The 56,473-nt window shown below is 71.8% G+C and carries 50 protein-coding genes and 3 tRNA genes (2 of these 53 cut by a window edge); 24 read left to right on the top strand and 29 right to left on the bottom strand.

What is annotated here, in order from left to right; all coding sequences use genetic code 11:
- Nucleotides 1–672, bottom strand: the 5' portion of a protein-coding gene (locus tag SROS_RS29930; RefSeq protein ID WP_012892660.1) for a TNT domain-containing protein. Its footprint begins 258 nt before the window's first position; only the first 672 of its 930 coding nucleotides appear in the window; the start codon lies at nucleotides 670–672; its stop codon lies beyond the left edge, outside the window.
- A gap of 834 nt (nucleotides 673–1,506) precedes the next feature.
- Here SROS_RS29930 and SROS_RS29920 point away from each other — a divergent pair.
- The 10 genes from SROS_RS29920 to SROS_RS29875 all read left to right on the top strand — a co-directional run bounded on the left by SROS_RS29920 (nucleotide 1,507) and on the right by SROS_RS29875 (nucleotide 12,491).
- The gene (locus SROS_RS29920) at nucleotides 1,507–2,520 is read left to right on the top strand and encodes a LacI family DNA-binding transcriptional regulator (RefSeq protein WP_012892659.1); all 1,014 of its coding nucleotides are present in this window, start codon (nucleotides 1,507–1,509) and stop codon (nucleotides 2,518–2,520) included.
- Nucleotides 2,517–3,428, top strand: a complete 912-nt coding sequence (locus SROS_RS29915; RefSeq protein ID WP_012892658.1) for a carbohydrate ABC transporter permease — start codon at nucleotides 2,517–2,519, stop codon at nucleotides 3,426–3,428. Before SROS_RS29920 ends, SROS_RS29915 begins: the two co-directional genes overlap by 4 nt.
- A 1-nt stretch (nucleotide 3,429) precedes the next feature.
- The gene (locus SROS_RS29910; RefSeq protein ID WP_012892657.1) at nucleotides 3,430–4,248 is read left to right on the top strand and encodes a carbohydrate ABC transporter permease; all 819 of its coding nucleotides are present in this window, start codon (nucleotides 3,430–3,432) and stop codon (nucleotides 4,246–4,248) included.
- Between the two features lie 29 nt (nucleotides 4,249–4,277).
- Nucleotides 4,278–5,573, top strand: coding sequence for an ABC transporter substrate-binding protein (locus tag SROS_RS29905; RefSeq protein WP_012892656.1), 1,296 nt, complete (start codon nucleotides 4,278–4,280; stop codon nucleotides 5,571–5,573).
- Nucleotides 5,570–6,538 (top strand): ADP-ribosylglycohydrolase family protein, encoded by a 969-nt coding sequence (locus SROS_RS29900; protein WP_012892655.1) that lies wholly within the window; start codon nucleotides 5,570–5,572, stop codon nucleotides 6,536–6,538. Before SROS_RS29905 ends, SROS_RS29900 begins: the two co-directional genes overlap by 4 nt.
- Before the next feature lie 4 nt (nucleotides 6,539–6,542).
- Nucleotides 6,543–7,508 (top strand): ADP-ribosylglycohydrolase family protein, encoded by a 966-nt coding sequence (locus tag SROS_RS29895; protein WP_012892654.1) that lies wholly within the window; start codon nucleotides 6,543–6,545, stop codon nucleotides 7,506–7,508.
- Between the two features lie 163 nt (nucleotides 7,509–7,671).
- Nucleotides 7,672–8,829, top strand: a complete 1,158-nt coding sequence (locus tag SROS_RS29890) for an ADP-ribosylglycohydrolase family protein (RefSeq protein ID WP_012892653.1) — start codon at nucleotides 7,672–7,674, stop codon at nucleotides 8,827–8,829.
- A complete protein-coding gene (locus SROS_RS29885) occupies nucleotides 8,826–10,322 on the top strand; it encodes an ADP-ribosylglycohydrolase family protein (protein WP_012892652.1) in 1,497 nt (498 codons plus the stop codon). Before SROS_RS29890 ends, SROS_RS29885 begins: the two co-directional genes overlap by 4 nt.
- Nucleotides 10,319–11,218, top strand: a complete 900-nt coding sequence (rbsK, locus tag SROS_RS29880; RefSeq protein ID WP_012892651.1) for a ribokinase — start codon at nucleotides 10,319–10,321, stop codon at nucleotides 11,216–11,218. Before SROS_RS29885 ends, rbsK begins: the two co-directional genes overlap by 4 nt.
- A 112-nt stretch (nucleotides 11,219–11,330) precedes the next feature.
- Nucleotides 11,331–12,491: a CaiB/BaiF CoA transferase family protein gene (locus SROS_RS29875; protein ID WP_012892650.1), complete on the top strand. Its 1,161-nt coding sequence runs from the start codon at nucleotides 11,331–11,333 to the stop codon at nucleotides 12,489–12,491.
- Here SROS_RS29875 and SROS_RS51290 read toward each other — a convergent pair.
- Entirely contained in the window at nucleotides 12,488–12,631 is a 144-nt protein-coding gene (locus SROS_RS51290; RefSeq protein WP_165781490.1) for a hypothetical protein, read from the bottom strand. The two genes, SROS_RS29875 and SROS_RS51290, sit on opposite strands and share 4 nt — an antisense overlap.
- A 176-nt stretch (nucleotides 12,632–12,807) precedes the next feature.
- Complete coding sequence (locus SROS_RS29870) at nucleotides 12,808–13,209, bottom strand: GlcG/HbpS family heme-binding protein (protein WP_012892649.1); 402 nt, start codon at nucleotides 13,207–13,209, stop codon at nucleotides 12,808–12,810.
- 118 nt (nucleotides 13,210–13,327) lie between these two features.
- On the opposite strand from SROS_RS29870, the gene SROS_RS29865 reads away from it, so the two are divergent.
- Entirely contained in the window at nucleotides 13,328–14,368 is a 1,041-nt protein-coding gene (locus tag SROS_RS29865; RefSeq protein ID WP_012892648.1) for a phosphotransferase enzyme family protein, read from the top strand.
- Between the two features lie 79 nt (nucleotides 14,369–14,447).
- Nucleotides 14,448–15,347: a class I SAM-dependent DNA methyltransferase gene (locus SROS_RS29860; RefSeq protein ID WP_012892647.1), complete on the top strand. Its 900-nt coding sequence runs from the start codon at nucleotides 14,448–14,450 to the stop codon at nucleotides 15,345–15,347.
- A 121-nt stretch (nucleotides 15,348–15,468) separates the two neighbouring features.
- On the opposite strand, the gene SROS_RS29855 is transcribed toward SROS_RS29860, so the two are convergent.
- The 7 genes from SROS_RS29855 to SROS_RS29825 are packed head-to-tail and all read right to left on the bottom strand — an operon-like array spanning nucleotide 15,469 to nucleotide 23,841.
- Entirely contained in the window at nucleotides 15,469–17,097 is a 1,629-nt protein-coding gene (locus SROS_RS29855) for an amidohydrolase (RefSeq protein WP_012892646.1), read from the bottom strand.
- A 30-nt stretch (nucleotides 17,098–17,127) separates the two neighbouring features.
- Nucleotides 17,128–18,540 carry an amidase gene (locus tag SROS_RS29850; protein WP_012892645.1) on the bottom strand — a complete coding sequence of 471 codons (1,413 nt, stop codon included), beginning with the start codon at nucleotides 18,538–18,540 and terminating at the stop codon, nucleotides 17,128–17,130.
- Complete coding sequence (locus SROS_RS29845) at nucleotides 18,537–19,436, bottom strand: ABC transporter ATP-binding protein (protein WP_012892644.1); 900 nt, start codon at nucleotides 19,434–19,436, stop codon at nucleotides 18,537–18,539. Before SROS_RS29845 ends, SROS_RS29850 begins: the two co-directional genes overlap by 4 nt.
- Complete coding sequence (locus SROS_RS29840) at nucleotides 19,429–20,397, bottom strand: ABC transporter ATP-binding protein (protein WP_012892643.1); 969 nt, start codon at nucleotides 20,395–20,397, stop codon at nucleotides 19,429–19,431. The genes SROS_RS29845 and SROS_RS29840 overlap by 8 nt, the downstream gene beginning before the upstream one ends.
- The gene (locus tag SROS_RS29835; protein WP_012892642.1) at nucleotides 20,394–21,260 is read right to left on the bottom strand and encodes an ABC transporter permease; all 867 of its coding nucleotides are present in this window, start codon (nucleotides 21,258–21,260) and stop codon (nucleotides 20,394–20,396) included. The genes SROS_RS29840 and SROS_RS29835 overlap by 4 nt, the downstream gene beginning before the upstream one ends.
- Nucleotides 21,257–22,207 carry an ABC transporter permease gene (locus SROS_RS29830; RefSeq protein ID WP_012892641.1) on the bottom strand — a complete coding sequence of 317 codons (951 nt, stop codon included), beginning with the start codon at nucleotides 22,205–22,207 and terminating at the stop codon, nucleotides 21,257–21,259. The genes SROS_RS29835 and SROS_RS29830 overlap by 4 nt, the downstream gene beginning before the upstream one ends.
- A gap of 8 nt (nucleotides 22,208–22,215) precedes the next feature.
- Nucleotides 22,216–23,841 carry an ABC transporter substrate-binding protein gene (locus SROS_RS29825; RefSeq protein ID WP_012892640.1) on the bottom strand — a complete coding sequence of 542 codons (1,626 nt, stop codon included), beginning with the start codon at nucleotides 23,839–23,841 and terminating at the stop codon, nucleotides 22,216–22,218.
- Between the two features lie 160 nt (nucleotides 23,842–24,001).
- Between SROS_RS29825 and SROS_RS29820 the strand changes: the two genes are divergently transcribed.
- Nucleotides 24,002–25,051 carry a LacI family DNA-binding transcriptional regulator gene (locus SROS_RS29820; protein WP_012892639.1) on the top strand — a complete coding sequence of 350 codons (1,050 nt, stop codon included), beginning with the start codon at nucleotides 24,002–24,004 and terminating at the stop codon, nucleotides 25,049–25,051.
- Nucleotides 25,052–25,061: 10 nt separating this feature from the next.
- On the opposite strand, the gene SROS_RS29815 is transcribed toward SROS_RS29820, so the two are convergent.
- Together SROS_RS29815 and SROS_RS29810 are read right to left on the bottom strand one after the other, a co-directional pair.
- The gene (locus tag SROS_RS29815) at nucleotides 25,062–25,517 is read right to left on the bottom strand and encodes a DUF3237 domain-containing protein (protein WP_012892638.1); all 456 of its coding nucleotides are present in this window, start codon (nucleotides 25,515–25,517) and stop codon (nucleotides 25,062–25,064) included.
- Nucleotides 25,502–26,755, bottom strand: a complete 1,254-nt coding sequence (locus tag SROS_RS29810; RefSeq protein WP_012892637.1) for a flavin-dependent oxidoreductase — start codon at nucleotides 26,753–26,755, stop codon at nucleotides 25,502–25,504. The genes SROS_RS29815 and SROS_RS29810 overlap by 16 nt, the downstream gene beginning before the upstream one ends.
- Nucleotides 26,756–26,852: 97 nt before the next feature.
- Here SROS_RS29810 and SROS_RS29805 point away from each other — a divergent pair, with 97 nt between their 5' ends.
- Nucleotides 26,853–27,353, top strand: coding sequence for a MarR family winged helix-turn-helix transcriptional regulator (locus tag SROS_RS29805; RefSeq protein ID WP_012892636.1), 501 nt, complete (start codon nucleotides 26,853–26,855; stop codon nucleotides 27,351–27,353).
- 80 nt (nucleotides 27,354–27,433) lie between these two features.
- On the opposite strand, the gene SROS_RS29800 is transcribed toward SROS_RS29805, so the two are convergent.
- The 4 genes from SROS_RS29800 to ureA all read right to left on the bottom strand — a co-directional run bounded on the left by SROS_RS29800 (nucleotide 27,434) and on the right by ureA (nucleotide 33,047).
- On the bottom strand, nucleotides 27,434–29,212 hold the full coding sequence (locus SROS_RS29800) for a tetratricopeptide repeat protein (RefSeq protein ID WP_245564332.1): 1,779 nt from the start codon (nucleotides 29,210–29,212) through the stop codon (nucleotides 27,434–27,436).
- Nucleotides 29,213–29,572: 360 nt separating this feature from the next.
- Nucleotides 29,573–30,559, bottom strand: a complete 987-nt coding sequence (locus SROS_RS29795; RefSeq protein ID WP_043657031.1) for an agmatine deiminase family protein — start codon at nucleotides 30,557–30,559, stop codon at nucleotides 29,573–29,575.
- Between the two features lie 98 nt (nucleotides 30,560–30,657).
- A complete protein-coding gene (locus SROS_RS29790) occupies nucleotides 30,658–32,307 on the bottom strand; it encodes an urease subunit alpha (RefSeq protein ID WP_012892633.1) in 1,650 nt (549 codons plus the stop codon).
- The gene (gene ureA / locus SROS_RS29785) at nucleotides 32,304–33,047 is read right to left on the bottom strand and encodes an urease subunit gamma (protein ID WP_012892632.1); all 744 of its coding nucleotides are present in this window, start codon (nucleotides 33,045–33,047) and stop codon (nucleotides 32,304–32,306) included. Before ureA ends, SROS_RS29790 begins: the two co-directional genes overlap by 4 nt.
- A gap of 66 nt (nucleotides 33,048–33,113) precedes the next feature.
- Here ureA and SROS_RS29780 point away from each other — a divergent pair, with 66 nt between their 5' ends.
- Nucleotides 33,114–33,707, top strand: a complete 594-nt coding sequence (locus SROS_RS29780; RefSeq protein WP_012892631.1) for a TetR/AcrR family transcriptional regulator — start codon at nucleotides 33,114–33,116, stop codon at nucleotides 33,705–33,707.
- Here the strand turns inward: SROS_RS29780 and SROS_RS29775 are convergent.
- On the bottom strand, nucleotides 33,627–34,871 hold the full coding sequence (locus tag SROS_RS29775) for an MFS transporter (protein ID WP_012892630.1): 1,245 nt from the start codon (nucleotides 34,869–34,871) through the stop codon (nucleotides 33,627–33,629). The genes SROS_RS29780 and SROS_RS29775 overlap by 81 nt on opposite strands.
- Nucleotides 34,872–34,888: 17 nt before the next feature.
- On the opposite strand from SROS_RS29775, the gene SROS_RS29770 reads away from it, so the two are divergent.
- Complete coding sequence (locus SROS_RS29770; RefSeq protein ID WP_012892629.1) at nucleotides 34,889–35,476, top strand: CGNR zinc finger domain-containing protein; 588 nt, start codon at nucleotides 34,889–34,891, stop codon at nucleotides 35,474–35,476.
- 8 nt (nucleotides 35,477–35,484) lie between these two features.
- Here SROS_RS29770 and SROS_RS29765 read toward each other — a convergent pair whose 3' ends face one another.
- On the bottom strand, nucleotides 35,485–38,571 hold the full coding sequence (locus tag SROS_RS29765; RefSeq protein ID WP_012892628.1) for an efflux RND transporter permease subunit: 3,087 nt from the start codon (nucleotides 38,569–38,571) through the stop codon (nucleotides 35,485–35,487).
- Nucleotides 38,572–38,770: 199 nt separating this feature from the next.
- Here SROS_RS29765 and SROS_RS53275 point away from each other — a divergent pair, with 199 nt between their 5' ends.
- Together SROS_RS53275 and SROS_RS29755 are read left to right on the top strand one after the other, a co-directional pair.
- Nucleotides 38,771–40,012: a sensor histidine kinase gene (locus tag SROS_RS53275; protein WP_245564328.1), complete on the top strand. Its 1,242-nt coding sequence runs from the start codon at nucleotides 38,771–38,773 to the stop codon at nucleotides 40,010–40,012.
- Entirely contained in the window at nucleotides 40,009–40,674 is a 666-nt protein-coding gene (locus tag SROS_RS29755; RefSeq protein WP_012892626.1) for a response regulator, read from the top strand. Before SROS_RS53275 ends, SROS_RS29755 begins: the two co-directional genes overlap by 4 nt.
- Nucleotides 40,675–41,220: 546 nt before the next feature.
- On the opposite strand, the gene SROS_RS29750 is transcribed toward SROS_RS29755, so the two are convergent.
- Nucleotides 41,221–42,216, bottom strand: coding sequence for a TY-Chap domain-containing protein (locus SROS_RS29750; RefSeq protein ID WP_012892625.1), 996 nt, complete (start codon nucleotides 42,214–42,216; stop codon nucleotides 41,221–41,223).
- Between SROS_RS29750 and SROS_RS46295 the strand changes: the two genes are divergently transcribed.
- Nucleotides 42,215–44,761 carry a HEAT repeat domain-containing protein gene (locus SROS_RS46295; RefSeq protein ID WP_148269242.1) on the top strand — a complete coding sequence of 849 codons (2,547 nt, stop codon included), beginning with the start codon at nucleotides 42,215–42,217 and terminating at the stop codon, nucleotides 44,759–44,761. The two genes, SROS_RS29750 and SROS_RS46295, sit on opposite strands and share 2 nt — an antisense overlap.
- Before the next feature lie 283 nt (nucleotides 44,762–45,044).
- On the opposite strand, the gene SROS_RS29740 is transcribed toward SROS_RS46295, so the two are convergent.
- Complete coding sequence (locus SROS_RS29740) at nucleotides 45,045–45,416, bottom strand: DUF2809 domain-containing protein (protein ID WP_043653204.1); 372 nt, start codon at nucleotides 45,414–45,416, stop codon at nucleotides 45,045–45,047.
- Between the two features lie 418 nt (nucleotides 45,417–45,834).
- Entirely contained in the window at nucleotides 45,835–46,701 is an 867-nt protein-coding gene (locus SROS_RS29735) for an NAD(P)-dependent oxidoreductase (protein ID WP_012892622.1), read from the bottom strand.
- Between SROS_RS29735 and SROS_RS29730 the strand changes: the two genes are divergently transcribed.
- Nucleotides 46,700–47,101: a winged helix-turn-helix transcriptional regulator gene (locus tag SROS_RS29730; RefSeq protein ID WP_043653201.1), complete on the top strand. Its 402-nt coding sequence runs from the start codon at nucleotides 46,700–46,702 to the stop codon at nucleotides 47,099–47,101. The two genes, SROS_RS29735 and SROS_RS29730, sit on opposite strands and share 2 nt — an antisense overlap.
- Before the next feature lie 277 nt (nucleotides 47,102–47,378).
- On the opposite strand, the gene SROS_RS29725 is transcribed toward SROS_RS29730, so the two are convergent.
- From SROS_RS29725 to SROS_RS29700, 6 genes are all read right to left on the bottom strand, one after another.
- Nucleotides 47,379–48,056, bottom strand: coding sequence for a pyridoxamine 5'-phosphate oxidase family protein (locus tag SROS_RS29725; RefSeq protein WP_012892620.1), 678 nt, complete (start codon nucleotides 48,054–48,056; stop codon nucleotides 47,379–47,381).
- A gap of 246 nt (nucleotides 48,057–48,302) precedes the next feature.
- Complete coding sequence (locus SROS_RS29720; RefSeq protein WP_012892619.1) at nucleotides 48,303–48,623, bottom strand: VOC family protein; 321 nt, start codon at nucleotides 48,621–48,623, stop codon at nucleotides 48,303–48,305.
- 236 nt (nucleotides 48,624–48,859) lie between these two features.
- Nucleotides 48,860–48,934 (bottom strand) — tRNA-Val (locus tag SROS_RS29715).
- A 13-nt stretch (nucleotides 48,935–48,947) separates the two neighbouring features.
- Nucleotides 48,948–49,018: transfer RNA gene (locus SROS_RS29710), tRNA-Cys, on the bottom strand.
- A 25-nt stretch (nucleotides 49,019–49,043) separates the two neighbouring features.
- Nucleotides 49,044–49,115: transfer RNA gene (locus SROS_RS29705), tRNA-Gly, on the bottom strand.
- A 39-nt stretch (nucleotides 49,116–49,154) separates the two neighbouring features.
- Nucleotides 49,155–49,628 (bottom strand): hypothetical protein, encoded by a 474-nt coding sequence (locus SROS_RS29700; RefSeq protein WP_043657023.1) that lies wholly within the window; start codon nucleotides 49,626–49,628, stop codon nucleotides 49,155–49,157.
- Between the two features lie 234 nt (nucleotides 49,629–49,862).
- Between SROS_RS29700 and hutH the strand changes: the two genes are divergently transcribed.
- Nucleotides 49,863–51,410 carry a histidine ammonia-lyase gene (gene hutH / locus SROS_RS29695; protein WP_012892617.1) on the top strand — a complete coding sequence of 516 codons (1,548 nt, stop codon included), beginning with the start codon at nucleotides 49,863–49,865 and terminating at the stop codon, nucleotides 51,408–51,410.
- On the opposite strand, the gene SROS_RS29690 is transcribed toward hutH, so the two are convergent.
- Nucleotides 51,391–52,599, bottom strand: coding sequence for an NAD(P)-binding domain-containing protein (locus SROS_RS29690; protein WP_012892616.1), 1,209 nt, complete (start codon nucleotides 52,597–52,599; stop codon nucleotides 51,391–51,393). The two genes, hutH and SROS_RS29690, sit on opposite strands and share 20 nt — an antisense overlap.
- A gap of 73 nt (nucleotides 52,600–52,672) precedes the next feature.
- Between SROS_RS29690 and SROS_RS29685 the strand changes: the two genes are divergently transcribed.
- From SROS_RS29685 to SROS_RS29675, 3 genes are read left to right on the top strand one after another with little or no spacing between them, the layout of a single operon-like run.
- A complete protein-coding gene (locus tag SROS_RS29685) occupies nucleotides 52,673–53,560 on the top strand; it encodes a LysR family transcriptional regulator (RefSeq protein ID WP_012892615.1) in 888 nt (295 codons plus the stop codon).
- Between the two features lie 4 nt (nucleotides 53,561–53,564).
- Nucleotides 53,565–54,587 carry a chorismate-binding protein gene (locus SROS_RS29680; protein ID WP_012892614.1) on the top strand — a complete coding sequence of 341 codons (1,023 nt, stop codon included), beginning with the start codon at nucleotides 53,565–53,567 and terminating at the stop codon, nucleotides 54,585–54,587.
- Nucleotides 54,584–55,414, top strand: coding sequence for an aminotransferase class IV (locus tag SROS_RS29675; protein WP_012892613.1), 831 nt, complete (start codon nucleotides 54,584–54,586; stop codon nucleotides 55,412–55,414). The genes SROS_RS29680 and SROS_RS29675 overlap by 4 nt, the downstream gene beginning before the upstream one ends.
- Nucleotides 55,415–55,418: 4 nt before the next feature.
- Here SROS_RS29675 and SROS_RS29670 read toward each other — a convergent pair whose 3' ends face one another.
- On the bottom strand, nucleotides 55,419–56,473 hold the 3' portion of the coding sequence (locus SROS_RS29670) for an LVIVD repeat-containing protein (protein WP_012892612.1). 298 nt of this gene lie beyond the right edge of the window; only the last 1,055 of its 1,353 coding nucleotides appear in the window; the start codon falls outside the window, past its right edge; it ends in the stop codon at nucleotides 55,419–55,421.

Below are 56,473 nucleotides of genomic sequence, written 5' to 3'. Positions count from 1 at the left end.
GGACGCGCCGAGCGGGGAGACGAAGGAGCCCTGCTCGCCGCCGAAACGGTCGAGGTCCGTGCCGACCGGCAGTGTCACCGTCCGCACCAGCAGCTTGCCGTTGGCGTAGCCGCCGGAGTGGGCGAAGCCGTAGTCCTGCGGGTAGCGCCACCAGTTGGTGCTCTCGTCCCAGTAGCGGTCGACGAACTCCTGCGGGGAGATCCCGTTCAGCGGCTTGTAGTCGCGCAGGATCTTGCCGAGCGGCCCGTCCTCCGGGAGATACTTGGGCCCGAGGATCGGGTCGTCGTCGAGGTACGGCGGCCCGCAGACCTGCTTGGAGGGTTTGCCGTCCGCCGTGGGGGCCGTCCGGCCGGAGGCCTCCGGCTGAGTGGCGGCCCCGGCGTTCACGGACGGGACGGTGTCCGTGGGCGGCGCGACGTTCGTGGCCGGCGCGGTGTGCACGGACGACGCGGTGTCCGTGGCCGGCACGGGGCGCGGCCGCGTGATCGTATCCACGCACGGAAGGCCCGCCGCGACCGGCACTCCGGCGGCCGAGGCGGACGGGCAGTAGGTGCCGGGCGGGCCGGAGGCCGGATGGGCGCCGGTGGCGGCATGGGCCGCGACACCGGTGAAAGCAGCAGTGACGAGGCCGATGGCGGCGGCCAGCGGTGCGCGTCGTCGAAAATGCCGCACGGATCCCCCTGATGAACTTCACGCTGAGGTGAATCGGATATATGGCCTTAATCTGTGAATCAGTGGGGAAGGTGCCATGGAGGGGCGTATTCTTCGCTATCCACGGCCTTTCTCCCCAGCCATTCCGTCCGGGGGTGGAGTGATCGGCATGCGTCCCCGCCCGTTCTGAATGAAACAGCCGATCCGTGCCTACCCTGCCGTTCATCTGCGGCACCGCGGGCAAGTTAATCGAATGACAAAAGCGAAAAGACAAAAGGCGTAGCAGTGCCTATTTTCGATTACATGGAGAAATCGGATTGACTGCTCCTCGTCCCGCGTGTCCGCCATCTGTCCGGCGGGTGCGGGGCGGTCCGATGGACGCGGCGACCGGCGGCCGAGGAGGGACCTGGGGCCACGTCCAATGGCGTGGCGTACGAGTGTCCGACGCCGGGGCTGGGCTGAGGATGAGGCCGGGGGTGGAGTCGGAGGCATTCGTCGTCAATCGGCGCGGCGCCGTACGGGGACCGTTACCGCCGCCCGCCACCGGCGGAACCCGTACGCCACGTCCGTGGACGCAACCGGGCCCGGTGGGCGGGAGGCCGGAGGGCGAGGGCGGAAGGGGGGCGGGCGGCGGTTGATCTCGCAATGGGTGCGGAGTGCCGGTCCAGCTCCGGGGTCGCTCAGGACGTGGTTCGATCGGAGTCCCCTGAGCGGTGAGGACCCTTCTGACGTGCTGTTATTCGATCGTGACTTGACGTCGCCCATTACGGGCGAGTTACATTCCCCTAACCCCGTAAACGTTTTCAGCAAATCACCGAAGATGGCGGTAAACGTTTACAGAAAGGTGTGGTCTCTGTGAGCGACGGGCCGACGATCACCACGATCGCGGAGCGGGCGGGCGTCTCGATCGCCTCGGTCTCCCGCGTGCTCAACGGGCTGCCGACCCGCGAGGACACCGTGCGCCGGGTGCTCAGCGCGGCCGACGAGCTGGGATACGTCCCCAACTCGGTGGCCCGGTCGCTGAAGTCGCGCCGGACCAACCAGGTGGCCTTCGCCATGGCCGACATCGGCAACCCGGTCTACCTGACGATGGTCCGCGAGATCCAGCCGGTGCTGAAGGCGGCGGGATACCGTCTCGTGCTGCACTCCACGGACGCGGACGTGGCCGAGGAGATCGACGTGCTCCGCAGCCTCGGAGAGCGCTACGTGGACGGGCTCATCATGATCCCGCTACGGATCGGCGAGGCCCACCTGAAGGCCGTCGAGGCGGCCCGCGCCCCCGTGGTCATCATCGGCTCGGTGCCGGACGGCACGCGGGTGGACAACGTCCGCACCGACTCGCGCACCGGCGTACGGCTGGCGCTGGAGCACTTCCACTCCCTGGGGCGCCGCCGCATCGGATTCGTCAACGGCCCGCTGGACACGGTCCCCGGCTCGGCCCGGTCCACGGCCTACGCCGAGGGGATCAGGGAGCTCGGCCTGCCGTACGACGAGAACCTGGTGGAGATCGGCGACTTCTACCGCGCCGAGGGGGCGCAGGCGGTGAGCCGGCTGCTGTCCAGGGCGCCCGACCTGGACGCCGTCATGTGCGCCAACGACCTGATCGCGCTCGGCGCGCTGGACGTCCTGCGCCGGGCGGGCCGGCGGGTGCCGGAGGACGTGGCGGTGGCCGGCATGGACGACATAGACCTGGCCGCCGTCGCCTGGCCCTCGCTGACCAGCGTCTCCCTCGGCTCGGCCGAGCGTGGCCGGCTGGCGGCCGAACTGCTCCTGGACCGGCTGGGCAACGGCGACCGGGACCCCAAGGTGGTCACCGTGCCGCCCCACCTCATGATCCGGGCCTCGACCGTGGGAGAGGAGACCCCGTGACCCTCACCGCCGACCGGCCGGTCAGGACGGTGCCCCCGAAGAAGCCCCGCAAGGGCGGCCGGCAGGGGCGCGAGGCGCTGCTGCTGATGCTGCCCGCCCTGGTGCCCGTGCTGGTGTTCAGCGTGGGGCCGCTGCTGTACGGAATCTTCCTGGCCTTCACCGACGCGCGCTCCGGGCGCAACGCGGTCACCTCGTTCGTCGGCCTGTCGAACTTCGGGGACCTGCTGACCGACGGGGACTTCTGGGCGTCGTTCCGGATCGGGATGATCTGGGCGGTCTCGGTGACCGTGCTGCAGTTCCTGGCCTCGCTGGGGCTGGCGCTGCTGCTCAACCAGAAAATGCGGTTCCGGGGGTTCGCCCGGGTGCTGGCCATGGTGCCGTGGGCGATGCCGCCGGTGGTCATCGGGCTGATGTGGCGGCTGGTCTACCACCCGGACGCCGGGATCCTCAACAGCATGCTGGGCACCGAGATCGACTGGCTCAACGACTTCTCCATCGCGCTGCCCGCGGTGATCGTCGTCGGGATCTGGACCGGCATGCCGCAGACCACGGTGGTGCTGCTGGCCGGGTTGCAGAGCGTCCCCAAGGAGCTGTACGAGGCGGTCGAGGTGGACGGCGCGGGTGTCTGGCGCAGGTTCTGGAACATCACCCTGCCCCAGCTCCGCCCGGTCATCGTGGCCATCACCTCGCTGGACTTCGTCTGGAACATCAACCAGTTCGGGCTGGTCTACGTTCTCACGCAGGGCGGCCCGGGAGGCCAGACCCGCCTGCCGATGCTGTTCGCCTACGAGGAGGCCTTCCGCTACGGCTTCTTCGGCTACGCGGCCACCCTGGGCGTGGCGATCGTGATCGTCGTGCTGGCCGTGCTGGGCGTCTACCTCTGGCGGCAGATGCGGGAGGCGAGCTGACATGGGCAAGGCGTTGCGTTATCTGGCCCTGGCCGGCTACATCGTCTTCCTGGCGTTCCCGCTGGTCTGGCTGCTGTCCACGGCGCTGAAGACCCCGCAGGAGATGGCGAGCCTGGATCCGACGTGGATCCCGCGCTCACCGACGCTGACCAACTTCGCCGACGCCTTCGCGGAGCAGGACCTGGTCGGCAGCGGGGTGCGCAGCCTCGTCGTCGCGGTGGTCAGCGCGGTGCTCACCGTGATCCTGGCGCTGCCCGCCGCCTACGCGCTGGCCCGCTACCGTTCGATGCTCAACCGGATCGCGATCGGGTGGGTTCTGGTCAGCCAGGTCTTCCCGTTCATCCTGATCATCCTCCCGCTGTTCATGGTGCTGCGCAGGCTGGACCTGGTGAACACGCTGACCGGCCTGACCGTCGTGCACGTCACCTTCACGCTGCCGTTCGCGCTGTGGATGCTCCAGGGATACGTCCGTGCCGTACCGCGCGAGCTGGAGGAGGCCGCCGCGGTGGACGGGGCCGGGCGGGTGCGGTCGCTGCTGAGCGTCGTCGCCCCGCTGCTGGCCCCCGGCGTGGTCGCGACCCTGCTGTTCTCGTTCATCTCCTCCTGGAACGAGTTCCTGTTCGCCCTGATCGTCCTCAAGGACCCGGATGTGGCGACCCTGCCGCTGACGCTGGTGAAGTTCACCGGCGCGGAGGGGGTCGTGCGCCTCGGGCCGCTCGCCGCAGCCTCGCTTCTGGCGACGATCCCGAGCCTGGTGTTCTTCGCATTCATCCAGCGACGGCTGAGGTCCGGCCTGATGGCCGGGGCCGTCAAGGGATAGATAGCCCACCCCCCGATAGGAGAAGTCATATGCGCAAGAGGGTCGTGCTGGCCGCAGGCCTCCTCGTTCTGGCCGCCGGATGCGGTTCGGAATCGCCCGCGGCAGCCCCCGACGAGCCGGTGAAGATCAAATTCCAGAGCCTCGCCTGGCAGAAGGAGTCGATCGCCGCCAACAAGCAGCTCGTCGAGGAGTGGAACAAGGCCAACCCCAAGATCCAGGTCGAGTACATCCAGGGGAGCTGGGACAACGTCAACGACCAGCTCGTCACCTCCTTCGAGGCGGGCGACCCCCCGGACGTCATCCACGACGACTCCCCGGCGCTGTCCGGCTTCGCCAACCGCGGCTACCTGCTGGACCTCACGGACAAGGTCCCGGCCGAGCTGAAGAGCGACATCCCGCAGGCCGCCTGGGACACCGTCACCTTCGGCGACGGCAAGGGCGGGCAGGGCGTGTACGGCGTGCCGTTCCTCCAGGAGTCGCAGGTCATCATCGGCAACAAGAAGCTGCTCGACAAGGCGGGCGTGCGCATCCCGACCCCGGAGAATCCGTGGACGTGGGACGAGTTCGCCGAGATCTCCAAGAAGCTCACCAAGGGTGACGCCTACGGTGTCGCCTGGCCGATGAAGTCGCCGGTCAACAAGGTGCTCAACCTGGGCCTGAACTTCGGCGGCACGTTCTTCCAGACCGACGCCGCCGGCAAGACGACGGTGAAGGTGGGCGCCGAGGAGCGCGAGGTGCTCCAGCGCATCCACGACCAGCTCCACAAGGACAAGTCCGCCGACCCGTCCGCGCTCGGCATGGGCTCCGCCGACCCGCTGCCCGGCTTCTACGCCGGCAAGTACGCGATGCTGCCCGTCGGCGTCTACCTGCGCCAGCAGGTCGTGGAGCAGGCGCCGGACGGCTTCGAGTGGGTCACCCTCCCGCCGCTGAAGGGCGCCACCGCCGAGCAGGGCGCCGTCTCGCAGACGCTGTCGGTCGCCACCGACAGCAAGTATCCCGAGCAGTCGCTGAAGTTCATCTCCTTCTTCCTGAACGGTCCGAACCAGGTCAAGCTCGCCAAGGGCGACTGGCTGCTGCCGACCTCGGTCAAGGCCGCGGCCGACCCGGCCATGACGACCGAGGAGAACGGCTGGAACGTGGCGACCGCATCGGTCAAGAACCTCGTGGTCGCGCCGTTCCTGAAGGTCAACGGCTTCGACGAGTGGAAGAGCAAGGTGGCCACGCCGGCGCTGCAGCAGTACTTCGCCAACAAGATCACTCTCGACGAGACGGCGAAGAAGCTGGTCGACGAGGGCAACAAGGTGCTGGAGCGGTACAACCAGTGACCTTGACACATCGGGGGCGCGCCCGGGGGTGTCTGCTCGGCCTCGCGGCCGGCGACGCTCTCGGGCGCCCGGCGGAGAACCTCTCGCCTGAGCAGATCGCCGCCCGCTGGGGCAGGCTGACCGAGATCGACGGCGGGGGCACCGACGACACCGAGTACACCATCTTCGCGGCCTCCCTGCTCGTGCGGCACGGGCACGCGCTGACCCCGCAGGACGTCGCCCTGGCCTACCGCCAGGAGATCATTCCCCTGGTCGACGGCCCCATGAAGGGGGCGGGCTTCTCCGAGCTCGGCGCCGTCCAGGCGCTCCGGCGGGGCCTCGAACCGCCGCTGACCGGCCAGTGGCACCGGCACGGCTGGTCGGACGGCCTGGCCATGCGCGCGGCGCCGTACGGGATCTTCGCCGCCGGAGACCCCGGCGAGGCCGCCCGCCTGGTGGAGATCGACGGCTGCGTGAGCAACGCGGGCGAGGGCATCCTCGGCGGCCGCGCGGTCGCCGGGGCGGTGGCCGCCGCGATGACAGGGGCCTCTCCGGAGGAGGTGGTCGCGGCCGGACTCGCCGTGATCCCCGGCGACTCGTGGACCGCCCGCAACGTCAACCGGGCCCGGGAGGCCGTCCTGGACCCCTCCGGACCCGGCGAGGTCGCCGCGCGGCTGCACGAGGCGGTCGTGGTCCGGCACTACCCGTGGACGGACCTGGCCCCCGAGGCCGTCGCCCTGGCCTTCGCCGCCTACCTGCTGGGCAGGGGAGAGGTGGAGGAGTCCGTGGTGGTCGCGGCGAACCTGGGACGGGACGCCGACACCACCGCGGCCATCGCCGGCGCCCTGGCCGGGGCGGGACGCGGTGAGGCGGCGGTGCCGGAGCGGTGGGCACGGCAGATCGGCCCGGTCGAGGGACGATGCCTGCCGGTGACCGCAGGACGGCACGTGCTCGACGTGGCCGATCAGCTCGTGGAAGGGACGTAGGGCGATGATGCGGGGGGACAGGATCCTGGGGGCGTTCGCCGGGGTGGCGATCGGCGACGCGGCGGGGTGGCCGTCGTCACGGCACCGGGCCGGGGTGCACGCGCCGTGGAGCAGGCGGCTCCACCGCGAGCTCGACGCCTTCGCCGAGGAGCACCGGGTGACCACGCTGCCGGTGCCGTTCGCGCTCAACCAGCCGGTCGCGCCGCTGGTGATCGGGCCGTCCGACGACGCCGAGTGGCTCGCCTGGACCGCGCTCACCATCGACCAGGACCGTGCGGAGGCGTTCACCGGCCTCGCCGGCCGGGACGACGTCAGGGCGCGGATCTCGGTGCGGACCGCGCTGGACAACCTCGCGCGGGGGCTCGGCCCCCCTGCCAGCGGCCACGACAACCCGCACTTCTTCGACGACGCCGCGGTCGTGCGGGCGGTCGCCTTCGGGGCCAGAGGGCTGGACCCGACGGCCGACGCCCAGGTCACCAACGCCGGCGACGGCGTGCTCGGCGCCGTCGCGATGGCCCGCGCGATCGGCGTCCTGGTGGACGGCGGGCAGATGGGCGACGCCGTGGAGGCCGCGCTGGACGCGCTCCCCGACGACACCGTCATCGGCCGCGCGACCCGTACCGCGCTCGCGGTCGCGCGCCGCGCGGGCGATCCGTTCGGCGCGGTGCCCGCGCTGGACGCGGCACTGTTCGACCACGTCTACAGCTACGGGATCGCCGCCGCCGAGACGTTCCCGGTGGCTCTCGCGCTGGCGGAGGTCTCCGGCGGCTCGCCGGGCACCGCCGTCCCGGCCGCCGCCTGCCTGGCCGCCGCGGCGGACTCCGCGCCCGCGCTGACCGGCGCGCTGACCGGGGCGTTCACCGGCCACGACGCGCTGCCTCCGGGGTGGAGCACCACCCTGACCGGCTGCTGCCTGCCCGAGCTGGCGGGCAACGATCTGCTGGACATCGCGAGGGGATGGATCGCTTGACATCCTCCCCACGGCTGACACGTGCGGCGGCTTGGTCGCCGCCACCGCGGAGCGTATTACCGAATCACGTGGCACCGCGCCGCGTTTCCGCCCCAGAGCTGAAGCCTGGGGTCTCCACGCTGGAAGGATGTAGATGAGTGCTGCAGGTGAGGAGGGTACCCCGGTGAGTGTGACCGCGGGTGGGCTTGAGGACAAGGCCGTCGGATGCGTGGCGGGCGCCGCGGTGGGCGACGCGCTCGGCGGCGCCACCGAGGGCTGGACGCCCGAGCAGATCAGCGAGCGCTACGGCGGGCACGTCGAGGGCCTGGTCCCGCCGTTCTTCGAGGACTGGCGGAACGCCCGGCCCATCGCGCCCTACCACAAGGGCGACGGCCACATCACCGACGACACCTTGATGACGCACGCGCTGATCCGGGTCTACGAGCGGGTCGGAGGCCATCTGGACGCCTACGCGGCAGCCGATCACCTGGTGCCGGAGATGATGGGCGAGAAGCGCTGGATCCCCGAGCTGGAGACCGAGGCGCTCCCGCTGCACCGGGTCTTCCTGGCGGAGAAGTGGCTGGTGCTGCGGCTGCACTACGGCCACGTGGACCCGCGCGAGGCCGGGGTCGGCAACATCGTGAACTGCGGCGCGGCGATGTACATGGCGCCGGTCGGCGTGGTGAACGCCGCCGACCCCGACGCCGCCTACGCCGAGGCGATCGAGCTGGCCGGCGCCCACCAGTCCAGTTACGGCCGGGAGGCGGCCGGGGTGCTCGCCGCCGCGGTGGCCGAGGCCATGCGGCCGGGCGCGACGGCCGACTCGGTGGTCGCCACCTGCCTGCGGCTCGCCCGGGACGGCACGGCGGCGGCCATTGACGCGGTCTGCTCGGCGGCCCGCGACCTCGGCCACTGGGACGGCTCCTTCGAGACGCTGCGCGCGGCCATGAAGCCCTACGACACCGTCGCCGACACCTACCGCGACCAGGGACTCGGCGCCCGGCGCCCGAGCCGCCAGCACAGCATCGAGGAGCTCCCGCTCGCCCTGGCGTTCCTGCTGATCGCCAAGGGCGGCTTCCGCGACACCGTCCTCGGCGGCGTCAACTACGGCCGCGACGCCGACTCCATCGCCTCCATGGGCGGCGCCATCGCCGGTGCCCTCGGCGGGCGGGAGGCGATCCCCGCCGACTGGCTCGGCCAGATCTCCACCGCCAGCCGTACCGACCTCGTCACCCCCGGCCTGTCCCTGGCCCGTGTCGCCCGCGGCATCCACACCGCCGACCTGGAGCGCCGCCGCGCCCACGAGTCCGCTTTCGCCGCCCTCCTCGGAGCCGCCGGATGATCAGGCTGACCTGGGTGCAGCCGGAGGACCTGGTCGGGCACGAGCTGCGTCAGGCCGCGGAGGACGGCCGCGAGGTGACGGAGATCGCCGCGCGCTGGCACGCCGCGGGCGGGCACGACGCCCCGCCCCGGGCGGGGGCCTCGCCCGAGGTCCCCCCGGTACGGCTGCGCCGCCTGGCCGAGGACCTGCTCGACGAGCTGGCCGCGCTCCCCTCCCCGCTCCCCGAGCCCTCGACCCTGGCCGGGATCGTCGCGGCCTGCCCGGAATGGCCGTCCGGTCCGCGGCGGTCGCCGGGGGCGGCCGGAGCCGTGCGCGGCGACGGGCCGGCGGCCGGCTCCCCGGACCCGCGGCTCCTGGACCGGATGCTGGGGGCGTGGCTCGGCCGGGCGGCGGGATGCGTGCTGGGCAAGCCGGTGGAGAAGATCCCCCGGGAGGGGATCAGGGCGATCGCCGAGGCGACCGGGAACTGGCCCATCCGCGGCTGGTTCACCGCCGAGGGCCTGCCCGCCGAGATCGGCGCGCGCTGGCCGTGGAACCGGCGCAGCGCGGTCAACAGCCTCGCCGAGAACATCGACGGCGTCCCCGAGGACGACGACCTCAACTTCGCGCTGCTCGCGCTGGCCCTGCTGGAACGGCACGGCCGCGCTTTCACCACCGAGAACGTCGCCCAGCTCTGGCTGGACGAGCTGCCCGGCGGGCGGGTGTTCACCGCCGAGCGCGCCGCCTACCGCAACCTGCTGACGGGGCTGGAACCGCCCGCCGAAGAGGGCGGGCGTCCCGCCTTCCCCGATCCGCCGGACGGCGGGGCGGGAGGCGGCCGGGATGCCGCGGATCGGCGGGGCGGAGCCGTCCCCGCCTCCACGGCGACCTTCCGCAACCCGTTCAGGGAGTGGATCGGCGCGCTGATCCGGGCCGACGTCCACGGCTGGGTCAACCCGGGCGACCCGGCGACGGCCGCGGAGTTCGCCTGGCGCGACGCCCGGCTCAGCCACACCGCCAACGGGATCTACGGCTCCATGTTCGTGGCCGCGATGTGCGCCACGGCGCTGGTGGCCTCCTCCGTCGAGGAGGTGGTCGCCGCCGGTCTCGCCGTGGTCCCGCCGGAGTCCCGGCTGGCCGTCGCCGTACGGCAGGCCGCCGAGGACGCGCGCGGGGAAGAGGACTTCGAGCGGGTCGTCGACCGGCTCCACGAGCGTCACGGAGCCCTGCACTGGGTTCACACGATCAACAACGCCGCGCTGATCACGGCCGCGCTGGTGCACGGCCGGGGCGACTTCACCGCCTCGATCGCCGGCGCCGTGGCGGGCGGCTGGGACACCGACTCGGCCGGGGCGACCGTGGGCTCGATCGCCGGCGCGCTGCGCGGCGCGTCCGCGATCCCGCCGGAGTGGTCGTTGAAGAACCGGCTGTCCAGCAGTGTCACCGGGTTCGACGGCATCGGCCTGGACGAGCTGGCGGGCCGTACGCTGGCTCTGGTGACGGAGGAATCATGATCTCGGTATTCGGCAGCGCCAACATGGACCTGGTGGCCTATGTCGAGGCCGCTCCCGGGCTCGGCGAGACCGTGACCGGCCGGGAGTTCCGCACGATCCCCGGTGGCAAGGGCGCCAACCAGGCCATCGCCGCCGCGCGCGCCGGAGCCGAGGTCGTCTTCCTCGGCGCCGTGGGCGACGACGCCTTCGGGCCCGAGCTGCGCCGGACGCTGGCCGGGGCCGGGGTCGACGTCAGCGGTCTGCGCACCGTCCCGGGCCCCTCGGGCATCGCCCAGATCGTGGTCGACGGGCAGGGGGGCAACTCCATCATCGTGGTCCCCGGCGCCAACGGCGCGGTGACCGCGCCCACCGAGGCCGAGCTGGAGGTCATCGCCCGCTCCGACGTCCTGCTGCTGCAGCTCGAACTCCCCATTGAGGCGGTCACCGCCGCCGCCCGCGCCGCCCGCGCGGCGGGGACCACGGTGATCCTCACCCCCGCCCCGGTCCAGCCGCTCCCCGACGAGCTGCTGGACGCCGTGGACATCCTCGTCGCCAACGAGCACGAGGCCGCGGCGATCACCGGGCTGGCCGGCCACGAGGACGCGGCGCGGGAGCTGAGGACCCGGGTCGGCTGGGTCATCATCACCCTGGGGTCACGCGGCGCGCTCACCGCCGCGCCCGGCGCCGGCCCGGCCGTGCGCGTCCGGGCACCCGAGGTGCGGGCGGTGGACACCACGGCGGCGGGCGACACGTTCGTGGGGGCGCTCGCCGCCGCCCACGTCGAGCGGCAGTCCCCCGACCGGGCCGTCCGGTTCGCCGGCGCGGCCGCGGCCCTGTCCGTCCAGCGTGAGGGGGCCAGCACCTCGATGCCGAGCCGCGCCGAGATCGACCGGAGCCTCGCCCGTTCCGATGCCTGACGCCGGCCCGCGGCCCGCCGTACCGGCGGCGCGGGGGAGGGCCGGGCCCGTGCCCCCCCGCACCGCACCCACCCCCGTCCCGAATGACCGGCCTGCGCTGCCTGGAGGAGATGTGAAGGCACTGGAAGGTGTCCGCGTGCTGGACCTGGCGACCCTGTTCGCCGGACCGATGGCGGCGATGCTGCTCGGCGACTACGGAGCCGAGGTGATCAAGGTCGAGCACCCGGCCAAGCCCGACCCCTCGCGCGGCCACGGCCCGGAGGGGCTGTGGTGGAAGATGCTCGGCCGCAACAAGCGCGCGATCACGCTCAACCTCTCCACCGCCGAGGGCCAGGACCTGCTGGTGGAGCTGGCGCGTGAGGCCGACGTGGTGATCGAGAACTTCCGGCCCGGGACGCTGGAGCGCTGGAACCTCTCCTACGAGCGCCTCAGCGAGGCCAACCCCGACCTGGTGCTGGCGAGGGTGACGGGGTTCGGGCAGTTCGGCCCCTACGCGAAGCGGCCCGGCTTCGGCACGCTCGCCGAGGCGATGAGCGGGTTCGCGGCGATGACCGGGGAGCCGGACGGCCCGCCGACGCTGCCGCCGTTCGGCCTGGCCGACGGCATCTGCGCCCTCGCCACGGCCTTCGCGGTGATGACCGCGCTGCGCTCGGGCCGGGGGCAGGTGGTCGACCTGTCGATCATCGAGCCGATCCTGACCGTGCTCGGCGCCCAGCCCACCATCTACGACCAGCTCGGCGTCGTCCCGCCGCGCACCGGCAACCGCTCGGTCAACAACGCCCCCCGCAACACCTACCGCTGCAAGGACGGCTCCTGGGTCGCGGTCTCCACCTCGGCGCAGAGCATCGCCGAGCGGGTGATGATCCTGGTCGGCCGCCCCGAGGTGATCGGCGAGCCGTGGTTCGCCAGCGGGTCGGGCCGGGTCGCGCACGCCGACGAGCTGGACGGCGCCGTCGCGGCCTGGGTGGCCGAGCACACCCGCGAGGAGGTCATGGCCGCCTTCGAGCGGGCCCAGGCGGCGGTCGCCCCCGTCTACGACGTGCGCGACATCATGGCCGACCCGCAGCTGGCGGCCCTGGACGCGATCACGACCGTCGAGGACCCCGAGCTCGGCCCGGTACGGATGCAGAACGTCATGTTCCGTCTCACCGGCACCCCCGGCGAGATCCGCTGGACCGGCCGGCCGCACGGCGCCGACACCGACGAGGTCCTCGGCGCCCTCGGCCTGACCTCCGAGGACCTCGCCGCCCTGCGGGACAAGGGAGTCGTCTAACCGTCGATCAGCGACGTGCCGGACAGCGTGATCAGGAACGCGCCGGCCGACAGCAGCGCCACCGGCCAGGACCGGCCGATGGCGGCCCAGATCGTGGCGGCCAGGAAGCAGACCAGGGCGAGCAGCACGAGAACGTTCACGAGATCCTCCACGGAGTGGGACCGGTCAGGCGATCACCGCCTGGGGCAAGGCCGCCTCTGCCCCACCGGTACCGGGAGTAACACGCGGCCCGGTGGTGAAATCCGTCCTGGGCGCCGGGCGCCGGGCCTTCCGGCTCCGTCCGGGCCGCCGGCGTCCTCCTCGCACCCCCGTCCGCCTACCCTCCGTCCCAGAGCGAGGCGGCGGCCTCGGCACAGGCCACATCCTGGGCGACGGTGCCGCCGCTGACGCCGACCGCGCCCACCACCCGCCGGCCCTCGCCGGAGTCCCGGAGCGGGATGCCGCCGCCGAAGCACACGTACCGGTCTCCGGCGAGGCCGTACAGCTCTCCGCCCGGCGCGACCAGCGGCGCGAGGTCGGCGGTGGACATCCGGTGGGCCACCGCGGTGTAGGCCTTGCCGGGGGCCAGGGCCGGGCCGGCGATCTCCGAGCCGTCCATCCGCTGGAAGGCAACCAGGTGGCCGCCCGCGTCGACCACCGCCACCGAGATGAGGGCCCCTTCCCGCCCGGCCTGTTTCACCGAGGCCTCACACATGCGCAGCGCGAGTTCGAGGTTCACTAGCCTCCTTTAACCCTCTAAGGGTTAGCAGTGGACAATTCGGTTTGTATCCGTCGCCGCCGGGCGGTGCAAGATCTCATACGGGATCCGAAGATCTGCGTACGTGAAGGGAGAACCCGTGCAGGCCCACGACCTGTCCGCCGGAGGCGACGTGCTGGCCCGCGTGCATGACGCCGCCCGCGAGGCGGTGCGGATCCACGGCCTGCCGGATGCCGAGGTCACGCTGGTCAACGTGTCGGAGAACGCCACCTACCGGGTGGACGACCCGGTCACCGGGGCGCGGTCCATACTGCGGGTGCACCGCCTCGGCTACCACGCCACCCCGGCGATCCTGTCCGAGCTCGCCTGGCTGGAGGCGCTCCGGGAGGAGGCCGGGGTCAGGACGCCGCGCGTGCTCCCGGCCCCGGACGGCTCCCGGGTGGTGACCGTCCCCGGTGCGTGGCCCCGTGACTGCGTGATGTTCGAGTTCCTGCCCGGGGCTGAGCCGCCCCGGGAGCGGCTGGTGCCCGACTTCGAACGGCTCGGTGCGATCACCGCGCGGATGCACCGGCACGCGCGGAGCTGGCCGCGCCCGGCGGGGTTCACCCGCTTCCACTGGGACTACGACGCCGCCCTCGGCGCCGAGTCGCGGTGGGGTCGCTGGCAGGACGGCGTGGGGATGGGGCCGGAGGCGCGGGCCCTGCTGGACCGGCTCGACGGGGAACTACGCGAGCGGCTGCGCCGGTTCGGCCGGGACGCCGGCCGCTACGGCCTGATCCACGCCGACCTGCGCCTGGCCAACCTGCTGGTGGTGGGCGACGAACCGCCCAGCGTCATCGACTTCGACGACTGCGGCTTCGGCTGGTACCTCTACGACCTGGCCGCCGCGGTCAGCTTCATCGAGCACGATCCGCGGGTCCCCGAGATGGTCGACTCCTGGGTGCGCGGCTACCGGACCGTCCTCGACCTGCCGGCCGGGGACGAGGCCGAGATCTGGACATTCATCATGTTCCGCCGCCTGCTGCTGGTCGCCTGGATCGGCACGCACACCGGCGTGGACATCGCCGCCGAGTTGGGCGCAGGCTACACCGAGGGCACCTGCGAGCTTGCCGAGCGGTTCCTGTCGGGCGCGGGGGCAGGGGGACGTCGGGGAACGCCACTCCCGGGAAGATCACTATGAGTGTCGCCTTGATCACTCTTGGATATCATCTCATCTCCGGAGGGACCGCCGGGGGCGGCACCCTGACCTCGGGAGAGGCATGCACAACAACAACCGTGCCAGCATCGTCCACCAGCTCGGATACGCCATCCGCCATCCGGGCCGGATCTCGCCCCATCTGCGGAGGCTGACCAGGAACGCCTGGCTGCGCCTGCGCACCCGCGACCACGTCGACTACTACCGGGCCGTCATGAGGTCCGACGTCGCCCGCGGTTCGGAGGCGGCCGTGGGCAGCAAGTCGCACGCGCGCTGGCTCGCCATGGGCCGCCTGCAGTTCGACTACCTGGTACGGCACGGCCTGAAGCCGGACCACCGCCTGCTGGAGATCGGCTGCGGCAACCTGCGGGCCGGACGCCTGTTCATCGACTACCTGGACGCGGGCAACTACTACGGGGTCGACATCTCTCCCGACATCCTGATCGCCGCCCAGGACACCCTCTCCGACCACGACCTGCGCGACAAGCTCCCCCACCTCATGCCGGTCAGGGACCTGCGTTTCGCCGCGCTGCCCGACGAGACGTTCGACGTGGTCCACGCCCACAGCGTCTTCTCCCACTCCCCGCTGCACGTGATCGAGGAGTGCTTCCGGCACGTCGGCCGGATCATGAAGCCGGACGGCTGGTTCGACTTCACCTTCGACCGCACCGAGGGACAGGAGCACCAGGTGCTGCGCGAGGACTTCTACTACCGTACCGCGACCCTGACCGCCCTGGCCGAGAAGCACGGACTGCGCGCGGCCTTCATGGACGACTGGGAGAAGCTCCCCTCCAAGCAGTCCAAGATCCGCATCACGCTCCCCGGGGCCGCGCGGCCCGCCGACGATCCCGGACAGGAGCGGCAGGAGCGGCGGCGCCGCGCGGCCGGCCAGGCAGGGCACGTCGAGCACCGGGACGCTCCGGCGGAGCGCCACCGGGCCGTGACCCATGATCGTGACCTGTAGCCCGGCGCTGTGAGAGCCAAGGGCTGATCGGTGTCGTCGGTGTCCTGGTGGCACGCGCCGGACGACGCTCCCGCCGCCGGACGGACGGGCCGCCCGACGGCCGGTGGCGCCGGGCGGCGGATCAGAAGGCCGGATCGGTGTGCACTCGACGGCCCTCGACGTAGGTGGCCAGCACCGACGTCTCGGCGAGTTCACCGGCTGGGATCGAGCAGGGGTCGCGGTCGGTGACCACCAGGTCGGCGAGCTTGCCCTCCTCGATCGTGCCGGTGCGCGTGTCGAGGTGGTTCACCCGCGCTGTGCCGATCGTGTAGGCGGCCAGCGCGGTTGTCAGGTCGAGACGCTGTCGCGGTAGGAACACTCCCCGGTCTCCGCCCGGAACCGTACGGTTGACGGCGACGTGGATGCCCCAGAACGGGTCGGGGCTGCTGACCGGCCAGTCGCTTCCCGCCGCGAGCGAGGCGCCGGCCCGGACGAGATCCCCGAAGGGATACTGCCAGCCGGCGCGTTCCGGGCCGAGGAACGGGATGGTCAGCTCATCCATCTGCGGCTCGTGCGCCGCCCACAGCGGCTGGATGTTGGCGGTGATCCCCAGGGCGGCGAACCGCGGCACATCGCCGGGATGCACGACCTGCAGGTGGGCGATGTGGTGGCGGTGGTCGTTCATGCCGTTGGCGGCGCGCGCGGCCTCGAACGCGTCGAGGGCCTCGCGAGCCGCCCGGTCTCCGACGGCGTGCACATGAACCTGGAAGCCTTCGGCGTCCAGCCGGGTGACGTGCGCACGCAGCCTCTCCGGATCGAGGAAGCTGAGCCCCCGGTTGCCGGTGTGGCAGCCGCAGCCGTCCAGATAGGGAGAGGTCATCGCGGCAGTGAAGTTCTCCGCCACGCCGTCCTGCATGATCTTGACGCTGGTGGCGCGGAACCGTCCCGCGCCGCCTCTGCGCGCGAGCAGTTCGGGGACCTGCTCCTCACCCCGTTCGCGGTCCCACCAGAGCGCGCCGAGCACCCGGGCGGTGAGCAGCCCGGACTCGGCCGCGGCCAGGTAGGCCCGCTGAACCTCGGGAGTGACCATCGCGTCCTGCCAGGCCGTCACGCCGACCGAGTGCATCCGCCGCTGACCGGCGCGCAGGGCGCGCAGCATCGTGTCCGGGGTCGGCTCGGGGACGTGCCGGCCGACCAGGCCTGAGGCGCCTTCGTGGAGCGTGCCCTGCGGGGTGCCGTCGGCCTCCCGCTCGATGCGCCCGTCGACCGGATCCGGGGTGTCCGCGTCGATCCCGCACATCTCCAGGGCCTTGGTGTTGACCCAGGCCCCGTGACCGTCCTGGTTGATCAGATGGACGGGCCGGTCGGCGACCACCGCGTCCAGCAGGTGCCGGCTGGGCGTGCCGCCGGAGAACCATTCCATGGACCAGCCGCCTCCGGCGATCCATTTCACCTCGGGATTCGCCTCGGCGTAGGCCCGGACGGCTGCGAGGGCCCCGTCGGCATCATGGACGTCGTGCAGGTCACACTGGATCATGGTGATGCCGGCGAGGACCGGATGCACGTGGGCGTCCTGGAAGCCGGGCAGCAGGGCCCGGCCGGCCAGGTCGACGACCTCGGTGGCCGCGCCGACCAGCGGGCGCACCTCCGCGTCCCGGCCGACGGCGATGATCAGGCCGTCGCGGACGGCGACCGCGGTGGCGGTGGTGAAGCCGGGGCCGAGCGTGTGCACCGGACCGCCGTGGAAGACGAGGTCGGCGGGGGTGGGCATACGGATGCTCCTTGGCATGAGGTCAGGGGATCAGAGAGATTCAGGGCGGAACGCCCACGGGCGGACACGCTCGATGGCGGCACCGATCTGGAAGACGGTCGCGTCGTCGTAGCTGCGCCCGACGATCTGCACGCCTGTCGGGACGCCGTCCGCGGCTCGTCCGGACGGGACGTTGAGGACCGGGCAGCGGCTGGCGATGTTGAAGACCGTCGTCAGTGAATAGTCCATGTAGTGGTCGAGCTCGACGCCGTTCACGGTCAGCTTGGTGTCGATGTAGTCCTCGCCCGCGCGTAGGGCGGGCGCCCCGGTAGTCGGGCAGATCAGCGCGTCGTAGCGGTCCAGCAGCGCGCCGATGACCGCGTAGATCGCCGCCTCCATCTCCAGCCCGGCCAGGAAGCCGTCCCACTCCGCCGCCGCCCGGGACTCCGCGGCGAAGGCGAGGGCGTATCGGGTCAGCCTGTCGCCGTGTTCGGCCGCGACGTTGGCGACCATGGGGCCGAAGATGGTGCCGAAGTGGATGAACGCGGCGCGCATGACATCGGCGCGGCGCAGTCCGACCTCCACCTCCTCGACGATCGCTCCGGCCGCCGTCAGAGCGTCGGCGACGGCTCGGGTGTTGGCCGCGATGCCGGGCTCGATCTCCCAGTCGCCCAGGTTGGGGGCATAGGCGATGCGGAGCCCGGTGACGTCTCCGAGCTGGTCGGGGATGCGGACCGCCGGGCGGAGAGAGACCACGTCGCCGGGGTGAGGACCGACGATGGTGTTCTGCAGCAGCGCACAGTCGGCGACGGTACGGGCCATCGGCCCGTCGTGGCAGTAGTGGTCCAGGTTGAACGGAGGCATCGCCGGCACCCGGCCGTAGGGCGGTTTGTATCCGACGGTGCCGGTGTTGGCGGCGGGGAGGCGGATCGAGCCGCCGATGTCGGATCCGGTGGCGAGCGTGGCCGTACCGGAGGCGAGCGCCGCCCCGGAGCCGCCGGAGGATCCGCCGGGCGAGTAGTCGAGGTTCCACGGGTTGCGGGTGACCCCCCACAGCCGGGAGTGCGTGAACGCCGCGCAGCAGAACTCGGGCGTCGTGGTGCGGGCGTGCACGATGCCGCCGGCGGCCAGCACCCGCTCGATGACCGGGTGGGTTACCCCGGCCACATGGGTGGCGTAGGCGAGCGAGCCGTCCGTGGCCAGCCGTCCGGCGATCGGCTGCTCGTCCTTCGCGGCCACCGGGAGCCCTTCCAGTGGACGTGGCGAGCCGTCGCGGTATGCGCGCTCGGCCTGCTTCGCCTGAAGGAGCGCCTCCTCGAAGGTACGCTCGCTCAGCGCGTTCACCCGCGGCTCGACGGCTTCGGCCCGTTCGATGACGGCGGTCATCAGTTCGACGGGGGACAGCTCGCGGGATCGGAACAGCCGCAGGGCCTCGGTCGCGGGAAGGTAGGCGAGGTCGGTCACTGGGCCGCACTCCTTTTCGTGGGGTTCGTGTCAGGGGCGTGATGAGGGGACTCGGTGGAGGCCGGAGGGTTCGGCGTCTCCTGTAGGGCGGCTGCGAGGGCGCGCCGGTCGGCCGCGATCTGGGCGGGGTCCCAGCCGTGTCGTGGCACCGAGTGCAGCAATAGACGGGTGTAGGGGTGCTGAGGGGCGGACAACACCTGCCGGGTCGGGCCGGATTCGACCACGCGTCCCTGGTAGAGCACGAGGATGTCGTCGGCGACGTGCCGGACAAGTGCCAGGTTGTGGGTGACGAACAGATATCCGACGCCGGTGTCACGGCGGATCTCTGCCAGCAGGTCGAGGATCTGCGCCTGGATGGACACGTCGAGGGCGGCGGTCGCCTCGTCCAGGATCAGCACCTTCGGCTCGGTTGCCAGCGCGCGGGCGATGGCGACCCGCTGGCGCTGGCCGCCGGACAGCCGCCGGGGGAGCGCATCCGCCTCCCGCTCGCCGAGGCCGACCCGCGCCAGCAGCGCGTCGCGGCGGGCTCGTCGTTGCCGGGGGCTCAGCGCGAAGTGCAGACGCAGCGACTCCTCGACGCATTCGGCGACGGTGATGCGGGGGTCGAGTGAGAGGTAGGGGTCCTGGAAGACCATCTGGATCTCGCGGGCACGGGCCAGCCTGGTCGCCCTGCCACGGGCGGCGGCCGAGCGGTCGCGCCCGCCGACGCGGATCCGGCCGGCATCCGGCCGCTCCAAGCCGACGAGCATCCGCGCCGTCGTCGTCTTTCCCGATCCCGACTCGCCCACGATGGCCAGAGAGCCGCCGAGCCGCAGCGAGAAGGAGACGTCGTCGACGGCCACATGGCCGCCGAACGACTTGCGCAGGCCCTCGACCTCCAGTGCGTACTCAGTCATTGATCAGCTCCTCCGCACGCAGGCAGGCCACGTGAGCGCCGTCGATCTCCCGCTGGACGGGCTCGTGCTCGGTGCAGCGGGGTCGCGCGTGGGCGCAGCGGACCGCGAAGGCGCATCCGGGCGAAGTCTCGGCGAGTGACACCGGGCGTCCGGGGACGCTGCGCGGCGGCCGGTCCGAGTCCAGCTGCGGGGTCGAGGCCAGCAGCGCCGCGGTGTAGGGATGGCGGGGCCGGCCGAAGAGCCCGTCGGCGGACTGGGTTTCCACGATCCGTCCCGCGTACATCACGTAGACGCGGTCGCAGATCGCCGCGGCCAGTTCCAGGTCGTGGGTGACGAAGAGCATCCCCATGGCACGCTCGGTCCGCAGGTCGGTGAGGATCGAGATCACCTCGGCCTGGGTGGTGACGTCCAGCGCGGTGGTGGGCTCGTCGGCCAGCAGCAGCCGGGGCTCTCCGGCGAGCGCGCCGGCGATCATCACGCGCTGCAGCATGCCGCCGGAGAACTCGTGCGGATACCTGCGCAGCGCCGCGCGGGGATCACGGATTCCGACCGACTCCAGCAACTCCCCGGCCCGCTTGAGCGCGTCTTTCCGCGGCACCCCGCCCGCCCGTATCCCTTCGGTGACGAAGTCGCCGATCCTGCGCAGCGGGTTGATCGATGCTCGGGGGTCCTGGAAGACCATGGAGACGTCGTGGCGGCGCAGCTCGCGGAGCCGGGTGGGGGACATCGTCAGGACGTCGTTCCCGTCCAGCCGCAGGCTTCCGCAGGTCTGGGCCCCTTCGGGGAACAGGCCGAGCACCGAACGACAGGTGACGGACTTGCCGGACCCGGACTCGCCGACCAGTCCGACGGTCTCGCCTTGCGCGACGTGCAGTGACACCCCGTCGAGGATGGGGCGCGCGGCCTTGCCTGCCGCGAGCTGCACGTTCAGGTTCTCGATCTCCAGCAGGGGAGTGGTCATCGTTGCTCCCGCCTGGCGACGCGGTCGGCGATGGCCTCGCCGACGATGCTGAAGGCGACCACCGTGATCACGATGGCGACGCCGGGGGCAAGAGCGGGCAGCGTCGCGCCCTGGAGCAGGGCCGCGGACCCTTCGTTGATCATCGCGCCCCAGTCGGCGGTGGGCGGCTGGACACCGAAGCCCAGGAAGGACAGGGCGGCGAGGTCCATGAGCGCGTAACCGAAGTTGATCGCGGACTGGGCGAGGATCAGCGGGGCGATGTTGGGAAGCAGGTGCCTCAGGCAGATCACCCAGCCGGACCAGCCCTGCACCTTGTAGGCCTGGATGTAGGGGCGGGTCATCTCCTGCAGGGCCACGCTGCGCACCAGCCGGCCGACGTAGGGGGCATAGGCGATGCTCATCGCGATCACCGGCGCCGTCAGCCCGACACCGAACACCGCCACCAGGATGATGGCCAGCAGCAGGGCGGGGAAGGAGAAGATGAAATCCATGGTCCGCGACAGCAGCGAGTCAACGGCCCCGCCGAGCCAGGCGGCGGCCACGCCGAGCAGCATGCCGAGCACCGTCGAGATGGCCACCACCAGCAGCGGTCCGAGCAGGCCGGTCTGCGCACCGAAGATCAGCCGAGACAGGACGTCGCGGCCCGACTGGTCGGTTCCCAGCAGATGGTCGGCGCTGGAGCCGCTCAGAGCGGCGGACAGATCGATGGCCTCGGGGTCGTGCGGCGTGATCAGCGAGGCGAAGAGTGCCGCGATGATCAGCACTGCCAGGACGGCGAGGGCGGCCGTGACCAGTTTGTCGCCTTCGGCGAGGCGGGTCAGCGGCGCCAGGATCTTGCGCCGGTGGATGGGCAGGACGGTCACGATGCGCCTCCCTTCGCGTGGGACAGACGGGGATCGATGAGCGGGTGGAGCAGATCGACGATGAGGTTGGCGGTGACGAAGGCCAGCACCACCAGCAGGCTGACGGCCTGCACGACCGGGAAGTCCTTGACGGTGACGGAGCCGACGAGCAACTGGCCGACCCCCGAGAGCCCGAAGGCGGTCTCCACGATCGAGGTGGCGACCAGCAGACCGGCCACGACGGTCCCGATCACGGTGGTGATGGGGCCGAGGGCGTTGCGCAACACGTGCTGCCGCATCACCCTGCTGCCGGGGATCCCGCGTGAGCGGGCCACCTCGACGTGCTCACGCCCCAGTTCCTCCAGCATCGCCGCCCGGGTCACCCGGGCCAGCAGGCCGGCGAAGGTGAGCGAGAGCGCCGCCGCAGGAAGCGTCAGGTGGACGATCCTGTCACCGAAACCGGAGCCGTTGCCGAAGGCGGGGAACCAGCCCAGCTGTAGGGAGAACAGCGAGATCAGCCCCATCGCGGCGACGAACGAGGGAGTGGCCGTCGCGACGCCCGTGCCGATGAGGACCAGCCGGTCCACGACGCCTGGCCGCAGCGCGGCCAGCACCCCGAGGGCGAGGCCCACGATCAGGATGAGCAGGCCGGCGTAGCCGACGAGCCACAGCGTCGTCGGCAGCCGAGCCATGATCAGGCCGGCCACGTCCTGCCGGAACTGCGCGGAGCGGCCGAAGTCACCGGTGACGACGCCGCCGGCCCATTTGACGTACTGGACCAGAAACGGGTCGTCCAAGTGATATTGCGCCCTGATCGCCGCGACCGCCGCCGGCGACGCCGAGCGACCCCCCAGGAGGAAGGACGCCGGGTCACCGGGGGCGAGGTGCACCGAGCCGAAAATCGCGAACGACGTGGCGATCAGCGTCGCGACGATCCCGGCGACTCGGCGGAGGAGGAAACGCGCCATGGTCGAACTCAACCGGCCGAACCCAGACGAGCCGCCCAGGGATACTGGAGCTGGGCGATGCTGGTCGGCGCGCCGGTGACCCGATTGTTGAGGAACATGGTGTGCGGCACCTCGTACAGCGGGATCCAGACCATGTCGCGCACGGCGATCTCCTGCAGCTTGGCGACCGTCGCGGTGCGGGCGGACGGGTCGGCCTGGCTGTTGGCCTGGTCGACCAGGGCGTCGTACTCCGGATTGGAGTAGCCGCCGTAGTTGGGGAAGGCGCCGGTCTGTAGGTTGGCGTAGAACTCCAGCGGGTCGGGGGTGGAGTCGTACCAGATCGTCATGACCAGATCGATCCCCTCGCGGGCCTTCGGGTCGGAGAACAGCGCCGTGTAGGCGTCCGGGGCGACCGCCTTCAGCTCGACCTGGAGGCCGACGGCCTGCCCCGCCGACTGCACCGCGTTGGCGATGACGCTGATCTCCGGGGACATCGTGCTGGTCGCCATCACGATCTTCTTGCCGGCGGCGCCGGCCTCCTGGATCAGCTTCTTCGCCCCGGCGACATCCCGGGTGATGGCCGGAAGTTTGTCGTAGTAGCCCTTGGCCGCGTCCGGGGCGATTCCCCACGCGCCGATCGCGGCGGGCGCCTTCGCAGGGGTGCCGCCTCCAGCCGCGGCGGCCTTGACGATGCCCTCGCGGTCGAGCGCCATGGACAGCGCCCTGCGGACCCGGACATCACCGAGCGTGCCCTTGAGGTTGGTGGGGATCAGACTCACGGCCGTGGTGCTGGGGCCGAAGTAGAGCGTGCCGTTGGTGGCGGCGCGCAGCTTGGCGAAGCCGGTGGCCGGCACCAGGTAGCCGCCGTCGACCTCGCCGGCGACCATCGTGTTGACCCGCGCGGAGGGGTCCTGGATGAACACGTTCTTGACCGTGTTCACCTTGGGGGTGAGCGTCGTGTCCCAGTAGCCGTCGTACTTCTTGAGCGTGATCGACTGGCCCTTCTGCCATGTGTCGAGAGTGAACGGCCCGGTGCAGTTCACGCCACCGTCCGGGGTGCCGTAGCCCGCTCCGGTCTTGGCCAGGAACGCGGCGCTCTCGATGCTGCCCGCGGAGGTGCCCATCTCCTCGTTGAAGAGCTGGTCGGGCTTCCTCAAGTGGACCGTGACCTCCATCGGCCCGGTCTTCTCGATCGACTTGACGTTCTGGAAGGCCGAGACCCAGTAAGAGCCGACTTTGGGATCCAGGTGGCGGCGCAGGCTGGCGACGACGTCGTCGGCGGTGAGCGTCGAGCCGTCGTGGAAGCGCACGCCGGAGCGGATCGTGTAGACCCAGCGCTTGGGGTCGGGAGAGGCCACGGCGCTGGCCAGGCCCGGCTCCAGCTTCAGGTCAGGGGTGATCCGCATGAGCTGCTCGCACACGTTGGCGAGCACGGTGTTGGGCGAATAGTCGAAGGCGTACGCGTAGTCCAAGGACTGCGGTTCGGCGTAGAGCGACCAGGTAACCGAGTCCACCGTGCCCTTGGCCGGCGCAGTGTCTTTGGTGATCTCGAAAGCGGCGGAGCCGCCACCCTTGCCGGCGCGTGGAGCGCCGCCGCAGGCGGCGACCGCGAGCGCGAGCAGCGCGGTCATGGCAGCGAAACGGGAGGTGCGCATCAGACCACCTCTTTCTGAACGGGCCGCAACCTTGCGGTGCGCGGCTGAGGTGGCTGCGAGTATTGGTGAAGGAACGTTCCTGCACAAGGGAGGTGAAGGAACGATTCTGCAACGGTAGGTGGGGTAGCGGATCACTGGGTCAAATGACAGGATCGCGCTCATGAGTCAGTCAGACCGCAGCTCCGTCTCCCGGGTCCGCCTCGTGGACGTGGCCCGCGCCGCAGGGGTTTCCAAGACGACCGTGTCGGACGCGCTGAACGGAGCCGGGCGTCTTCCCGCGGCTACCCGCGAGCACGTACGGCAGGTGGCGCGCCGTCTCGGCTACCGCCCGAACGCCACGGCGCGGCTGCTGCGCGCCGGGCACACCCGGCTGCTCGGCCTCGCGGCGCGGGAGTACGTCGAGACGCCGTGGGTCTACGCCGACCTGGCCTATTTCGGACAGCTCGTCAACGCCACGACCCGGGCGGCCCTGGCTCACGGATACGGGGTCGTCCTGCTGCCCACCTCCGGTCCGGACGACTGCTGGCTGGACATGCCGCTGGACGGCGTGTTCGTCGTCGACCCGGTCGCGGGAGATCCGATGGTCGGAGATTTCCTCGCGGCGGGCATCCCGGTGGTCTCCGATCGGCGGGCCCTGGCGGAGGCCGTGAGCGAGGCGCAGACGGCCGGCCGGTGGGTCGACTTCGACAACGAGTACGCCGTACGCCAGGTCCTGGATCATCTGGAGGAAGCCGGCGCCGAACGCATCGCGGTCGTCGCGGGCGCGACCACAGCCTGCTTCCACCAGGAATCGGTCGACGCCTACCAGGACTGGTGCGCCGAGCGAGGCCGTGAACCCTCCATCGCCTACCTGCCCGGCCCTGGCATTCAGCAGACACTCGACGCCGTCGAGCGGCTGCTCGACGGCCCTGTCCCGCCGGACGCGCTCTTCACCCTGGTCGAGGTCAATCCGCCGCTCCTGCTGGACACGATCCGCAAGCGCGGCCGATCCGTCCCCGATGACCTGCTGCTCGTCTGCACCACGGAGGACTCGGCGGCCCTCTACACGGATCCGCCGGTCAGCACGCTCAGCTTTCTGCCCGGTGAGACCGCCGGGGCCGCGGTGGAGCTGCTCGTCGACCGCATCGAAGGCCGCGAGGGAGACCCCGGCCGCCTCTTCTCGGCCGAACTCCAGATCCGCGCGTCCTCGGCCTTCCCCGCCACCGCGTAGGCCTGGTGTCTCACCTCACCTCGTAGGCGTCGTAGAGCACGGCGTTGGAGGTGCGCATACCGGACGCGACGGCAAGCGAACGGTTGAGCCAGCGATAGGCGGGGGCTCCGGTCTCGAAGCGGCAGAACAGCCGGAAGTAGTATTCGGCGGGGTTCACCTCCTCGCCCCGCGCGAGCCGCGCCATCACTTCGGGCGGACCGTGCCGGATCCCTGTGGTCTGCAGGTAGACCAGGGCGTCGTCGTGCGTGCGCAGCGTGTAACGGGTGTCGATGCTCGCGCTCGCGTCATGGTGGACGACCTGCCAGTCGGCCCCGCCCGGCAGGATCTCGCCGGACAGCCGCGGACCTTCGAAGGAGCCGCCGGTGATGTTGATGATCCGGCGGCGGCCCCAGGGGGAGTCGCCGAGCTCCAGGATCGGGTCGAGCTCCACCCGGAAGGCGGCCAGGGGGGTCAGTTCGAGACCCATGCCGGCTCCACGCCGTAGGAGGGGCGTTCGTTGAGCAGGCGGGGATCGAAACCGGCGGTGCGCTTGTAGTCGGCCGCGATGCTCTCGCGCTCGGTCATCGGGATCACGTCCTCGATGTCGGTGAACCCGCTCGGGGCGCGCTCGTGGGCGATCTTCATCACGACTTCGGGCCCCATGCCGCGGTTGGCCTGGCAGAGCGTGGTCGTGACGGGTCGCCGGCGCTCTTCGTAGGCGGTCAGCGCCTGCTCCGGGGCGCGGCCGGCGGCGAGTTCGCAGGCGAGCACACGGGCGTCGATCACCGCCTGGGAGGCGCCGTTGGAACCGATCGGGTACATGGCGTGGGCGGCGTCGCCGAGCAGGGTCACCCGGCCGTACGACCAACGGGGGAGAGGGTCCCTGTCGACCATCGGGTATTCGTAGACGGCGTCGGCCGCCGAGATCAGCCCGGGCACGTCCAGCCAGTCGAACCGCCAGTCGCCGAAGTGGCGAAGGATCTCGGAGGGCTCCACGGGCCGATTCCAGTCACCGCGCGCGACGGCCTTCTCCATGGGGCGCTCGGCGATCCAGTTGATCAGGTTCGGGGCCGTGTCCTGGATCGGATAGGCGACGAACTTCGTGGTGCCGTCCCCGGCCATGATCATGGAACGGCCGGAGAGGAAGGGCCGCGCCTGGGACACCCCGCGCCACAGGACGAGGCCGTTCCACGGCGGCGGCCCCTCATCGGGGTAGAGCAGGGCCCGGACCGTCGAATGGATTCCGTCGGCGCCGATGAGCACGTCGCCGGTCAACTCGGTTTCTCCTCGGGCCGTCGCGAATCGGGCCGACACCGTGCCGCCTTCTTGATGGAATCCGGTGAGCGCGTGACCCGTCCGAACCACGGCCTCGCCCAGGCGCCTGCGCACCTCCGCCAGCAGCAGCATCTGCAGCCGGCCTCGATGCACAGAGAACTGCGGCCACCGGTATCCGGCGCGCAGGCCGCGGGGCTCGGACCAGATTCGCGAACCGTAACGGTTGTAGTAGGTGAGTTCCCCGGTGGCCACGCCGATCCCGGCGAGCCGGTCGGCCAGGCCCAGCTCGGTCAGCTCGCGAACCGCGTGCGGGAGCAGGTTGATGCCCACGCCCAGCGGGCGCAGCTCCGCGGCGGCCTCGGCGATCACTACGTCGGTGATGCCCGCCGCGTGCAGGCTCAGGGCTGCGGCCAGCCCGCCGATGCCGGCACCCACGATGACCACTGGCATCCGTACTCCCCGGGCTGAATGTTTTGGCCTTAACTATTTCGTGTTTCATCATCCAGAGCGGACGGTCTCCGCGCAAGACCCTGGGAAGATCGGGCACATGGGTGAATCAGCCGAGAGCCGGTACGAGAAGTACGCGAGAGACCGGGTGGCGGGCATGGGGACGGCGGCCGATTCCCGTGCCTTCACGCTCTCCTACAACGTGCTGCAGCTCTCGCAGATGCTGGTCAACGACCTGGAATCCCAGGTGCACCGGCCGCGTGGGCTCACGTTGCCGGGCTTCCGGCTGATGTTCAAACTGTGGCTGCTGGGGCCGACTCAGTCAGCCCGGCTCGCCGAGATGTCGGTGCTGACCCGCTCGGCGGTGTCGAACCTGGTCAACACGTTGGAGCGGGACGGTTTCGTGGACCGCAGCCGGACTGTCGCCGATCGACGGCTGGTCTACGTCGATCTCACCGAGCGAGGGCGGGCGATCGTGGCCGAGGCCTTCGAGCTCCAGACCCGGCGTGAGCGGGCCTGGTTCGCCGCGCTTGACGAGACCGAGCAGGTCCGGTTCGTCGAGATGATGCGAAAGCTGATCGAGTCACGGCCACAGGAATGACACCGGCCCGCCGGACGGCGCTGCCCGGTCCGTGTGAACAGGGGCCTGTCGGTGGTGTCAAGACCCCGCGGCCGTGACCTTCAGCCCGCCAGCTCCCGCTTGATGTCGTCGTCGTCCGGCGCCAGCTCCAGCGCGCGGGTGAGATCGGCCACCGCCTCCTCCTCCCGCCCGGCGGCGCGCAGCGCCATCGCGCGGTTGAACAGCAGTGCGGGATCCGCGCCGGGTTCCAGGGCGCGGGTGAAGTCGGCGACCGCGCCCTCCGGGTCGCCGGTCTCGAACGCCAGCATCCCCCGGCTGGCCCAGGCCGCGGCGAGCGAGGGGGAACGCTCCAGCGCATGGTCGAACGCGGCCCGCGCCTCCTTGTGGCGGCCCTCGGCCATCTCGACCTGGCCCAGCGCGCACAGCAGATACGGGTTGACCGGGTCCAGCGCGAGCCCGCTCTCCGCATCGGCCCTGGCCCTGCCGTACTCGCCGAGCGCGGCCAGCAGCCCGGCCCGGTTGGCGAGCCCGTCCACGAACTCCGGGTCCAGCTCCAGGGCGTGGTCCAGGTCGGCGAGCGCGCCCCGGTGGTCGCCGGTCGAGAAGCGGATCTCGGCCCGGTTGTAGTACGGCTCGGGGAAGGGCGGGCCGACCCGCATCGCCGTCTCGTAGTCGGCGATCGCCGCCTCCCGCCTGCCCAGCCGGTGCAGCAGGTTGCCCCGGTCGATGTAGTAGTCGGGGTAGCCGGGGTCGGCCGCGATCACCGCGTCGAGATCCTCCAGCGCGTCCTCGGGACGGCCCAGCATGACGGCGAGCTGCGCCCGGTTGGCCAGCAGCACCAGCCGGTGGATCGGGTGCTCGCCCGGCTCCAGGCCGTGCTCGGCCAGCTCCACCGCCTCCTGGACCAGCTCCAGAGCCCTGGCGGGGTTGCCGAGCCGTACCTCCACCAGGGCCCGGCCGTTGAGGTCGAAACCCAGTTTGAAAGCGCGCTCGCGCGGGTCGGGCAGCAGCGTGGAGATGGCGATCGCCTGGTTCACCCAGGCCAGCGCGGCGTCCAGGTCGCGCCGGGCCGGGTCGTGGTGGCGGACCTTGAGCATGCCGGTGGAGTAGGCGGCCGCGGCGTGCGTGGCGGGGGAGACGCTCGTCCGCCTGGCCAGGTCGAACAGGGCTTCGGCCTCGTCCTCGCGGTTCAGCGAGCCCAGTGCGGTGGCGGTGCTGTGCAGCAGCCGCCACCAGGTCTCCGGCTCGGCGGCCGGGTCGGCCAGCGGCAGCGCGCGCAGCCCCAGCTCCGCCACCGCGTCGTGACAGCCCGCGTCCAGGCACCGTTCGACCGCGGACCGGAAGGCCTCCACCGCGCGGTGCGGGTCGGTGCCGTGCTCGCGGTGGTAGGGGATCGCGCCGAGCCGCGCGCCGATCGTCCCCTCCCGTTCCAGCTCGTCGGCCCGGACGTCGTGCTCCTCCGGGCTGAGGGGCTCCTCCGGTACGGCCTGCCCGCCGATCACGACGGTCAGCAGGTCCGGGGAGATCCGCCGCCGCAGCACCGCCAGCAGCTCGTGGTCGGTTGGGTCGGCCTGGTGGACGTTCTCCACGACGAGCGTCCGCGGCCCGGTCTCGGCCAGGTGCTCGCGGACGAACTCGGCGAGTCCGTTGGACAGGCGGAGCGTGCGGCGGGGCGCGTGGACCAGGATCCGTTCGGCCCTGGGCAGGTGGTCGGCCATCGACCGCCGCCTGGCGGGGACCAGCCCGTCCAGGTCGGGTGACATGGCCCGCAGCTCGATGTCATAGCGGGCGACCAGCTCCGGCCGGGCGACGGACGCCAGGGCCGAGGCGATCGCGCCGCCGGCGGTGTACGGCCCCCGCAGGCGCCGGTCCGCGTCCACGGGGGGGAGGAGCAGCGGGGGGAGGGGCGGGTTTTCTGGTGGGAGCGGTCCCCGACTCACCAGTCTCCTTTATATGGTTCTGAGGTTTATGTGGTTCTGGGGGCCGGCGCCCATCGCTGGGCGCCGGTTCAGTGATTTCGGTCTCAGCCGACGTGCTTGGGGCTGGCGGTCCCGCGGAGCGTGACGGTGCCAGGCTTGTGAACGATAACGCGCTTCATTGCGATGCCTCTCTTGGTAATCAGAACAAATCGCAAGTATTCGCATTAATCACCCATATTGACAAGATCTATTTCTCAGGGTGGCCGAATCCGGACAAGTCACTAGACAAAACAGCACAATCCATACCAGTTTCCGGGTCGGTCAGGGGCGCGGCTGCTGCTGGGTGATGCAGTGGATCCCCCCGCCGAGGGCGAATATGGCGCGGGCGTCCACCATCTCGACGGCCCGCTCCGGGAAGAGCTTGACGAAGACGTCGGCCGCTGCGGCGTCGCGCGGATCGTCGAAGGAGCAGAGCAGGGCCAGGCCGTTGGCCAGGTAGTGGTTGACGTAGGAGTAGTCGACCAGCTCCCCGTCCGCCTCGCGGGTCTCCGGGGCGACCAGCTCGACGACCTCCAGCCGGCGGCCCCTGGCGTCGGTCGAGGAGCGCAGGATCGCCAGGTTCTCCCGGGTGACCTCGTGGTCCGGGTGGTCCGGGTCGGGCTGGACGTGGCAGAGCACCAGCCCGGGACGGGCGAAGGAGGCGAGCAGGTCCACATGGCCGCTGGTGCCGTACCTGCCGTAGTCGGCGGTGAGACCGCGCGGCAGCCAGATCACCTTCTCCACGCCGATCCGGGCGCCGAGCTCGGCCTCCACCCGCTCCCTGGTCCAGCCGGGGTTGCGCCTGTCGCCGAGCTGGACGGTCTCGGTGACGATGACCGTCCCCTCGCCGTCCACATGGATGCCGCCGCCCTCGTTGACCATCTCCGAACGGAATCTGACGGCCCCCGCCCGTTCCAGGACGGCCCCGGCGACCAGGTCGTCCTTGGCGTGGGCGTGCCAGCCCCACCCGTTGAAGGTCCAGTCCACCCCCGCCAGGCCGCCCCTGCCGTCCAGCAGGAAGGTCGGGCCGTTGTCGCGCATCCAGCAGTCGTCCAGCGGCTGCTCCATCACCTCGACCTCGGGGGAGAGCCAGCGGGCGGCCGGCTCACGCCCGCCCGGGTCGACCACCATGGTGACCGGCTCGTAGCGGACGATGGTGTTGGCCACGCTCGACCAGGCGCGGTAGGAGGCCTCGGGGTCGCTCAGCGCGTACCCGGCGACCGGCCAGGACATCCAGGTGCGGGTGTGCGGGTGCCACTCCGGCGGCATGAAGAACACGGCAGGGCTCCTTGTCGGAGGGGTCGGAGAGGTGTGGGGGACGGCGGGAGCGTCCGCGTGGTGCGGCACGTCGCAGGAAGGGCGGGACGTCACAGGAAGTACAGGCGGCTCAGCGAGACCGAGTCGGCGGGGGCCGACCGGACCGGGTCGCCGTCGAGGGTGACCTGGCCGAGAGTGTCCACCTCGACGGACCCGAGCCGGGAGTTGAGGACCAGGTCGCCGGGGCCGATGCCGCGGGTGCCGCGCACCCCCACCCGGCGGCGGCGGGTCGTCATGCGGTCGTCGGCCGCGTCCGCGGCCGCCCCGCTGACGAAGGCCACCGACAGGTCCGCGGCGGTCGCGCCGTACGCGCCGAACTGCGGGCCCAGCACCAGCGGCTCGCAGGTGTCGGTGGAGGCGTTCGGGTCCCCGGTCACGCCGTAGGCGGGGAAGCCCGCCTTCAGCACGAGCTGCGGCTTGGCGCCGAAGTGGTCCGGCCGCCACAGCACGATGTCGGCCAGCTTGCCCGGCTCCAGCGAGCCGACCTCGTGGGCCAGGCCGTGCGCGATGGCCGGGTTGATCGTCAGTTTGGCCAGGTAGCGCAGCACCCGCTCGTTGTCGTTGCGCTCCGGCGCGCCCAGCTCCCCCTTCATCTTCCCGGCCATTGCGAACGTCCGGCGGACCGTCTCGCCCGCCCGGCCCATGCCCTGCGCGTCGGAGGAGGTGATGCCGATGACCCCGAGGTCGTGCAGCACGTCCTCGGCGCCCATGGTGCCGGCCCGGATCCGGTCCCTGGCCAGCGCGGCGTCCCCCGGCAGCTCGGGCCGGAGCCCGTGCACCGAGACGATCATCCCGTGGTGCTCGGCGACGGCGTCCCGGCCGAAGGGCAGCGTCGGGTTGGTGGAGGAGCCGATGACGTTGGCCACCCCGGCCAGCTTGAGCACGTTCGGCACGTGACCGCCGCCGCAGCCCTCGATGTGGAAGGCGTGGATCGTCCGGCCTCCGAGCACGGCGAGGGTGTCCTCCACCGACAGGCACTCGTTGAGACCGTCGGTGTGCAGGGCCACCTGCACGTCGTGCTCCTCGGCGACCCGCAGCGCGGTGTCCAGCGCGCGGGTGTGGGCCCCCATGTCCTCGTGCACCTTGAAGCCGCTCGCACCGCCCTCGACCAGCGCCTCGACCAGCGGAGCCTCGTGTGAGGACGAGCCGCGCGCCAGGAAGCCGATGTTCACCGGCCAGGCGTCGAAGGCGTTGAACGCGTGCCGCAGGGCCCACGGCGAGTTCACCCCCACGCCCCAGACCGGCCCGAACTCCTGGCCGATGATCGTGGTGACGCCGGAGGCCAGGGAGGCCTCCATGATGCGCGGGCTGAGCAGGTGGACGTGGGTGTCGATCGCCCCCGCCGTCGCGATGAGCCCCTCACCGGACACGATCGTGGTCCCGGTGCCGACCACCACGTCCACCCCGTCCAGGGTGTCGGGGTTGCCGGCCCGGCCGACGGCGTGGACGCGCCCCTCCCGGACGCCGATCGACGCGGTCCGCACGCCCAGGATCGGGTCGAGGATCAGCACGTTGCTGATCACCAGGTCGCAGGTGTCCCTGATCGAGGCGGCCTTCAGGTGCAGGCCGTCCCGGGCGGTCTTGCCGAACCCGGCCAGGAACTCCTCCCCGGCCTTCTGCGAGTCGTGCTCGACCTCGACCACCAGGCCGGAGTCGCCGAGCCTGACCCGGTCTCCCTTACGCGGGCCGTACATGCTCATCGGTCACCCGCCCCCGCCGGCCGGTCGCCGGTGGTGGGCCCCGCCGGCTCGCTGCCCAGATATCCGCAGGCCCGCGCCTTCTCCATGGCCCGCTCGAACGCGCCCGGCGCGTCCAGCGGCCCGTCCACCAGCCCGGCGAACCCGATCGCCACCCGCGCGCCGCCGATCGGGACCAGCCTGGCGGTACGGCTCTCGCCCGGATCGAAGCGGACGGTGGAGCCCGCCGGAACGGCCAGCCGGCGGCCGTAGCCGGCGGCCCGGTCGAACCGGAGCCGGGGGTTGGCCTCGAAGAAGTGGAAGTGCGAGGTGACGCTGATCGGGACGGTAGCCGTGTTGAGCACCTCGACCTCGACGGCGCCCTCCTCGGCGGCGTCCCTCTGCCCGGAGGGCGGGGGCGCGGCGGTCACCGCGCCGGGGGCCTCGGCGCCGAGCGAGCCGCCGCCGAACGGGTCGGTCACCACGGCCAGCCGGGTGCCGTCGTCGAAGACCGCCTCGACCATGACCTCGGTGACGACGTCGGCCACGCCGGGCAGCACGTCGTCCGGGCCGAGCACCCTGCGGCCGGCCTCGACCGCCTCGGCCAGCCACGCCCCGTCGCGGGCGGCCTCGCAGACCGTGTCCGCGATCAGCGCGGTGGCCTCCGGCACGTTCAGCCGCAGACCTCTCGCCTTCCTGGCGCGCGCCAGCCCGGCCGCGGTGAACAGCAGCAGCCGGTCGCGTTCCGCAGGTGTCAGCCGCACAGCCCTCTCCCTTTTAGAACTGTCTTCAAACTTAGAGCAGCATTCTAAACCTGTACGGTAGGTCCCATGACTGCGAAGCTGGAGCGCCCCGACGTGCGGGCGCACGTGCTGCGCGCGGCGCTGCTGGCGATCGACGAGGTGGGGCCCGAGCGGCTGCGGGTGCGCGACATCGCCGAACGGGCCGGCATGAGCAGCGGTCACGTCATGTACTACTTCGGCAAGCGTGACCGGATCCTCGTCTCGACGCTGCTGCTCAGCGAGGACGAGCTGGCCGAGCGCCGGACGGCCGAGCTCGCGACCGTCGCCGACCCGCGCGAGGCGGTCGGCCGCCTGGTGGAGCTCTACCTGCCCGGCGGTCCCAGGGACGTCCGCTGGCGGCTGTGGGCCCAGGTCATCGCCCGCCCGCCGCAGGACGAGGAGACGCTCCTCAGGATCGCCGGATTCACCGGCACCTGGGTGGGGGAGCTGGCCGCCATCGTCGTCCGGGGCGTGGGGGAGGGGCTGTTCCGGCCGGTGGACGACCCGGAGGAGTACGCCACGCGGATGTGCCGGATCATGGACAGCCTCGCGAGCGACGTGTTACTCGGGCTGCCCGGCCGGGGTCCCGGATGGGCCCACGAGCAGGCCATGCGGGCGATCTGGCGGGAGCTCCTGCCCTGACCGCCGGCCGGTCAGCAGGTAGGCGAGGGCGGCCAGGAGCTGGAGCCCGGCCGCCGCGCACAGCGCGCCGGTCAGCGACCAGGCGGCCAGCGGCCCGGCGATCGCGGAGCCTGCCGCGAAAGAGGTGATCTTCAGGCTCGCCGCGGTGGTGAAGATCTGGCCGCGGAGCCGTCCGGGCGCGTCGCGGTGCCGTACCGCCAGCACCGCGGTGAGCTGAGGTCCCTCCCCGGCGCCGGCGACGACCGCCGCCGCCACCGCCACCGCGGGGGAGCCCGCCACCGCGGCGAGCGCGGAGCCCGCGGCGAGCAGCAGCGTGCTGATCAGGATGATCCTGTCGGGTGTGGCGGGCGGCCGTCTGGCCAGGAGCGCGTTCGCGGCCAGCGCGCTCACGGCCAGCGCGGACAGCAGCACGGCGCCGTGCCCCGCCTCCCCGGTCAGCTCGGCGCCCAGCAGGGGTGAGCAGACGACCAGCACGCCCACCCCGGCGAAGGAGACCATCGTGGTGACCGTCGCCCGGCGCAGGCCGGCGATCCGCGCGATCGAGGAGAACCCGGCGGCCACCTCCCGCCACAGGGGCCCGCCGCGGTCTCCGGCGGGCCGGACGGGCCTGGCGGGGAGCGACCAGGCCGCCGGGAACGCCAGCAGCACCAGCGCGATCGACACGGCGACCGGGACCGGAGCCCCGGCCACCGTGGCCAGCACCCCGGTCAGGGCGGGCCCGGTCAGGCTCGCCAGGTTGTACGTCAGCCCGTCCAGCATGCTGCCTCGCCCTATGCCCGCCTCCCCGACGACCAGCGGCAGCTGCGCCGTCCAGCCGCCCGCCAGCGCCGGGCCCAGCAGGCCTGCGAGCACGGCCACGCCGACGAGCAGCGCGACGGGCGCGTGCCCCAGGGCGAGCAGGATCAGCAGGAGCCCGCAGGCGTATGCGGCCAGCGCCGCCGCCAGCAGGCGTCCCGGCCGGGGGCTGCGGTCCAGCAGCACGCCGAAGATCGGACCTCCCACGGCGGAGGAGACCGTCAACCCCGCCAGCAGCGATGCTCCGGTGGCCGGCGACCCGGTGAGGGAGAGCCCGAGCAGGAGCAGCGCCGGGCCGGACATCTCGTCGCCGGTACGGGCCGTGACGGCACCCGCCAGATAGCCGCCGAATCTGTAACGCCTCATCATCGAAGAGACGTTACATTATGTGTGTGCAGCACTCCACGAGAGCCATGGCCGACCGCGCGGCCGACCTGACCGCCGTCCTGCTGGCCGACCCGGCCGTCGAGAGCGTGAGCGAGGTGCTCCACGCGTACGGCGAGCGGGGACCGGGCCCGTCCGGCGATCTCGGACTTACCGCGGAGGACGTCGCGGCCATGAGGGGTGCGGCGGGCCGGCTGCGCGAGGTCTTCGCGGCGGCTGACGTCGACGAGGCGGCCACGCTGCTCAACCGGCTGCTCGCGGAGGCGGCCCGGCCGCCCCGGCTGACCACCCACGACGGCCGGAGCACCTGGCACCTGCACGTGGACGGCCATGACGACGCACCCTGGGCGGAGTGGTTCCTGACCTCCTCGGCCATGGCGCTGGCCGTGCTGCTCGCCGATCACCAGCGGGTCCCCGGGGGCATCTGCGCCGCCGCCGGCTGCGCCCGCCCGTTTGCCGACTCCTCCGGCGGCAGCCCGCGGCGTTTCTGCTCCCCCCGGTGCGCGACCCGGGCACGCGTGGCCGGGCACCGGGCGCGGCGCGCAGGCGCCGCACCCGGTCCCCGGCCCGCCGGGGATCAGCCCGCGTGAGCCGGGGATCAGCCCGCGTGCGCCGGCTCCCGCTCGGGGAGCGGGGCGGGATCCGGGCGGCGGGAGCCCCGGAACCGGTCCTTGACGTCCTCGACGATCGTGTAGAGGGTCGGCAGCAGGATCAGGGTCAGCAGCGTGGAGCTGGTCAGGCCCCCGATGACGACCACGGCCAGGGGCTTGGACAGGAAACCGCCCTCCCCGGTCAGGCCGGTGGCCATCGGCGTCAGCGCGCAGATGGTCGCCAGCGCGGTCATGACGACCGGGCGGACCCGGTGCCTGCCGCCCTCGATGACCGCCTCACGGGCGCTCATGCCGCCGTCGCGATACTGGCGGACCAGGTCGAGCAGCACGATCGCGTTGGTGACCACGATGCCGACCAGCATCAGCATGCCGATCAGGCTGGGCAGGCCGAGCGGGGTGCCGGTGACCACCAGCAGACCGAGGGCGCCGGTCGCCGCGAACGGGATCGACACCAGCAGCATGAGCGGGTGCACCAGGCTCCGGAACGTGGCCACCATGATCAGGTAGACGATCAGGATCGCCGCGCCGAGGGCCACGAACAGGCTGTTGAACGAGCTGGTCTGCTGCTCGCTGACCCCGCCGATCTCGGCGGAGGCGCCGGCGGGCAGCTTCAGCTCTCCCAGCCGCCTGGAGAGCGTGGAACTCGCCGCGCCGAGGTCCTTGCCGGAGAACTTCGCGCTCACCGTGGTCGCGCGCTCCCCGTCGATCCGCGTCAGCCGGGTGGGCGCCGTCACGGTCTCGACCGTGGCCACGTCGTCGAGCTTGACGGTACGGCCGAGCGGCGTGGGGATCCTCAGGTTCCGCAGCGCGGTCAGGTCGTCCGCCGGGGCGCCTACCCGGAGGGACATCTCACGCTCGGCGCCGTCCAGGGTGACCCGGGAGACCCGCTGCCCCTGGGTCACCCGGGCCACCGCCTGCGTTACCTGGCCCTCGGTGAGCCCGCGTGCGACGGCCGCCTCGCCGTCGACCCGCACCGCGATCTGCCGGGCCGTCCCCGCCAGGCCTGACCTGACCTCCGAGGTGCCGGGCGTCTGCCGCATGGCCCCGCCGACCAGCTCCGCCGCGCGTGCCAGGGAGACATCGTCGCCCGCCGACACGGTGACCGCGAGGTCGGTGGAGGTCAGGCCGCCCTGATCGCCCTGGACGGTCACCTTGCCGGTCTTCGGGTCGGACGCGGCCAGCTCGGTGACCCGGGTCCGGACGGCCTCGCGGAGGGCCGCCACGTCCGCGCCCTCCTCGGCGGTGACGGAGAACGTCGCCACGTTGCGCGCCCCGCCCTCCTCACTGTTGTCCGGCCCGATGGTGACCTGGTAGGACTTCAGGCCCGGCACGTCCTTGACCGCCCGCTCCACCGCGCGGGCCGCCTGGTCTGCCGCCGCCAGGCTCGTGCCGGCGGCCAGCTCCTGCCGCACCTGGAAGGTGTCCTGTCCGGAGCTGCCCAGGAAGTCGGTCGTGAGCCGGCCCGCCATGCCCCCGGTGGCCACGAGGATCCCGAGGGCGGCCAGGAGCGTCACCCAGCGCCGCCGCACCGCGAACCCGATGACCGGGACGTAGACGCGCTGGAGCACGCCGCTGCGCTCCCTGGCCTCTACGACTTCGCGGGCCACCCCGGCCTTGGGCGTCTTGAGGAACCAGTAGGCGAGCACGGGGATGACCGTCAGCGACACCAGCAGCGAGGCCAGCAGGGCGATGGTGACGGTCAACGCGAACGCCGAGAACAGGCTTCCGGTGATCCCGCCCGTGAACGCGATGGGCAGGAAGACGGCGACCGTGGTCAGCGTGGAGGCGGTGACCGCCCCGGCAACCTCGCGGGTGCCCGCTTGGACCGCGTGGAGCTTGGCCTCGCCGTGGTCCAGATGGCGTTTGATGTTCTCGATGACCACGATGGAGTCGTCCACGACCCGGCCGACGGCGATGGTCAGCGCGCCGAGCGTCAGCATGTTGAGCGTGAAGCCGTTGACCCACAGGCCGATGAGCGCGACCACCAGCGAGAGGGGGATCGAGACCACCGTCACGACGGTGGACCGGAAGGAGAAGAGGAAGACAAGGATGATCAGGGCGGCGAAGCCCAGTCCCAGCAGGCCCTCGGTGGTCAGGTCGCCGATGGACTTCTCGATGAACTCCGACTGGTCGAACGCGACGGTCAGGGTGGCCGCGCCGCCCAGGGACCGGGTGAGCTCCGGCAGCCTCTGCTTCACCTCCTTGGCGATCGCCACCGTGTTGCCCGTCGGCTTGGCCATGACCGAGACGCTCAGGCTGGGCCTGCCGTCGGTGCGGGTCAGCGTCTCCGGACGCTCCTCGACGAGGCGCACGTCGGCGACGTCGTCCAGCGTGACCTTCGGCGCCAGGTGGATGCCGCGCACGTCCGCGAGGGAGTCGAAGCTCTCGCCGACCTGCAGGGCGAGCGACTCGCCGCCGGCGGTGACGGTGCCGACGGGCACGACCGACCCGCTGGAGCCCAGCGTGGCGGCGACCGCGTCGGCGGTGAGGCCCCACTTGCGGAGCCTGTCCTGGTCGAGGCGGATCTCCACGGTCTCGGCCCGCTCGCCGCTGACCAGCACCCGGCTCACGCCGTCGATGCCGCCCAGCTCGCCGGGGACGCGTTCCTTCAGCAGCCGGGCCAGCCGGCGCTCGTCGTCGCCGGTGGCCGCCAGGCTCAGGACCGGGAACTCGGTCGACATCCCCGGCGCGACCCGCGGGGTCACCTGGGACGGGAGCTCCGGCTGGATCCGGCCGATCCGCTGCTGCAGATCCTGGATCGCCCCGTCGAGATCGGTGCCGTGGTCGTATTCGACGGAGACTCCCGCCAGGCCGTCGCGGGAGAACGAGGTGATCCTCTTCTGGCCTGCGCCTCCCTCGACGGCCTCCTCGATCTTCTCGGTGACGTTGCGCTCGACGATCTGCGGCGCGGCCCCGGGATAGATCGCGGTCACGCTCACCGTGGGCACGGAGAACGACGGGAGCAGCTCCTGTTTCAGCGACATGGTGGCGATCGCTCCGAATATCAGCACCGCGATCGCCAGAAGTGCCACCAGCGCCCTGTTGGCGAGGCTTATCCGGGTAAGAACGTTCAACGGGGGTCCCCCCTCGGGAATGGTCGTCCCCTCCAGGGTTCGGCTTCCGCCCCGCCCGCGGTAGCGGCCAAGGTTGCGGCTCGGATCAACGAAAGTTGCGCGGCCGTACTCTTTGGTTGCCTGTGCCCGCCGTGCGGTAGCACCAGTGCGGGGCGCTGGATAGCGTGACCGGGTGAGTTGGAAGCCATCCCGTGTGGTCGTGGGCGATGCGACCCTGGCGATCGCCGTCGGCGCGCTGGGCGCGTCGTTGACGGTCACCAACGCGGTCGCCCAGCAGTCGCCGCTGTCGTGGAGCGTGTGGGCCGCGGCCGTCGCGCAGCTCATCGGCGGGCTGGCCCTGATCGCCAGGCGACGGTCGCCGGTCGCCGTCGTGATGCTGTGTGTCGTGCTGTGCGCCTTCGCCGCTCCGGTGGCGGGGCCGTTCGCCACCTACGCGATCGCGGTCTACGGCAGGGGCCGTCCCCGTGACTGGATCAGCGTCATCGTTCTGTCGATGACGCTGAGCCAGCCCTGGAACGCCTCCGGGCCGGTGCTCGAGATCCTGCTGAACACCGCGACCAACTCCCTCTTGGGGATCGCCCCGGCGTTGCTCGGCATGTGGCGGGCCTCCCGGCGGCGGCTGTTCCAGGCCCTGGCCGACCGGGCCGAGCGCGCAGAGCGCGAGCAGGAGCTGATGGCCGAGAGGGCCAGGTCGGAGGAGAGGGCCCGGCTCGCCGGCGAGATGCACGACGTCGTCACCCACCGGGTCAGCCTCATGGTCCTGCGCGCCGGCGCGCTGCGGACCATCGCCCGCGACGAGGTGGTCCGCGAGGCGGCCGAGGAGCTGCGCCAGGTCGGCTGCCAGGCTTTGGAGGAGCTGCGCGACCTGGTCGGCGTGCTCCGTTCGGAGGAGACCTTCGGCTCCGCGCGCACCGCCGAGCCCGTCGTGCTCGACCTGACCGGCCTGGTCGCGGAGTCCAGGGCTGCGGGGATCGAGGTCGGCCTCGTCACCGAGGGCGAGCCGCTCCCCACGCCGCCCGTGGTGGACCGCACCGCCTACCGGGTCGTCCAGGAGGCGCTGACGAACGTGCACAAGCACGCGCCCGGGGCGCGGGTGACCGTCCAGGTGAGCTATGCGGGCGATCTGCTCCGCATCCTGGTGCGCAACACCGCGGCGGACGGGGGCACCGAGATCATGCTCGGGGAGGGCGGCACCGGTCTGAGCGGCCTGCGCCAGCGCGTCGAGCTCGTCCATGGCTCGCTGCGGGCGGGGCCGTCACAGGACGGGGGCTTCGAGGTGCGGGCCGCGCTGCCGGTAGCCCCCGGCGCGGGACCGGCGGGCCGTACGGCCGGGCACGGTGCCGAGGGCGGATCGGCGCCGAGGGCGGCCGGGCACGGGCCCGGCGCCGCCGTGCCGCGCCCCGCCGCGGAGTCCGCCGGCGTGATCCGGGTGTCCCCGTGATCCGGGTGCTGATCGTCGACGACGAGCGCATGGTCTGCGCCCAGCTACGGACCATCCTGTCGGCGGCCGAGGATCTGGTGGTGGTCGCCGAGGCCTACGACGGGGCCGAGGCCGTGGAGGCCGTGGTACGGCACCGGCCGCACGTGGTCCTGATGGACCTGCACATGCCCGGGGTCGACGGGCTGGCCGCGATCGAGCACATCGTCCGCTTCCCCGCGCCGCCGAAGGTGGTGGTGCTGACCACCTTCGACCGTGACGGCTACGTGCTGCGGGCCATGAGCCTGGGGGCCGCCGGGTTCCTGCTCAAGGACACCCCGCCGGAGGACCTGATCGGGCTGGTTCGGGTGGCCGCCGACGGGCACACCGTACTGTCCCCGGCGGCCACCCGGCGGCTGCTCACCGCCTCGGCCGGGCACGGCGCGGCCAGGGATCGGGCCCTGGCCCGGATCGCGGATCTCACCGACCGGGAGGTGGAGGTGCTCACCTGCCTCGGCGAGGGTCTGTCCAACGCCAAGATCGCCCGCAGGCTCTACCTGTCCGAGGCCACGATCAAGAGTTACGTCTCGCGCATGCTGGTCAAGCTGGGCTTCTCCAACCGCACCCAGGCGGGGCTCCTCGCCTCCGAGGCCGGGCTCACCGGGGCGGCGAGACGGCCGAGGTGAGGCGGCCGAGGTGAGGCGGTGGGGGTGAGGCGGTGGGGGTGAGGCGGTCGGGGCGCGGCGACAGGCGCGGGGCATCCCCGGCTTCGCGGCCGGCACGGGCGGCGCCCCGCGCCCGTCGCCGCCGCGCTCACCGAACCTCACCGTGGTCCATGCCGGCCCGTGGTCCATGCCGACCCGTGGTCCATGCCGGAGTTTGGTCCATGCCGGAGTTTGGAGCACGCCGGGCCGTGGCTCATGCCGGATGGGGTCCCAGTAGCAATGGAGCAGAATCCAACGGTGTTGCTGCTGACCTGCGGGAACTCCTTGAGAAACACGATCACGGGAGGGCGGGCCGAGATTCCATCCATACAGGTCAGACCCATATCCGTTGGATTTTCCGCGATTGCTACTGGGACCCCTGTGCTTTGAAGGTTCTCCGCTCGCGTCAAGAAGTAGTCAGTGGGGCTTGACGAACGGCCGATCACCCAAACGCAACGGTGTTGGAGCTGATCTTCATGACTGATCATGTTACGGGTGGAAAAATCGTGATACGTCGCGGGTGTCCGGTCAGCGGTGGGTGGGCAGGCCGAGCCCGAGCAGGTGCACCGGGGGCGAGATCACCAACTGCGAAAGGTCCGCGAACGGCACGCCGTACGTTCTCAGCGCGGCGACGAGCAGCCGGGCGGCGGTCTGGGCCTCCTCGGGCCCGAGCACGGGGAAACGACGGATCAGCCGGCCCTCGGTGTCGGGCGAGTCCGGCGGCGACCAGCCGAGCCCGATCAGGTCGCTCTCCCAGGTGGGGCTGGGCTCGGCGGGGATGGCGGCCTGGATCTCCAGGCCCCACACCGGGTCGGTGGTCCACTGCGCGTAGGCGCGCTCGCGGGGGGTGTGGATGACCACGGTGAAGTGGCTCGACGGCGCCAGGAGGGCGAAGTCGGCGACGACCGAGCGCAGGGTCTCGGCCAGCCGCTCCTCGAACTCCGCCCAGTCGTTGGCGGCGTAGCCGCCGGGGATGAACAGGTCGGTCGCCTCCGGCCGCCGGCCGATCATCTGCCAGTAGCCGAGCTGCCCGAGCCCGTCCTCCGCCTCGGCCCACTGCGCGGTGCGGTACTCGTCCTTCTCGATCGCCTCGGCGGGGCAGGCCCGCAGGTAGGCGGCGCCGCGGACCCGCTCCAGCTCCAGCAGCCGGACCGGGCCACGCCAGCGCAGCAGCGGCCCCGGCCCGCGCAGGAGGGACGGCGGGCCCAGGACCTCCTCCAGGAGCGAGCGCAGGGCGAGGAAGAGCTCGTCGCCCTGCCCGGCCCGCAGCGAGACCTGGGTGCGGACGTCGTCGGCGCCGTGCCGGGCGAAGGTCCCGCTCTCGGCGCCGAGAGCGGTGTCGTACTCCTCAGCGGGGTACAACCTGGGGAACCGGGCGCGCCGGGCTTCCTCCTCGGGGGAGTAGACCGCGGCCTGCCAGCCGAGGTGCTCGCGGGCGCGATCGAAGGCGACGTCGTCCCATCCGGCCAGGTCAAGGGTGGCGAAACGGCGGACGAGCTCGCGGAGCTGGGCGTCGGGAGTCATGACGGGTGATCCTAACCGGGGCCCGTCGCGGGTCCGGTGCGCGGCATGCGCCACACTCGCCTGGGTGGAGGCCGGGGAGCGGGACGTGGTGGCGGGGCTGGACGCGGTGAACTGGTCGGTGGTGCTCAACCCCGGCACCGCCGCCGGATACGGGCCGCGGCTCGTGACCGACCTGTGGCGGGCCGAGGCGGCCGAGGCGGCGGTCCGGACGTTGCGCCGGGTCTGTGGCGTGGGCGAGTACCTCTATCCGGCGGCCGTTGAGCTGCTCCCGTTTATGACCCTGGCCGCCGCAGACCCGGCCGTGCCGGTCCGTGCCCTGCTCGTCGAGTCGATCGGGGAGATCGCCGCGACCGCCGCCCGCGCGGAGGCCCTCGGCCGGCCGATGCGGCTGCCCGCGATGGCCTCCCTGCGGACCGGCCTCGGCGCGTCGGCTGCCTCGCAGGTGCGCCGGGTTACGGCCGCTAGCTGGCCGAGCGTCTGGGACCGTGTCGTCACCGACCTGTGCGCGTTGCTGGACGACCCTGTCCAGCCGGTACGGCGGAGCACCGCGGTCGCCCTGGCGCAGGCGACCGGCCGGGCCGAGGAGGTCACCCAGCTCCTTCAGTCCCGCTGCGCCGCCGAGCACGACCCCGTGGTGGCCGAACACCTCCTCGCCGCCCTCGGCGAACTCGCCACCCACGCGGCGGAACCACGCCGGCAGGAGATCGTGACCTGGCTCCAAGCCCACCTGACCCTGGGGGACGCGGCGCTGGCCCATGGGGATCCCCACCCGTCCCCCCACAACCCCCATCTGACTTCCGCGGATCTGCATCCGAATCCCGGGGATCTCCATCCGGCTCCGGGGGACGGGCGCCCTGCGGATCCTCACCCGAACCTGGGGGATGGGTCCTCGGCAGGCGGCGGGCGGCCGGAGGTTCGGGTGGCTGTGGTGCGGGCGTTGCGGCGCGTGGTGCCCGGCCATGACGACCCGGCCTACGCCCGAGCGGTGGCCGAGGTGCTGCTCGACCCCGGCTGGAGGCCCTCGACCCAGCGCGCCGACCTCTTCGACCTGCAGGCCTCGGAGGTGCGCGAAATCGGCGAACTCCTGGGTGGAGACCTGCCCGGCCTCCTGGCCCTCACCCGCGCCCTGCTGAGCCACGACCGCCCGGAGCACCGAACCGGCGGCCTGGAACTCGCCGCCGCCCTCCTGGCCGACCGGCGTTCGGCAGTCCCCGCCCTGCTGCCCGCCCTGGCCAGGCTGGTCGACGACCCGCTCCCCGCCAACCGCGCCCTGGCCCTGCGAACCCTGGCCATGTGCGGAACCGCCTCCCGCCCCTGGGCCGACGCCGCAGCCGCGCACGCGACGCCGGTCGGCGAGCCGGACCCGCTGGTCCGGACCCAGGCGTTGTGGGCCCTGGCCAAGATGGGCGACGACCGGTGCGTGCCTTTGCTGGCCGTACGGATGGCCGCCGGCCCGCGCCGGGAACGGCGGGACGGCTTCCGCGACTGGTTGCCGCTGTCCAACGTGGGTCGCTGGAGCGACCTGGAGCTGAACTTCTGCGAGCTGCTCACCCCCCTGCACGCCCACCACCGCGACCTGCTGCTCCCCCTGATGGCCAAGATGGCGGCCCGGCACGACCGGCTCCACTACCCCCTCGTCCTGGCCGCCTGGCACCGAGCGGGCGTCCCGGTAGTGCCCGACCTGGTCGAGCTGCTCGACACCGAGCACGCGCTCTGGGCGGCGCACGCGCTCGGGGCGATCGGCCCCGGCCCGGTGGTAGCCGGCCGGGAGCGCGGGCTGCGCAAGCTCCTCGGCCCCCTCGATCCCGGGGGCCGGGATCCAGCGCGCATCGACCCCCTGATCCACTGGCGGCTGACGGGGGACACCGAACCCGTCCTCACCGCGCTGGACAGCGAGGACACGCTCTCCTGGTACCGCGCGGAGATCTACGCCGAGCTGGGACCGGCGGCGGCCGGGGCAGCGGAGTGGTTGCGGCAGGAGCTGCGGACCCTGCCCCCTCTGGCGGCCCTGCGTCACCTGCGGGCCCTGTGGCGGGTCACCGGCGACGCCGGCGAGGTCGTGCCCGCATTGCTGGCGCTGAGCGCCCCCGGCACGGGCGCTTCCGACACCGTCCCGGCGCTGATCACCCTCACCGAGATCGCCCCGACCGGCGAGGTCCTGGACCGCCTCCGGAACCTGATCCACCAGGCCCGGCGCCTCGGCCACCGGCACACCCTCGCCCTGGCCCGCGCGTTGTGGCGGCACAGCCGCCGCGCCGAGGAGATCGTCCCGGCTCTGATGACCCTGGTCGAGCAGGTGACCGAGCCCAGCGGGTGGTTGCCGCGCAGCCGGCTGGAGCCGCTGGCCCTGCTCGCGGAGGTCGCCGCCGCCGACCCCGAGGGCGTCGTCCCCGCCCTGCCCCGGCTCCGCGCGCTCCTCGACCCCGGCCAGCGCCCGTTCACCTACCGGAACTGGCGCCCCGTCGAGCGGCGGCACTGGCGCTCCGTCGAGGACGACGAGGCCCTGCGCGCCGCGGCCCGCGCCGTACTCGACGCCGGGCGGTAGGGGCCTCTGGGGAGGATCGGACCGGATTTTGGCGGTAGCACTCTCTGTGACATAGGTGACTGACAGTGCAAGCGCACGTTTCGATTCGGATGTTCTTCGCGCCGTGAGTGTGTCGGAAACGAGCTAATCGCGACACCCCAGCAAGCGACTCAGAACCATGATCAAAATCTACTTTGGGGCTGGGGTCATCTTCGGGAGCGGAGGGTCTAAACGGGGCGGTGAGCGGATTTCGACAGGCGTCGGCGCGCTGTCCTGACCTGGGGATACGCCCCTACTTTGCGGCCTATGACATCGACCCGAGCGGAGGGCCCTGATCACCGGATCGGACCAATCGGCGTTCCCAGGCCAGGGCCGCGACCACACCGATGGCATAGGCGACCAGGTCCCATGGGTCGGGGAACGCGCCGACCAGGACACCGCCGATGCCCGGCGGGGTCATGCCGACTATTTGGTAGAACTCGACGACGGCGGCGATCGCGGCCGTGGCGAGGGCGCGGCGTGCGGCGGTGGTGCGCCACAGCAGCCCCAAGAACGCGTAGACCAGCATGGTGGCGACGACGTCGCTCACGTAACCGCGGATGAACGGTTGTCCCGGGCCCCGGTAGAAGAGGACGAACGCGCCGACGGCGAGGGCGACGCCACCCAGAAGGACCATGGCACGGCGCATGAGATTGACATCTTCTCCGAATCTCAACGATCAGGACGAACCTGATCATAGAGCTCGTCCCTTATGCGGGTCCGGCCGAGATACAGCCAGAAGCGGCCACGAGCCGATCATGTTCGTAATCTCGGAAGCAGGCTGGAGCCTCTCCTCGGCCCTGGGAGGCGGAATCTCGGAAGCCCAGCCTGGAGACGACTTCCGAGATTGGCTGACCTCGGAAGTCGGGGCGGCGCTCAGCCCTACGTGCGCACTGCCGTCTGCCCAGGTCAGCATCTTCAAGATCCACCGATGGCCGGTATTACCCGTATCTCGGCTGAACCCGCTGAACGCCTGCCCCTTTCGCATTCGACCAGCTCACCGCCACAACGAGAAACAAGATCTTTCTCACCGTCAATGACTGTTCCTGCGTTCCTCAACCCCGGAGGAGTTCGGCGACGTGGGCGTAGGAGTCGTCCGCGTAACCGGCCGCCATGCCCCGGCGCGCGATCTCATGGGCGGCGGAGATCACCGTACTGTCGACACCCCGGCTGCGCGAGGCCTCGAGGACATGGGACATGATCGCCGCCGCCGAGCGGAGGTTGGAGCCCCCGGCGGGGTAGCTGCCGGTGTCGACCTGCTCGGCGAACGCGTCGATCACGTCGGGCAGGAGCGCGGCGACGCCCTTGGCGTAAGGGGCCAGGTCGGATGCGGTGACACCCTCGGACCCGGCGAGGGCGAAGGCGTGGACGACGCCGGTCAGTGCCGTCCAGAAGATGTCGAGCAGCGCGACGTCGTGCGCCCCCGCACGGCCCGGGTCCGTGCCCAGGTGCACACAGGTGCCGCCGATGGCCCTGAGGGTGTCCCGGTGGCGTTCGTACAGGTCGGCCGGGCCGCTGTGGAGGACCAAGGTGGACGGGCCGCCGACGAGGTACGTCGGAACCATGATCGCGCCGTCGAGATAGCCGATACCGTGCGCGTCGGCCCACTCGGCGGTGGCGCGGGCGTCGTCGGGGGTTCCGGCGGTGAGGTTGACCAGGGTCCGGCCCTTGAGCACGGCGGCGTGCGGGGCGATGACGGCACGGACGGCTTCGTGGTCCAGCACGCAGATCACCACGAGGTCGCTCGCCGCGATCGCCTCCGCGGCGGTCCCGGCCTCGACGGCGCCGTTCTCCACCAGACCGTCCGCCCGGCCCGGAGTACGGTTCCAGACGGTTGCGGAATGGCCCGCGGCCAGGAACGCGGAGACCAGGGCCCGGCCCATCGGGCCCAGGCCGAGAACGGTGACGGGGGAAGCAGACATGGGGAACTCCGAGGTCGTGACGGTGACCGATCCGCACACATGCGGGATGGGTGTGGCCGTCGGGGTGTTCGAGGGCAAGTGGAAGTCGTTCGTCATGTGGGCGCTCTCCGAGCGTCCGCGCCGCTTCGGGGAGACCAGGCGGCTGGTCACCGGCATCAGCGAGAAGGTGCTGACCCAGCAGCTCCGGGAGCTCCAGGCCGACGGGATCGTGCACCGGGAGGACTACGACGAGATGCCGCCCCGGGTCGAGTACTCGCTGACCGAACGGGGCCGTCGGCTCTACGAACTGCTGGAACTGCTCTCCGCCTGGGGTCGGGACCACCTGGCCGTGAGGACAGGGGCGGTATCGGACGACGGGCTTGGCGCGCCTCAACAAGTCTTCCCGGTCGCCGGTCCTTGATCAAGTACGTACCTTCAGGTACGTGCGCACGTCGCCCTCCCGGCTTGGCGTTCGCGCGTGCTGGAGGCCGTGCTCGCCGAGGGGGTCCTCGTAGTTTCGGCCGTGAATCCAACGAAGTAGGGCCTGACCTGCGTGTGCAGGAAGATGATTCAGCTTGGGCTGTCCGGCCTGCTGTGAAGAAACCGCAGGTCAATGCCAGCTTCGTTGGATTTTCCGCCATTGCTACCGGGCCCCCCGGATGGACCATGCCGGACTGCGAAGCACGCCGGGTTGTGGACTACGCCGGGTCGTGCCGGATACGGCGGCCGGTGATCTCGACGGGGGTGATGCGGATGTAGAGCTTGCGCTCGCCGCCCGCCCACGGTTCGACGTCCACGCCCGTCACGGCCGCCTGCTCCTCCTCGGAGGAGATGTGATGGGCGGGGCCTCGGACGAGCACGCTCCAGCCCTGCCTGTTGGGGTCGTCGATGCGGTCGATCTCGAAGGCGATCTTGAACTCGACCCCCTTGACGCCGGTGCGCAGATCCTCGTCCAGCGGGCCTCCGAGCGCGGTGCGCAGCAGCAGGGCCCCGTCGTGGACCACGTAGTTGACCGGCAGGATCACCGGCCCGGTGGGGGTGTCGAAGGCCACCCGCCCCACGCCGCCGGGGGAGATCAGCCGCATGCACTCGTCGGGGTCCAGTTTCTCCAGGTGCGGCCGCGCGCCCGCGGGGCCGCGCCCCGGTGGCAGGTCCACGCTGCCGCCGAGCAGCTCGTCGCTGCTGGTGCCCAGGGCCGCGGCGAGCTGGTTGACGGTGCTCGTGCCGGGCGAGGCGGCGTTCTCCTCCAGGTAGCCGAGGTAGCCGGGATCGATCCTGGCCCGTTCGGCCAGCTGCTCACGGCTCATACCGAGGGACTTGCGGCGGTGTGCGATCCGGCGGCCCAGATCCCCCGGGGCCGAGATGTGTTCGGTCATGGAATTCCCTTGCTCGCGGACCCGGGGTGGCGGCCGTGCGGGAGACCCGGCGCGACGTCCGCGGCACCCGGTGAAGGCCCTCGGCGGTGGCGCCCTCCCGGACGCCCTGTGATGGCTGGAGCTGCGGCCCTCGTTTCCGGGGCACGGTCAGGCAGGCGCACGCCACGACGGCGAGTCCGGTCACGCTCCTGCAGACCTCCGTACCCTGCGGACCGAATGATTAACTCCGTGCCCGGCCACGAAGGCTCAGCCGCCGCCGACGCCGCCGATGCCGTCGACGCCCACGCCGACCTGGAGCTCGACCGCACGGCCGTCAGGGTCGCGCAGGAGGTACCGTCCGGGACCGGCGGCGGCGTCGGCGACCGCGAACCCGAGCCGGAGCCCGCCGGTCTCCCCGGCCCCGCCGGCCGGGTAGATCTCGAAGACCGCTCCGTCCGGCAGCGTGGCCGCGTAGTGCCGTGGCCCGCCGCCGTGCTGCTCCGCGTGAAAGGTCAGGCCGAGGGCACCGTAGAAGTCACGGCACTCCTCCAGCCGGGAGGTGTAGATCACCAGAAGGGTCTGCCGCACCGGATCATTGTGAACGCCCGCGATCCCCGCCGCCTCCCGATCGCCGGAGCGGCCTCCACGATCTCAGGGCCGGGCGCCTCGTCTGCCGGATCGTGCGCAGGCCGGAACACCACCGGCGCCGCGTCCGGAAGGACACCGGACAATCGGAGACCCGCGGGGAAAGCCGGAAGGCCGCCGACACCCCGAGCCGGGGTGTCGGCGGCCTTCCGACCTGGGCCCATGGACGCCATGGGCGGTGGTGGACGATACAGGGATTGAACCTGTGACCTCTTCCGTGTCAGGGAAGCGCTCTCCCGCTGAGCTAATCGTCCTCGTCGAAGCCAGAGGTGGAGACGGGATTTGAACCCGTGTACACGGCTTTGCAGGCCGTTGCCTCGCCTCTCGGCCACTCCACCGGAGTGAGAGCCCTAAAGCCCTTCGAGCGGAAGACGGGATTCGAACCCGCGACCCTCACCTTGGCAAGGTGATGCTCTACCACTGAGCCACTTCCGCGCGTGTTTCCGGGCTCGGCCCGGCCTCACGCATAGAACTCTAGCGAATACTCGCCGACTCCCCAAACCGGAGCGCGCCGACCTGCTCGGCGTACCAGGTGATCCCGGCCACGTGCTCGGCGATCAGCCGCAGGGTCCAGTTGGGGTCGCGGGGGAGATCCCATGCCTCGGGGCCGGCTGCCGAGTAACGGTGCACGTAGGACGCGCCGAGGCGGGTCCAGCGGGATCGGGCCTCGGAGAGGTCGAGCTCCGCGAAGCGGGACCAGTCGGAGTCGAGGGTCACCGTCCGGCCGTGCCAGGTGTCGGGCAGGGGAGTGGCCCCCGCCAGCAGCGCCTCCACCTCGGCGAGGTGGTCGACCAGATGGTCCTGGATCCGGCGTGCGGCCTTCGCCGGTGTCCAGAGGTTGGCTCCGTCCGTCACGATCGGCCGGCCGTCCCAGGCGAGCCACGTCTCGGCGAGGGTGAGGCAGCGGTCGACGGCGTCGGCGACGAGCTGTGCGGGGTTGTTCGGCATGCTCCGATCGTGACCGGAGAACGCTTCGGCCGGCGTCGAAGTGTGGCCGAGGTACACGTCACGGCCAGAGCGGGCGCCGACCAGGGCCTTTTCCGGTCCGCACGGGTGTCGCCGCCGCGCGGCGCGGCGGATGATGGAGGTCACGGAATCCGGCAGGGAGGGCATAGCGGTGATCTCCCCCTGTAAGGGGCTAACATCGCATACGCCAGTTACCTAGTGCGAGAGAGTGACACCATGCGCGACAACGAGGTCGTGAACATCGGTCCGGAGCCGCTGAGCTTCGACGAGGTCGTCAGGGTGGCCCGGCACGGCGCCGCGGTACGTCTCACCGACGACGCCGTGGCGGCCATGGCCGCGGCCCGCACCCGCGTGGACGAGCTCGCCGAGAGCCCCACCCCCGCCTACGGGGTGTCGACCGGGTTCGGGGCCCTGGCCACCCGGCACATCGACCCCTCACTCCGTGCCCAGTTGCAGCGCTCCCTGGTCCGATCGCACGCGGCGGGCTCCGGTCCCGAGGTGGAGATCGAGGTCACCCGGGCGCTGATGCTGCTGCGCCTGCACACCCTGGCCACCGGGCACACCGGCGTGCGGCCGAAGACAGCCAAGGTGCTCCAGGACCTGCTCAACGCCCGCATCACCCCCGTGGTGCACGAGTACGGCAGCCTCGGCTGCTCCGGCGACCTCGCGCCGCTCTCCCACGTCGCGCTCACGATCATGGGCGAGGGCGTCGTCCGCGACGCGTCCGGAGAGCGTGTGGACGCCGCCGAGGCGCTGAAGCAGGCGGGCATCGAGCCCGTCGAGCTCGCCGCCAAGGAGGGCCTCGCGCTCATCAACGGCACCGACGGCATGCTCGGCATGCTGATCCTGGCCATGGACGACCTCGGCCGCCTGTTCAAGACCGCCGACGTCAGCGCGGCCATGAGCGTGGAGGCGCTGCTCGGCACCGACCGCGTCTTCGCCGCCGACCTGCAGGCCCTGCGCCCGCACCCGGGACAGGCGGCCAGCGCCGCCAACCTCCGGGCCCTGCTGGCGGACTCCGGGATCATGGACTCGCACCGGGACGGCACCTGCACCCGCGTCCAGGACGCCTACTCCCTGCGCTGCGCCCCGCAGGTCGCCGGAGCCGCCCGCGACACCCTCGCGCACGCCGCCGCGGTCGCCTCGCGGGAGCTCGCCTCCGCGATCGACAACCCGGTGGTCCTCGCCGACGGCCGGGTGGAGTCCAACGGCAACTTCCACGGCGCCCCCGTGGGCTACGTGCTCGACTTCCTCGCCATCGCGGTCGCCGACATGGCGAGCATCTCCGAGCGCCGTACCGACCGCATGCTCGACGTGGCCCGCAGCCACGGCCTGCCCGCCTTCCTCGCCGACGACCCCGGCGTGGACTCCGGGCACATGATCGCCCAGTACACCCAGGCCGCGATCGTCTCCGAGCTCAAGCGCCTGGCCGTGCCCGCCAGCGTGGACTCCATCCCGAGCTCCGCCATGCAGGAGGACCACGTCTCCATGGGCTGGTCGGCGGCCCGCAAGCTGCGCCGCTCGGTGGACGGCCTGACCCGGGTGCTCGCGGTGGAGATCCTCACCGCGGCACGGGCTCTCGACCTGCGGGCGCCGCACCGGCCCGCCCCCGCGACCGGGGCCGTGGTCGCCTCCCTGCGCCAGTCGGTCCCCGGCCCCGGTCCGGACCGCTTCCTCGCCCCGGAGATCGAGGCGGTGGTCCGGCTCGTCGCCGACAACACCGTCGTCGTCGCGGCGGAGTCGGTCACCGGCCCGCTGGGATAGCGGCGATCACCTCCACCTCGATCAGCAGCCCCGGCCGGAACAGCCGTGACACCTCCACGGTCGTGCTGGCCGGGGGCTCGCCGGTGATGTGCCGGCGCCGGACGGCCCCGTACTCCGGCAGCAGCGACATGTCCGTGAGATGCGTCCGGATGTGGGTCACGTCGTCGAACGTGCACCCCTGGTCGGCGAGGATGCGCGCCAGCGACTCCATCACGTGTTCCGACTGGCGCGTCATGTCGCCCTCGCCGACGACCTGGCCGGCCTCGTCCAGCGCCACCTGACCGGAGACGAACAGCAGGTCTCCGGTCCTGGTGGCATGGGAGTAGAGACCGTTGGTCGCCGGGACCGTCGCCGGGTTCAGCTTCCGCACGCCCGCGCGGCGGGCCGCGCCGACGTGCCCGAAGACGGCCGTCAGGTCCCTGTCACCCAGCCCGGCGGCCGCGGCGCCCAGGAGCCTGTCCCTGGCCGCCGCCGCGAGCGTCTGCGCCGGGTGCGAGGCCAGCACCAGGTCCTTGGCCGCCAGGCCGAGGGCGTAACGCGTCTCGAACGGGCCGTTCTCGACGGCCGGGCGGATCCGCTCGACGAGCGTTCCCAGCGGGGTCTCGCCGAGCACGTCCAGCAGCGCCGCCGTGTCCACGCCGGTCGCCTCACCGTAGGCGAGGGTCTCGGCGAGCAGCACCTGGGCGGGCACCAGCGCGCTCATCACCGCCAGCTTCATCGCGGCGCCCGCGCCGGGCCCTCCGGCCTCCCGGACGTGGCCGAACACCCCGAGCACCTCCCGGCAGCGCGCCAGGTCCTCCGGCAGCCCGCCGGCCAGCACCGTCAGCGTGCCGTCCCGCGCGGGCTGCACGCTGCCCAGCACCGGCGCGTCGACCAGTCCCACCTGCGAGGGGAGCCTGTCGCGGAGCTCGGCCACCGCCTCGGGCCCGATCGTCGACATCTCCACGACCAGCGCCCCCGGCCGCAGGCCGGGGGCAGCGTCGGCGAGCACCCGGCGCACCGCGGCGGGGTCGCTGAGCATGGTGACGACCAGCTCCGCCTCCGCCACGGCCTCGGCGGGGGACGCCGCGCTGAAAGCCCCCTCGACCGTGCGCGGGGTGCGGTTCCACACCGTCACCTTGTGCCCGGCCTCCACGAGCCGCCGTGCCATGAGGGCACCCATATGTCCCAGACCAAGAAAAGAAATCATGTGATCCACGGTAGGGACGGCCAAGGTATTCCACCAGCGACTAGATTGCATGTAAGCCATGCGAAGGAGGAATGTGTTCGACATCGAAGCGCTGCGCCTGCTGGACGCGGTGGCCCGCGCCGGATCCTTCACCGGGGCGGCGGCCCGGCTCAACTACACCCAGTCCGCGGTCTCCCGGCGCATCGCCTCCCTCGAACAGCAGGCGGGCGGCCCGCTGTTCGACCGGCTCGCGCGCGGGGTACGGCTGACGCCCGCCGGTGAGACGCTCCACCAGCACGCGCGGGTGGTGCTGAACCGGCTGGCCAGAGCCGCCGACGAGCTGGCCGGCATCCACGGCGGCTACAGCGGGCGGCTGCGCGTCGGGGCGTTCGCCACCGCCAACGTCGCGCTGGTCCCGGGTGCCCTGCGGGCCTTCCGGCGGGAGTTCCCCGAGGTCGGCCTCGCCCCGGTCGAGGGGCCCAGCGGCGGCCTGCTGCGCCGGATGCGCGAGGGTGAGCTGGACGTCGCCGTGGTCAGCGACTACCCGTCCGGCCTGCCGTACGACGACGAGGTGGAGATCATCCCGCTGGTGGAGGACGAACTGCTGGTCGCGCTGCCCGGAGACCATCGGCTGGCGGGGCGGGAGAGCGTCGACCTGCGCGAGCTGCGGGAGGAGACCTGGATCGAGGCGCCCCCGCCCGGCCGGACGACCAGGCTCGAAGAGGCGTGCGCCCGCGCCGGGTTCGCGCCCCGCGCCACGGTCAGGATCGCCGAGTGGACCGGCAAGTTCGGGTTCGTCGCGGCAGGGCTCGGGATCACGCTGGTGCCCGCCATCGCCGCGCCGGCCGTGCCGCCCGAGCTCGTGCTCCGCTCCCTGGGCGATCTCGCCCCGCACCGGACCGTCTACGCCGCCCTGCCGGGCGCGCCGCTGCCCGCGGCCCGCACGCTGGTACGCCTGCTGTCCGAGGCGGCGGGACAATAGCGGAGTGCATGACTCATTTGCGCATGTAGGTGGCCGTTTGGCCACCCGGCTCCGCGACATCACCACCGACCTGGCCGCACTCGACGGCGAGGGCTGGTGGGCCGTCGTGGTCGACTACGAGGGCAAGGTCACGTGCGCCAGGTTCGACGACGTCCGGCCCGCCCCGCTGCCCGTGCCCCGCGGACCCTGGCGCGGGCCGCACCCGTCGTCGTGGCGGAGCTCGCTGGACCGGGCCGCCTACGAGGACGGCGTGCGCCGCATCCGCGCCTACATCGAGCGGGGCGAGGTCTACCAGGCCAACCTGTGCCGGGTGCTGACCGCGCCACTGCCCGGGGACCCGGACCTGCCCGCGCTGGCCGTACGGCTGGCCGAGGGCAACCCTGCACCCCACGCCGCCACGGTGAGCCTGCCCGGCCTGGGCGTGGTGTCGGCCTCGCCCGAGCTCTACCTGGCCAGGGACGGTGACGCGATCGAGTCCAGGCCGATCAAGGGGACCGGGGTCACCGCGGAGGACCTGCTGGAGAAGGACTACGCGGAGAACGTGATGATCGTCGACCTGGTCCGCAACGACCTGGGGCGGGTCGCCACGGTCGGCTCGGTGAGCGTGCCGGCGCTGTGCGAGGTCGAGGAGCATCCCGGCCTGGTGCACCTGGTCTCGACCGTCCGGGCCCGGCTCGCGCCGGAATTCGGCTGGCCGGACCTGTTCTCCGCGACCTTTCCTCCTGGCTCGGTGACCGGTGCCCCGAAATCTTCTGCCCTGAGCATCATCAATGAACTCGAACCCGGGCCACGCGGGCCGTACTGTGGGACTGTGGGCTGGGTCGACGCAGACCGGCACCGAGCGTCGCTGGCCGTGGGCATCCGCACCTTCTGGCTCTCGTCCGGCGATATCCACTTCGGCACGGGCGCGGGCATAACCTGGGGCAGTGATCCGGAGCGCGAGTGGCGCGAGACCGAGTTGAAGGCCTCCCGGCTCATCGCGCTCGCTTCCACGTCAGGTTCAGCAGGTTCAGGAGGAGTCGTATGAACGTGCCCGTATGGGTCAACGGGAAACTTATCGATCCGGAGCAGGCCACCGTCTCGGTGTTCGACCACGGTCTGATGGTCGGGGACGGCGTCTTCGAGACCATCAAGTGCGTCAACGGCGCCTCCTTCGCCCTCACCCGCCACCTCGACCGGCTCCGGCTCTCCGCCCAGCGGATGGACCTGCCCGAGCCCGACGTCGACGCGATCACCGAGGGCATCCGCGCCTGCCTGGCCGAGGCGCCCCCGTGGCAGCTCGGCCGGATCCGGGTCACCTACACCAGCGGCCCCGGCCCGCTCGGGTCCGACCGGGGGGACAAGGGCTGCACCACGGTGGTGATCGTCGACGAGCAGAAGCCGTTCCCGGCCACCGCCGACGTCACCGTCGTGCCCTGGCCGCGCAACGAGCGCGGCGCGCTCGCCGGGGTGAAGAGCACCTCCTACGGGGACAACGCCAAGGCCCTGTTCTACGCCAAGGCCAGGGGCGGCGGCGAGGCGATCTTCCAGAACCTGGCGGGCGACCTCTGCGAGGGCACCGGCAGCAACATCTTCATCGTGCGCGAGGGCCGCCTGCTCACCCCCACGCTGTCCTCCGGCTGCCTGGCCGGGGTCACCCGGGCGCTCACGCTGGAGTGGTGCGGCGGCTCCGAGGAGGACGTCCCGCTGTCGGCCCTCTACGAGGCCGAGGAGGCGTTCCTGACCTCCACCACCCGTGACATCCAGCCGATCCGCGCGGTCGACCAGACCGTGCTGCCGGCCGCGCCCGGCCCGATCACCGCCAAGGCGATGCGGGTCTTCGCCGAGCGCGGCGCCGCCGACCTCGACCCGTGACGGGTCACCGCGGGTAGGACACCTGGGTCTGGGCGTTCAGCTCCTTGATCGTGACCTTCTTGGCCGGATCGGTCAGCGGGTCGTCGATCCGGAGCACGTCCAGGCCCTTGGTGATGTCGCTGGAGTAGATGTGGCCGTTGTAGTAGTAGGCCGACCACGAGCCGCCGACCCCCTCGACGGGGCCGCGCTCGAAGAAGCCGATCTCCCGGGGGTTGTCCGCGTCGGTGAAGTCCAGGATGGACACCCCGCCCTGGTACCACGACTGGACCATGATGTCCTTGCCGGGAACCGGCAGCAGAGACCCGTTGTGCGCGACGCAGTTCTCGTCGGGCTGCTGCTCCCTGGGGATCTTGAAGTAGCCGCGGAGCCGGAGGGCGCGGCCCTCGCTGAGGTCGTACACGGCGTCCGCCCCGTGGTTCTTCGGCGTGCCGGAGTCGCAGGTGGCGCTGACACCGCCGCCCAGCTCGTCGCCGAAGACCACCTTGGTGGCGTCGTTGTTGAACGTGGCCGAGTGCCAGATCGAGAAGTTCTCCTCGTCGCGCACGTGCTGGAGCACCTTGGGGTGCACCCTGTCGGAGATGTCCATCAGGATCCCGTCGCCGAAGCACGCGGCGGCGGCCAGGTCCTTCTCCGGGTAGGCCGTGATGTCGTGGCAGCCGCCCAGGCCGTCCTCACCGTCGCCTTCGGAGAGCACCGGCTCCGAGACCACCTTGGCGCCGGCGGGATCGGCGGTCGGCACCTCGACCACGGAGATCTTGTTGTGCGGTGCCGGGCAGGTCGTCGACTCGGGCTCCGGGCCGGGGGAGGAGACGTAGAGGTAGACCTTCTTCCCGTCCTTGCCCGGGACGAGGGTGTGGGTGTGGGAGCCGCAGTCGGTGCGGACCGCCGACACGAACCGGGGATGGGCCTTGTCGGCGATGTCGAAGATCCGGATGCCCTCCCAGCCGCCTCTGCCGCCGTTCCTGCCCGATTCGGCCGCGCAGTCGGGGCCCTCGCGCGGCGAGTCGACCGACAGGAACAGCAGGTCCCCGCTCACCGAGATGTCGTTCTGCTCGCCGG

Source organism: Streptosporangium roseum DSM 43021 (assembly GCF_000024865.1).
Lineage (GTDB): Bacteria > Actinomycetota > Actinomycetes > Streptosporangiales > Streptosporangiaceae > Streptosporangium > Streptosporangium roseum.
Note: the sequence above shows the minus strand (reverse complement) of the source record. Positions and strands in the feature narration are given on the sequence as shown.

What these genes read in the sequence shown, in the direction of transcription:
- SROS_RS29795 (WP_043657031.1), bottom strand. Translation starts at nt 30,559, where the DNA reads ATGCCGCCGGAGTGGCACCCGCACACCCGCACCTGGATGTCCTGGCCG.
- SROS_RS29905 (WP_012892656.1), top strand. Translation starts at nt 4,278, where the DNA reads ATGCGCAAGAGGGTCGTGCTGGCCGCAGGCCTCCTCGTTCTGGCCGCC.
- SROS_RS29725 (WP_012892620.1), bottom strand. Translation starts at nt 48,056, where the DNA reads ATGACCGAACACATCTCGGCCCCGGGGGATCTGGGCCGCCGGATCGCA.
- SROS_RS29805 (WP_012892636.1), top strand. Translation starts at nt 26,853, where the DNA reads ATGGGTGAATCAGCCGAGAGCCGGTACGAGAAGTACGCGAGAGACCGG.
- SROS_RS29700 (WP_043657023.1), bottom strand. Translation starts at nt 49,628, where the DNA reads ATGCCGAACAACCCCGCACAGCTCGTCGCCGACGCCGTCGACCGCTGC.
- SROS_RS29840 (WP_012892643.1), bottom strand. Translation starts at nt 20,397, where the DNA reads ATGACCACTCCCCTGCTGGAGATCGAGAACCTGAACGTGCAGCTCGCG.
- SROS_RS29790 (WP_012892633.1), bottom strand. Translation starts at nt 32,307, where the DNA reads ATGAGCATGTACGGCCCGCGTAAGGGAGACCGGGTCAGGCTCGGCGAC.
- SROS_RS29740 (WP_043653204.1), bottom strand. Translation starts at nt 45,416, where the DNA reads ATGGTCCTTCTGGGTGGCGTCGCCCTCGCCGTCGGCGCGTTCGTCCTC.
- SROS_RS29885 (WP_012892652.1), top strand. Translation starts at nt 8,826, where the DNA reads ATGATCAGGCTGACCTGGGTGCAGCCGGAGGACCTGGTCGGGCACGAG.
- hutH (WP_012892617.1), top strand. Translation starts at nt 49,863, where the DNA reads ATGCGCGACAACGAGGTCGTGAACATCGGTCCGGAGCCGCTGAGCTTC.
- SROS_RS29845 (WP_012892644.1), bottom strand. Translation starts at nt 19,436, where the DNA reads ATGACTGAGTACGCACTGGAGGTCGAGGGCCTGCGCAAGTCGTTCGGC.
- SROS_RS29855 (WP_012892646.1), bottom strand. Translation starts at nt 17,097, where the DNA reads ATGCCCACCCCCGCCGACCTCGTCTTCCACGGCGGTCCGGTGCACACG.
- SROS_RS29690 (WP_012892616.1), bottom strand. Translation starts at nt 52,599, where the DNA reads ATGATTTCTTTTCTTGGTCTGGGACATATGGGTGCCCTCATGGCACGG.
- SROS_RS29895 (WP_012892654.1), top strand. Translation starts at nt 6,543, where the DNA reads ATGATGCGGGGGGACAGGATCCTGGGGGCGTTCGCCGGGGTGGCGATC.
- SROS_RS29910 (WP_012892657.1), top strand. Translation starts at nt 3,430, where the DNA reads ATGGGCAAGGCGTTGCGTTATCTGGCCCTGGCCGGCTACATCGTCTTC.
- SROS_RS29810 (WP_012892637.1), bottom strand. Translation starts at nt 26,755, where the DNA reads ATGCCAGTGGTCATCGTGGGTGCCGGCATCGGCGGGCTGGCCGCAGCC.
- SROS_RS29770 (WP_012892629.1), top strand. Translation starts at nt 34,889, where the DNA reads ATGTGTGTGCAGCACTCCACGAGAGCCATGGCCGACCGCGCGGCCGAC.
- SROS_RS46295 (WP_148269242.1), top strand. Translation starts at nt 42,215, where the DNA reads ATGACGGGTGATCCTAACCGGGGCCCGTCGCGGGTCCGGTGCGCGGCA.
- SROS_RS29775 (WP_012892630.1), bottom strand. Translation starts at nt 34,871, where the DNA reads ATGATGAGGCGTTACAGATTCGGCGGCTATCTGGCGGGTGCCGTCACG.
- SROS_RS29825 (WP_012892640.1), bottom strand. Translation starts at nt 23,841, where the DNA reads ATGCGCACCTCCCGTTTCGCTGCCATGACCGCGCTGCTCGCGCTCGCG.
- SROS_RS29820 (WP_012892639.1), top strand. Translation starts at nt 24,002, where the DNA reads ATGAGTCAGTCAGACCGCAGCTCCGTCTCCCGGGTCCGCCTCGTGGAC.
- SROS_RS29860 (WP_012892647.1), top strand. Translation starts at nt 14,448, where the DNA reads ATGCACAACAACAACCGTGCCAGCATCGTCCACCAGCTCGGATACGCC.
- rbsK (WP_012892651.1), top strand. Translation starts at nt 10,319, where the DNA reads ATGATCTCGGTATTCGGCAGCGCCAACATGGACCTGGTGGCCTATGTC.
- SROS_RS29750 (WP_012892625.1), bottom strand. Translation starts at nt 42,216, where the DNA reads ATGACTCCCGACGCCCAGCTCCGCGAGCTCGTCCGCCGTTTCGCCACC.
- SROS_RS29780 (WP_012892631.1), top strand. Translation starts at nt 33,114, where the DNA reads ATGACTGCGAAGCTGGAGCGCCCCGACGTGCGGGCGCACGTGCTGCGC.
- SROS_RS29830 (WP_012892641.1), bottom strand. Translation starts at nt 22,207, where the DNA reads ATGGCGCGTTTCCTCCTCCGCCGAGTCGCCGGGATCGTCGCGACGCTG.
- SROS_RS29730 (WP_043653201.1), top strand. Translation starts at nt 46,700, where the DNA reads ATGGGGAACTCCGAGGTCGTGACGGTGACCGATCCGCACACATGCGGG.
- SROS_RS29735 (WP_012892622.1), bottom strand. Translation starts at nt 46,701, where the DNA reads ATGTCTGCTTCCCCCGTCACCGTTCTCGGCCTGGGCCCGATGGGCCGG.
- SROS_RS29815 (WP_012892638.1), bottom strand. Translation starts at nt 25,517, where the DNA reads ATGGGTCTCGAACTGACCCCCCTGGCCGCCTTCCGGGTGGAGCTCGAC.
- SROS_RS29675 (WP_012892613.1), top strand. Translation starts at nt 54,584, where the DNA reads ATGAACGTGCCCGTATGGGTCAACGGGAAACTTATCGATCCGGAGCAG.